The organism is Streptococcus oricebi (genome assembly GCF_017883985.1).
Lineage (GTDB): Bacteria > Bacillota > Bacilli > Lactobacillales > Streptococcaceae > Streptococcus > Streptococcus oricebi.
The window spans coordinates 180229-237054 of sequence record NZ_PRDG01000003.1 but is presented as its reverse complement, the minus strand read 5'-3'; the positions used below and the strand labels follow the sequence as shown (position 1 = coordinate 237054).

Annotated in this window: 60 protein-coding genes and 2 pseudogenes (1 of these 62 only partly in view); 53 read left to right on the top strand and 9 right to left on the bottom strand. The window is 44.0% G+C overall.

The genetic code is table 11. From position 1 onward, the window contains the following. The 3 genes from C4K46_RS06195 to C4K46_RS06185 all read right to left on the bottom strand — a co-directional run. Positions 1–604, bottom strand: the 5' portion of a protein-coding gene (locus tag C4K46_RS06195) for a PTS sugar transporter subunit IIB (protein WP_209628130.1). It extends 389 nt beyond the left edge of the window; 604 of the gene's 993 nt are visible here — the first part of the coding sequence; the start codon lies at positions 602–604; its stop codon lies off the left edge, out of view. 305 nt (positions 605–909) lie between these two features. After that, positions 910–1932: an alcohol dehydrogenase AdhP gene (adhP, locus tag C4K46_RS06190; protein ID WP_209628025.1), complete on the bottom strand. Its 1023-nt coding sequence runs from the start codon at positions 1930–1932 to the stop codon at positions 910–912. A 225-nt stretch (positions 1933–2157) separates the two neighbouring features. Next, positions 2158–2970 carry a Cof-type HAD-IIB family hydrolase gene (locus C4K46_RS06185; protein WP_209628024.1) on the bottom strand — a complete coding sequence of 271 codons (813 nt, stop codon included), beginning with the start codon at positions 2968–2970 and terminating at the stop codon, positions 2158–2160. A gap of 318 nt (positions 2971–3288) precedes the next feature. Between C4K46_RS06185 and C4K46_RS06180 the strand changes: the two genes are divergently transcribed. The 4 genes from C4K46_RS06180 to lytR all read left to right on the top strand — a co-directional run bounded on the left by C4K46_RS06180 (position 3289) and on the right by lytR (position 6968). Continuing rightward, positions 3289–4728, top strand: coding sequence for an NCS2 family permease (locus C4K46_RS06180; protein ID WP_209628023.1), 1440 nt, complete (start codon positions 3289–3291; stop codon positions 4726–4728). Positions 4729–4879: 151 nt separating this feature from the next. Continuing rightward, entirely contained in the window at positions 4880–5320 is a 441-nt protein-coding gene (tsaE, locus tag C4K46_RS06175) for a tRNA (adenosine(37)-N6)-threonylcarbamoyltransferase complex ATPase subunit type 1 TsaE (protein WP_209628022.1), read from the top strand. Then, a complete protein-coding gene (locus tag C4K46_RS06170; RefSeq protein ID WP_209628021.1) occupies positions 5320–5844 on the top strand; it encodes a GNAT family N-acetyltransferase in 525 nt (174 codons plus the stop codon). The genes tsaE and C4K46_RS06170 overlap by 1 nt, the downstream gene beginning before the upstream one ends. An 8-nt stretch (positions 5845–5852) precedes the next feature. Next, entirely contained in the window at positions 5853–6968 is a 1116-nt protein-coding gene (gene lytR / locus C4K46_RS06165) for a glycopolymer--peptidoglycan transferase LytR (RefSeq protein WP_209628020.1), read from the top strand. 61 nt (positions 6969–7029) lie between these two features. On the opposite strand, the gene C4K46_RS06160 is transcribed toward lytR, so the two are convergent. Together C4K46_RS06160 and C4K46_RS06155 are read right to left on the bottom strand one after the other, a co-directional pair. Further along, a complete protein-coding gene (locus C4K46_RS06160) occupies positions 7030–7335 on the bottom strand; it encodes a hypothetical protein (RefSeq protein WP_209628019.1) in 306 nt (101 codons plus the stop codon). Positions 7336–7352: 17 nt separating this feature from the next. Next, entirely contained in the window at positions 7353–7769 is a 417-nt protein-coding gene (locus tag C4K46_RS06155; RefSeq protein WP_209628018.1) for an HIT family protein, read from the bottom strand. A 77-nt stretch (positions 7770–7846) separates the two neighbouring features. Between C4K46_RS06155 and C4K46_RS06150 the strand changes: the two genes are divergently transcribed. The 39 genes and pseudogenes from C4K46_RS06150 to C4K46_RS05965 all read left to right on the top strand — a co-directional run bounded on the left by C4K46_RS06150 (position 7847) and on the right by C4K46_RS05965 (position 44357). After that, positions 7847–8578, top strand: a complete 732-nt coding sequence (locus tag C4K46_RS06150) for an ABC transporter ATP-binding protein (RefSeq protein WP_209628017.1) — start codon at positions 7847–7849, stop codon at positions 8576–8578. Further along, entirely contained in the window at positions 8575–9630 is a 1056-nt protein-coding gene (locus C4K46_RS06145) for an ABC transporter permease (protein ID WP_209628016.1), read from the top strand. The genes C4K46_RS06150 and C4K46_RS06145 overlap by 4 nt, the downstream gene beginning before the upstream one ends. 41 nt (positions 9631–9671) lie before the next feature. Further along, positions 9672–10466 carry a cell cycle regulator CcrZ gene (gene ccrZ, locus C4K46_RS06140; protein WP_209628015.1) on the top strand — a complete coding sequence of 265 codons (795 nt, stop codon included), beginning with the start codon at positions 9672–9674 and terminating at the stop codon, positions 10464–10466. Then, positions 10463–11098, top strand: a complete 636-nt coding sequence (gene trmB / locus C4K46_RS06135; RefSeq protein WP_209628014.1) for a tRNA (guanosine(46)-N7)-methyltransferase TrmB — start codon at positions 10463–10465, stop codon at positions 11096–11098. Before ccrZ ends, trmB begins: the two co-directional genes overlap by 4 nt. A gap of 159 nt (positions 11099–11257) precedes the next feature. Beyond that, positions 11258–11545, top strand: a complete 288-nt coding sequence (locus C4K46_RS06130; protein WP_209628013.1) for a TIGR04197 family type VII secretion effector — start codon at positions 11258–11260, stop codon at positions 11543–11545. A 12-nt stretch (positions 11546–11557) separates the two neighbouring features. After that, the gene (locus C4K46_RS06125; protein ID WP_209628012.1) at positions 11558–11884 is read left to right on the top strand and encodes a DUF3958 family protein; all 327 of its coding nucleotides are present in this window, start codon (positions 11558–11560) and stop codon (positions 11882–11884) included. Positions 11885–11895: 11 nt separating this feature from the next. Further along, a complete protein-coding gene (locus C4K46_RS06120; protein WP_209628011.1) occupies positions 11896–13617 on the top strand; it encodes a T7SS effector LXG polymorphic toxin in 1722 nt (573 codons plus the stop codon). 3 nt (positions 13618–13620) lie between these two features. Next, positions 13621–14247: a TipC family immunity protein gene (locus tag C4K46_RS06115; protein WP_209628010.1), complete on the top strand. Its 627-nt coding sequence runs from the start codon at positions 13621–13623 to the stop codon at positions 14245–14247. A gap of 250 nt (positions 14248–14497) precedes the next feature. After that, complete coding sequence (rimP, locus tag C4K46_RS06110; protein WP_209628009.1) at positions 14498–14977, top strand: ribosome maturation factor RimP; 480 nt, start codon at positions 14498–14500, stop codon at positions 14975–14977. A 47-nt stretch (positions 14978–15024) separates the two neighbouring features. Beyond that, positions 15025–16290 (top strand): transcription termination factor NusA, encoded by a 1266-nt coding sequence (gene nusA, locus C4K46_RS06105; RefSeq protein ID WP_209628008.1) that lies wholly within the window; start codon positions 15025–15027, stop codon positions 16288–16290. 12 nt (positions 16291–16302) lie between these two features. Then, positions 16303–16599, top strand: a complete 297-nt coding sequence (gene rnpM / locus C4K46_RS06100; protein WP_209628007.1) for an RNase P modulator RnpM — start codon at positions 16303–16305, stop codon at positions 16597–16599. Next, complete coding sequence (locus C4K46_RS06095; protein ID WP_209628006.1) at positions 16592–16891, top strand: YlxQ-related RNA-binding protein; 300 nt, start codon at positions 16592–16594, stop codon at positions 16889–16891. The genes rnpM and C4K46_RS06095 overlap by 8 nt, the downstream gene beginning before the upstream one ends. Positions 16892–16908: 17 nt before the next feature. Next, positions 16909–16998, top strand: a pseudogene (locus tag C4K46_RS10720) (translation initiation factor IF-2 N-terminal domain-containing protein); the annotation flags it as partial. A gap of 219 nt (positions 16999–17217) precedes the next feature. After that, positions 17218–19650 (top strand): annotated as a pseudogene (gene infB / locus C4K46_RS06090) (translation initiation factor IF-2); the annotation flags it as partial. Between the two features lie 25 nt (positions 19651–19675). Beyond that, positions 19676–20026 carry a 30S ribosome-binding factor RbfA gene (gene rbfA, locus C4K46_RS06085; protein ID WP_209628004.1) on the top strand — a complete coding sequence of 117 codons (351 nt, stop codon included), beginning with the start codon at positions 19676–19678 and terminating at the stop codon, positions 20024–20026. Between the two features lie 272 nt (positions 20027–20298). After that, positions 20299–21450, top strand: coding sequence for an N-acetylglucosamine-6-phosphate deacetylase (nagA, locus tag C4K46_RS06080; protein WP_209628003.1), 1152 nt, complete (start codon positions 20299–20301; stop codon positions 21448–21450). 95 nt (positions 21451–21545) lie between these two features. Beyond that, positions 21546–21716 (top strand): hypothetical protein, encoded by a 171-nt coding sequence (locus tag C4K46_RS06075; RefSeq protein WP_209628002.1) that lies wholly within the window; start codon positions 21546–21548, stop codon positions 21714–21716. 203 nt (positions 21717–21919) lie between these two features. Continuing rightward, entirely contained in the window at positions 21920–22195 is a 276-nt protein-coding gene (locus tag C4K46_RS06070; protein WP_209628001.1) for a TIGR04197 family type VII secretion effector, read from the top strand. A gap of 2 nt (positions 22196–22197) precedes the next feature. Next, positions 22198–22554: a hypothetical protein gene (locus tag C4K46_RS06065; protein WP_209628000.1), complete on the top strand. Its 357-nt coding sequence runs from the start codon at positions 22198–22200 to the stop codon at positions 22552–22554. Further along, positions 22544–24019, top strand: coding sequence for a hypothetical protein (locus C4K46_RS06060; protein ID WP_209627999.1), 1476 nt, complete (start codon positions 22544–22546; stop codon positions 24017–24019). Before C4K46_RS06065 ends, C4K46_RS06060 begins: the two co-directional genes overlap by 11 nt. A 3-nt stretch (positions 24020–24022) precedes the next feature. Next, positions 24023–24910 carry a hypothetical protein gene (locus C4K46_RS06055; RefSeq protein WP_209627998.1) on the top strand — a complete coding sequence of 296 codons (888 nt, stop codon included), beginning with the start codon at positions 24023–24025 and terminating at the stop codon, positions 24908–24910. Further along, positions 24897–25208 (top strand): DUF4176 domain-containing protein, encoded by a 312-nt coding sequence (locus C4K46_RS06050; protein ID WP_209627997.1) that lies wholly within the window; start codon positions 24897–24899, stop codon positions 25206–25208. The genes C4K46_RS06055 and C4K46_RS06050 overlap by 14 nt, the downstream gene beginning before the upstream one ends. Before the next feature lie 138 nt (positions 25209–25346). Then, positions 25347–26189 (top strand): aldo/keto reductase, encoded by an 843-nt coding sequence (locus tag C4K46_RS06045; protein ID WP_209627996.1) that lies wholly within the window; start codon positions 25347–25349, stop codon positions 26187–26189. 140 nt (positions 26190–26329) lie between these two features. Further along, positions 26330–29215: a CocE/NonD family hydrolase gene (locus C4K46_RS06040; RefSeq protein ID WP_209627995.1), complete on the top strand. Its 2886-nt coding sequence runs from the start codon at positions 26330–26332 to the stop codon at positions 29213–29215. A gap of 284 nt (positions 29216–29499) precedes the next feature. Next, positions 29500–30186, top strand: coding sequence for a hypothetical protein (locus tag C4K46_RS06035; protein ID WP_209627994.1), 687 nt, complete (start codon positions 29500–29502; stop codon positions 30184–30186). Further along, positions 30176–31468, top strand: coding sequence for a Tle-like phospholipase domain-containing protein (locus C4K46_RS06030; RefSeq protein WP_209627993.1), 1293 nt, complete (start codon positions 30176–30178; stop codon positions 31466–31468). The genes C4K46_RS06035 and C4K46_RS06030 overlap by 11 nt, the downstream gene beginning before the upstream one ends. Beyond that, a complete protein-coding gene (locus C4K46_RS06025) occupies positions 31450–31848 on the top strand; it encodes a hypothetical protein (RefSeq protein WP_209627992.1) in 399 nt (132 codons plus the stop codon). The genes C4K46_RS06030 and C4K46_RS06025 overlap by 19 nt, the downstream gene beginning before the upstream one ends. Positions 31849–31858: 10 nt before the next feature. Next, on the top strand, positions 31859–32149 hold the full coding sequence (locus C4K46_RS06020) for a hypothetical protein (RefSeq protein WP_209627991.1): 291 nt from the start codon (positions 31859–31861) through the stop codon (positions 32147–32149). Between the two features lie 32 nt (positions 32150–32181). Further along, a complete protein-coding gene (gene glyQ, locus C4K46_RS06015; protein ID WP_209627990.1) occupies positions 32182–33099 on the top strand; it encodes a glycine--tRNA ligase subunit alpha in 918 nt (305 codons plus the stop codon). Next, positions 33099–35135 carry a glycine--tRNA ligase subunit beta gene (glyS, locus tag C4K46_RS06010; protein WP_209627989.1) on the top strand — a complete coding sequence of 679 codons (2037 nt, stop codon included), beginning with the start codon at positions 33099–33101 and terminating at the stop codon, positions 35133–35135. The genes glyQ and glyS overlap by 1 nt, the downstream gene beginning before the upstream one ends. 10 nt (positions 35136–35145) lie before the next feature. Next, a complete protein-coding gene (locus C4K46_RS06005; protein ID WP_209627988.1) occupies positions 35146–35403 on the top strand; it encodes a DUF896 family protein in 258 nt (85 codons plus the stop codon). An 83-nt stretch (positions 35404–35486) separates the two neighbouring features. Further along, positions 35487–36329, top strand: a complete 843-nt coding sequence (locus tag C4K46_RS06000) for a MurR/RpiR family transcriptional regulator (protein WP_209627987.1) — start codon at positions 35487–35489, stop codon at positions 36327–36329. Positions 36330–36562: 233 nt separating this feature from the next. Then, the gene (locus C4K46_RS05995; protein WP_209627986.1) at positions 36563–38509 is read left to right on the top strand and encodes a beta-glucoside-specific PTS transporter subunit IIABC; all 1947 of its coding nucleotides are present in this window, start codon (positions 36563–36565) and stop codon (positions 38507–38509) included. Beyond that, positions 38502–39911: a 6-phospho-beta-glucosidase gene (locus C4K46_RS05990; RefSeq protein ID WP_209627985.1), complete on the top strand. Its 1410-nt coding sequence runs from the start codon at positions 38502–38504 to the stop codon at positions 39909–39911. The genes C4K46_RS05995 and C4K46_RS05990 overlap by 8 nt, the downstream gene beginning before the upstream one ends. Before the next feature lie 425 nt (positions 39912–40336). Further along, positions 40337–41050 carry an ABC transporter ATP-binding protein gene (locus tag C4K46_RS05985; RefSeq protein WP_209627984.1) on the top strand — a complete coding sequence of 238 codons (714 nt, stop codon included), beginning with the start codon at positions 40337–40339 and terminating at the stop codon, positions 41048–41050. Beyond that, complete coding sequence (locus tag C4K46_RS05980) at positions 41051–41839, top strand: ABC transporter permease (protein WP_245335145.1); 789 nt, start codon at positions 41051–41053, stop codon at positions 41837–41839. It abuts the gene before it with no gap. Then, positions 41832–42560: an ABC transporter permease gene (locus tag C4K46_RS05975; RefSeq protein ID WP_209627983.1), complete on the top strand. Its 729-nt coding sequence runs from the start codon at positions 41832–41834 to the stop codon at positions 42558–42560. Before C4K46_RS05980 ends, C4K46_RS05975 begins: the two co-directional genes overlap by 8 nt. Positions 42561–42624: 64 nt before the next feature. Continuing rightward, positions 42625–43311, top strand: a complete 687-nt coding sequence (locus tag C4K46_RS05970; RefSeq protein ID WP_209627982.1) for a response regulator transcription factor — start codon at positions 42625–42627, stop codon at positions 43309–43311. After that, positions 43281–44357: a sensor histidine kinase gene (locus C4K46_RS05965; protein WP_209627981.1), complete on the top strand. Its 1077-nt coding sequence runs from the start codon at positions 43281–43283 to the stop codon at positions 44355–44357. Before C4K46_RS05970 ends, C4K46_RS05965 begins: the two co-directional genes overlap by 31 nt. A gap of 201 nt (positions 44358–44558) precedes the next feature. Here C4K46_RS05965 and C4K46_RS05960 read toward each other — a convergent pair whose 3' ends face one another. The 4 genes from C4K46_RS05960 to C4K46_RS05945 form a co-directional block, all read right to left on the bottom strand. Then, positions 44559–45230 (bottom strand): potassium channel family protein, encoded by a 672-nt coding sequence (locus C4K46_RS05960; RefSeq protein ID WP_209627980.1) that lies wholly within the window; start codon positions 45228–45230, stop codon positions 44559–44561. Between the two features lie 12 nt (positions 45231–45242). Continuing rightward, on the bottom strand, positions 45243–46598 hold the full coding sequence (locus C4K46_RS05955) for a TrkH family potassium uptake protein (RefSeq protein ID WP_209627979.1): 1356 nt from the start codon (positions 46596–46598) through the stop codon (positions 45243–45245). Between the two features lie 116 nt (positions 46599–46714). Then, positions 46715–47242: a DUF3278 domain-containing protein gene (locus C4K46_RS05950; RefSeq protein ID WP_209627978.1), complete on the bottom strand. Its 528-nt coding sequence runs from the start codon at positions 47240–47242 to the stop codon at positions 46715–46717. Positions 47243–47264: 22 nt separating this feature from the next. Continuing rightward, positions 47265–47459 carry a helix-turn-helix transcriptional regulator gene (locus C4K46_RS05945; protein ID WP_209627977.1) on the bottom strand — a complete coding sequence of 65 codons (195 nt, stop codon included), beginning with the start codon at positions 47457–47459 and terminating at the stop codon, positions 47265–47267. 214 nt (positions 47460–47673) lie between these two features. Here C4K46_RS05945 and rsmH point away from each other — a divergent pair, with 214 nt between their 5' ends. The 10 genes from rsmH to C4K46_RS05895 all read left to right on the top strand — a co-directional run bounded on the left by rsmH (position 47674) and on the right by C4K46_RS05895 (position 56797). Further along, positions 47674–48624, top strand: a complete 951-nt coding sequence (gene rsmH, locus C4K46_RS05940; RefSeq protein WP_209627976.1) for a 16S rRNA (cytosine(1402)-N(4))-methyltransferase RsmH — start codon at positions 47674–47676, stop codon at positions 48622–48624. A 9-nt stretch (positions 48625–48633) separates the two neighbouring features. Beyond that, entirely contained in the window at positions 48634–48954 is a 321-nt protein-coding gene (gene ftsL / locus C4K46_RS05935; RefSeq protein WP_209627975.1) for a cell division protein FtsL, read from the top strand. Between the two features lie 3 nt (positions 48955–48957). Next, entirely contained in the window at positions 48958–51219 is a 2262-nt protein-coding gene (gene pbp2x, locus C4K46_RS05930; RefSeq protein WP_209627974.1) for a penicillin-binding protein PBP2X, read from the top strand. Between the two features lies 1 nt (position 51220). Beyond that, positions 51221–52219: a phospho-N-acetylmuramoyl-pentapeptide-transferase gene (gene mraY, locus C4K46_RS05925; RefSeq protein ID WP_209627973.1), complete on the top strand. Its 999-nt coding sequence runs from the start codon at positions 51221–51223 to the stop codon at positions 52217–52219. Between the two features lie 16 nt (positions 52220–52235). Further along, on the top strand, positions 52236–52418 hold the full coding sequence (locus C4K46_RS05920; protein ID WP_209627972.1) for a hypothetical protein: 183 nt from the start codon (positions 52236–52238) through the stop codon (positions 52416–52418). Positions 52419–52508: 90 nt separating this feature from the next. Beyond that, on the top strand, positions 52509–53852 hold the full coding sequence (locus C4K46_RS05915; protein ID WP_209627971.1) for a DEAD/DEAH box helicase: 1344 nt from the start codon (positions 52509–52511) through the stop codon (positions 53850–53852). 95 nt (positions 53853–53947) lie between these two features. Beyond that, on the top strand, positions 53948–54775 hold the full coding sequence (locus C4K46_RS05910; protein ID WP_209627970.1) for a transporter substrate-binding domain-containing protein: 828 nt from the start codon (positions 53948–53950) through the stop codon (positions 54773–54775). Between the two features lie 69 nt (positions 54776–54844). Further along, positions 54845–55642 (top strand): amino acid ABC transporter permease, encoded by a 798-nt coding sequence (locus tag C4K46_RS05905; RefSeq protein ID WP_209627969.1) that lies wholly within the window; start codon positions 54845–54847, stop codon positions 55640–55642. Next, positions 55642–56385, top strand: coding sequence for an amino acid ABC transporter ATP-binding protein (locus C4K46_RS05900; protein ID WP_209627968.1), 744 nt, complete (start codon positions 55642–55644; stop codon positions 56383–56385). Before C4K46_RS05905 ends, C4K46_RS05900 begins: the two co-directional genes overlap by 1 nt. A 187-nt stretch (positions 56386–56572) precedes the next feature. Next, on the top strand, positions 56573–56797 hold the full coding sequence (locus tag C4K46_RS05895) for a DUF4059 family protein (protein WP_209627967.1): 225 nt from the start codon (positions 56573–56575) through the stop codon (positions 56795–56797). The last annotated feature ends 29 nt before the right edge of the window (positions 56798–56826 follow it).

Below are 56826 nucleotides of genomic sequence, written 5' to 3'. Positions count from 1 at the left end.
CAGAAGCAACGATAATCCGATCTGCCTTAGAATCAGGCGTCCAGGCAGTTGCGACTTGACCATGTAGGAGCCGGGTATCCAGACGAGCAAGATTGATTTTCAACTTGCCGTCGCCAATGACAGTTCCCTCTGGGATAGCAGCTTGGCTCACAGGGGCAGCAGCTGCTGCAGGCGCTGTTTCGTCCGCAGGATTTAACTCCTCTGGCAGGGCCTTGACCCCTTCTTTGGCTTCCTTAATAATGTTTGCAACAACAGCATCAACACCTGCTGTGGCATCCATCATTCTTTCTGTATAGGCTTGAATCAGCATAGGTAGATTCAAGCCGGTAATAATGGCGAATTTGCGCTCAGGGTTTTCGCCCATGACACGACTAGCCTGGTTGAAGGGAGAGCCACTCCACAAGTCAGCCAAGACTAAAACTTCGTCTTCTGCGTCAAAAGCAGCCACAGCGTCATTGAATTTGGCATAGAGATCATCAGGTCCTTCATTCGGCATAAAAGTTACAACTTGAACTTTTTCTTGTTCGCCAAAAATCATGGATCCTGATTGATGAATACCAGCGGCAAATTCACCATGGCTTGCAATAATGATTCCGATACTCATTATTGACATTCCTCCTTTTTTATTGTTTGGCTTAATTTTAAGTAAAATTTAAGACTATCTTATTATAAAACGTTTTCATGAAAAAATCAAGTCCGCTATCAGAAAAAAGCAAAAACCTTCAAAAAATAGCAAAACAAAAAGCCCAATCATAGGACTGGGCTTCAATCAAGATAAGGTTAATAAGTATGGCACTAATTTTTATTAACTATACTTCATTATACCATAAATCTAGAAAATTTCAAGTAAAATTTTCAAATATGAGAATATTCGTCTAGGTTATAGACGTCCTCCAAGTGACTAGGAGACTAGTGGCCCTGGCTAAAGTCGAGTACCATCCGGCCTTGAATTTGCCCTGCGGCCATTTCATCAAAGATAGCAGTGGCATCCTCGATAGGTCGTTTTTGAACGACTGGAACAACCAGACCTTCAGCTCCAAACTGGAAGGCTTCTTCTAGATCTTTACGAGTACCGACCAGAGAACCGATGACCTGGATACCATCTAGAACGGTCTTGACGATACTTAACTCCATCATTTCAGATGGTAGGCCGACAGCAACCACACGACCACCAGCACGAACGCTATCCACTGCTTGATTGAAAGCAACCTTGGAGACGGCAGTCACCACAGCAGAGTGGGCACCCCCTGTCTTTTCTTGAATCAGACCTGGAACATCCTCAACTTCTTGGGCATTGATGACCAAGTCGGCTCCCACTTCCTTGGCTAAGTCCAGTTTATCCTGATTGATGTCAACAGCGACAACATGGGCATTAAAGACCTTTTTAGCGTATTGGACAGCCAGATTACCAAGTCCTCCTGCCCCATAGATAACAATCCATTGGCCAGGTTGGGCCTGGGCCTCCTTAATGGCCTTGTAGGTGGTTACACCAGCGCAGGTAATAGAAGAAGCCTGGGCTGGGTCTAGCTGGTCAGGGACCTTGACTGCATAGTCTGCGGTAACGATACACTCTTCGGCCATGCCTCCATCGACAGAGTAGCCGGCGTTTTTCACAGAGCGACAGAGAGTCTCGCGGCCGGTCGTACAGTATTCGCAGTGGCCACAGCCCTCAAAAAACCAGGCCACGCTGACCCGATCTCCTAGCTTGAGACTCTTGACATCGGGAGCTAGTTCCTTGACGATTCCAATTCCTTCATGTCCCAGAGTTCGGCCAGGAACCTGACCGAAATCACCATGGGCAACATGGAGGTCGGTATGACAGACGCCACAATATTCGATTTGGACTAGGGCTTCTCCACTTTCCAGGGGTCGAATGTCCTTGTCCACTAGTTCTACACCAGAACTTTGAGGATTAACAACAACAGCTTTCATAGCTAGTTCCTCCTAAGTATTTTAATGATTTTAATTATGTTAATTATATCACAAACTTTCGGTCATTACAAGCGCTTACAGAAAAGTCTCTGAAAATATAATTAACTAGTTAAACAAAAATCAGAACCTTGAAAAGCCTGTTAAATCAAGCTTTTTGGAAGTCGATAACTGGAGTGGATAGACAAAAAAATCGAACCCTAACAGAGTTCGATAAACTGTCTATTTTTATAGGAAGAGATTTTCTAATTCATGGGCTACCCCATCTTGGTCATTGGTCAGACTTAACTGCCTATCAGCATGGGGCAAGAGTTCAGGATTGGCATTTTTCATGGCATAGCCTAGGCCTGCAAAGTCTAGCATCTCTGTATCGTTTTGTTCATCCCCAAAGGCAATCAAATCCTGGCGACTGAGATTGAGACTATTTAAGAGGTAGTTGAGGGCAAAGGCCTTGTTGACTCCCTTATGGGAGCACTCTAGAATGTTGAGCGGGCCACCCCAGGTATTGATGGCCAATTCTTCTTGGTAGAAGGCCCTTAAATCCTCAGCCAGGGCATACTTATCATGGACCCTGGTTTGGAGCAGAATAGCATTGGGGTCCTTGGTGACTAGGTGAGACTGAAAGCGGTGCTCAGGAACAAAAGACTCCATGCCGAAGAGTTTGGGGTCGGCTACTTTTTCATTGGGATTGGTGATATAAAACTTTTTGCGATATTCACCGGCCACAAAGTCGGCCTCAATCTCTTCTTCTCGCTTGACCATATCTAGTAAATAGGCCTTGTCTAGGGTGACAGACTGTTCAAATTTCCAGTTTTTTCCAGGGATATGGGTCAGGGAGCCATTGAAGTTAATCATGGGAGTATGGAGCTCTAATTCCTGATAAAATTCCAGAGCCATCCGGTAGGGGCGGCCAGTGGTGATGACAACCTTATGGCCTTTTTGACTAATTTTTTTAATGGTTTCCTTAGTAAAGTCGGAGAGCTGGCTATCAGAATTTAGCAGGGTTCCGTCTAAGTCTAAGGCGATTACTTTTTTTGTCATGTCAACCTCTTTCCTATGGTTTCGTGCTTTCTATTATAACAGAATTCAGCTTAAATGCACAAGTAAAGCCGGCCCTTGTCCCCAAAGAAGACTGATTCCATCCAGGCAACTCTAGCTAGGCCTGGTAAAAGGTCTGGGTTTAGACTAAGATTTTATTGCTTCCTTTTTTCGGTACTTGGTGTCAAAAAGGTATAAGAGAATAAAAAGATAAGAAGCATAGCTTGAAAAAGTGAATGTTTTTTATTATAATCATACTATCGTTCGTAAATTCTTTTAAAAACGGACTTTAAATGAGAAATGAGGAGATTTTTATCCAAAATGAACAAACTATTTAAGCTTGAGGAGAATGGCACCAACCTGCGGACAGAGATTTTGGCAGGTCTGACCACCTTTTTTGCCATGAGTTACATTCTCTTTGTTAATCCGGAAATGCTGAGTCAGACAGGCATGCCGGCCCAGGGAGTCTTTTTGGCAACCATTATTGGTACAGTAGCTGGAACGCTGATGATGGCCTTTTATGCCAATATTCCCTATGCGCAGGCGCCAGGTATGGGGCTCAATGCTTTCTTCACTTATACAGTCGTCTTTGCCCTAGGCTATAGTTGGCAGGAGGCGCTAGCCATGGTCTTTCTCTGTGGGATTATCAGTATCATTGTCACTCTGACCAAGATTCGTAAGGTGATTATCCATGCCATTCCTGAAAGTCTCCAATACGCTATTTCTGGGGGAATCGGGATTTTTCTGGCCTATATCGGGATTAAAAAGGCGGGGCTATTGAAGTTTTCCATCGATCCGGGTACTTATACAGTAGCAGGTAAGGGGGCCGATCAGGCCCAGGCAGCTATTACAGCCAATGGGATGGCTACTCCCGGCTTGGTAGACTTTAATAATCCTGCGGTCTTGGTGGCCCTCTTTGGGATCATCATCACCGTTTTCTTCGTTTTGAAAAAGATTCGGGGAGGGATTATTCTTTCCATCATTGCAACTACTCTCCTAGCTTTGGCAACTGGTGTGGTCAACCTATCTACCATCAATTTTGCCTCTAACAACCTAGGGGCAGCTGTTAAAGATTTGGGCAAGATTTTTGGATCAGCCTTGGGTAGCAAGGGCTTAGGTTCCCTTTTTGCTAATCCTGCCCGCATTCCCGAGGTCTTGTTAGCTATTTTAGCCTTTTCTTTGACAGATATTTTCGATAATATCGGGACCTTGATTTCGACAGGGCGCAAGGCTGGGATTTTCAACATTGCTGACGAAGAAGCGGCCAAGGACTCATCTGGCCTCCAAACCAAGATGGATAAGGCCCTCTTTTCTGATATGGTAGGGACAACGGTTGGTGCCATTGCTGGGACCTCTAATGTGACCACCTATGTGGAAAGTGCTGCTGGGATTGAAGCTGGTGGGCGGACTGGTTTGACTGCCCTAGTTGTGGCCCTTCTCTTTGCCCTTGCTAGCTTGTTTAGCCCCCTCTTAGCCATTGTACCGACTGTGGCGGTGGCCCCTATTTTGATTATTGTAGGAATTATGATGCTGGCCAGCATGCGAAATATCCGCTGGGACGATATGGCAGAAGCTATTCCAGCTTTCTTCACTTCTATTTTTATGGGCTTGAGCTATAGCATTACTCATGGGATTGCTGCTGGTTTTATCTTCTATGCCTTGGTTAAGACCTTTAAAGGCCAGGCCAAGGAAGTCCACCCAATTATCTGGGTTTTAGATGCCCTCTTTATCCTGAATTTTGTTAGTCTAGCCCTGGCCTAGACAAGTGAAAAGCTTTCTGAGGTAAAATTTTAAGAGAAAAGAGCTTGGCTGCCTCCTCTTTCTAAAGGAGGAGCCGGGCTCTTTTTTAGAACTTGAGATTTTCTTCTGGCAAAATTAAGCAGAAAGTAAAAACTTTTGGTATAATATTTCTATGTTTAGTCGTAATGAAGATGAATTGATGGCCTGGGGACGCAAGCTAGCTGAAAAATTAGAGGCTGGTGATGTCCTGGTCTTAACGGGAGATTTAGGAGCTGGAAAAACAACCTTTACCAAGGGCCTGGCCCAAGGTTTGGGGATCGGACAAATGATTAAAAGTCCGACCTATACAATCCTTAGAGAGTATGAGGGACGCTTGCCCCTTTATCACCTGGATGTTTATCGGATTGGGCAGGACCCTGACTCTATTGATTTAGACGACTTCCTCTTTGGTGAGGGAGTGACCGTTATTGAATGGGGGGAGCTACTAGGGGAGAGCCTGCCGGATGATTATCTGCAACTAAACCTCTTGCCCAAAGATGGGGGCAGGGAGCTCCTGTTTGAAGCTCATGGTAGTAGGGCTCAAAAGCTACAGCAAGCGCTGGAAGAAGAGTGATGAAAAGAGAGTTTGAATTAGAGCTAAGAGAAGCTCAAGAGATGGACGCGGCAAGTCTGGTGACCTTTCTCAATCAAGTAGGAAGAGAATCAGACTATATGACCTTGGATGAGGCTGGCATTTTGATGACAGAAGACCAGATGCGAGAGTTTGTTTCTAGGCAAGAAGAGACCGACAACCAGCTCTATCTTGTGGCCTTTTTGGACCAAGAATTAGCCGGAGTCCTCAGTATTACAGCTGACTTTCATGAGCGGATTCGACATATCGGACAAGTCTTTGTTGTTGTGAAAAAAGCTTTTTGGAACCAGGGGCTGGGTCGTATTTTACTGGAAGAGGCTCTTGACTGGGCCAAATCCAGCCAGATTATTCGTCGTTTAGAGCTCAGTGTCCAAGTCAGAAATGAGAGGGCAGTCCACCTCTATCAGTCACTGGGATTTGAAATTGAAGGGCGCCAAGCCAGAGGGGCCTATCTAAGAGAAGGGGAATTTCTTGATGTTTACCTGATGGGGAAACTAATAGATTGAAATGAAGAATGTTTAAAAAGATTTTATTGATGTTTTTGAGCCTTGTAGGCGTAACTATTCTAGGGGTCGGAGGCTATGCCTGGACCATCTATCAACAGTCAACTGGAGAGTTGGCTAAAACGTATAAGCGTTTGGGAGATGAGACGGATGTTATCTCAGCAACCAAGCCTTTGACCATTCTCTTGATGGGGGTGGATACAGGAAGTGGATCTAGAACCGAGACCTGGACGGGAAATAGTGACAGTATGATTTTGCTGTCGGTCAATCCCAAAACCAAAAAGACAGTCATGATGAGTTTGGAGAGAGATATTCTAACCAAAATCACAGAAAATGGAGAAACGGCCGAAGCCAAGCTCAATTCGGCCTATGCCAATGGAGGCGAAAAGCTAGCGATTTCGACCATTCAGGATTTGATGAATATCCATATTGACCGCTATGTCATGATCAATATGCAGGGCTTGGTCCAGCTGGTAGATGCCGTGGGCGGCATTACGGTTAACAATACTCTAGGTTTTCCTATTTCCATCTCAGCCAATGAGCCAGAATATACCTCAACCGTTGAGCCGGGTGTACAGACCATCAATGGCGATCAGGCCTTGGTCTATGCTCGGATGCGCTATGATGATCCAGAAGGAGACTATGGTCGGCAGAAACGGCAGCGTGAGGTCATCCAAAAGGTTGTTGAAAAGGTCCTGAGCCTCAATAGTGTCAGTCATTATCAGTCTATTCTCAAGGCAGTCAGTGCCAATATGCAGACCAATGTGGAGTTGAGCTCTAGCGAAATCCCTAAACTTTTGGGCTACCAAGATGCCTTTAAAAAGATTGAGAGTAAGCAGTTGCGTGGGGAAGATGCGACTCTGGCAGACGGTGGGAGCTACCAGCTAGTCAAGTCAGACCATCTCCTAGAGATGCAAAATTTGATTCGCAAATCTTTAGGTCTAGAAACGGTGACCGAGCTGAAAACCAATGCTGTTCTTTACGAGGACTTGTATGGCGGCGGGCTAAGTAGCTCAAGTAGTGACAGCTACTCAGCTGATGTCAATGGTTCAAGTAGCTATGGTGCAGATAGCAATCCGACTTATAGTGACCCGGCAAGTGCCAACTATGGCGCTTATAATTATTAGTCGGCTTAAAAATTAAGATAGAAGAAAAGCCAAACTCTTTTAAAAGGGTTTGGCTTTTGGTTTATAGGTCTAAGTCCAAATCTAGGTTAGAATTTTCCCAGATTTCCTGAATCTGGTGGAGGTGACCCTTGGCTTCTTGTTCAAAGACCTTGAGTTTGTACTGGAAGTCCTGACCCAGTTTTTTCATGCTAGCTTCCTGGTCTTCTAGGAAGTTGAGATTTTTTTGAATATTGGCTAGGCTGGCCTGACTTTTTTCGATTAGCTGACCGCTTTCATCAATTTCTGCTAGAATTTTTTCACGATTTTTAACAAGTTGGTAGCTGAGGACTGCTGCCCCAGTAAACCACAAGAGATTTCCAATTTTCATCTTAAGTCCTTTCTAGTTTAGACCTCAGTCTGCTGAATCTTTTCTGCTAGGCTGGCCAATTTTTCAAAATCAGGCTCATGGCTAAGGAAAGAGATTTTTAAGTCATCATCTGCCCCATAGCGAGGTGCCAGGTGGACATGGGCGTGAAAGACGGTTTGCCCGGCAACTTCTTCATTGTTATTGATGATATTCATACCCAAGGCACCGGTAGCCTTCATAATTTTTCGGGCTAGGTCAGGGACCGCTTCAAAGAGCTGACTAGCACTTACAGCATCCATCTCTAGGACATTGCGGACATGCTTTTTAGGGATAAGGAGGGTATGTCCAGGGGTGACTTGGGAAATATCGAGAAAGGCTAGCAGATTTTGGTCCTCATAGACCTTGGCTGCTGGAATTTCTCCGTCTACAATCTTACAAAAAATACAATCTGTCATAAATTACACCTCTTTGGCTGGATTTTGTTATAATATATAATAATAGCTACAAACATTATACCAGAATTGGAGAAAATATGTTAGAAATAAAGGAAGTGACCGGAGGTTATCTGAATATCCCGGTTTTAAGGGATGTTAGCTTTGATGTGCCGGCTGGTCAGTTGGTGGGGCTAATCGGTCTCAATGGAGCGGGAAAGTCCACCACCATCAATGAAATTATCGGTCTCTTGACTCCTTATAAGGGAGAGATTTTACTGGATGGCTTGAAGTTGGCAGATGAGCCATCAGCCTATCGGAAAAAAATTGGTTTTATCCCAGAAACTCCGAGTCTTTACGAGGAGCTAACCCTGAAAGAGCATATTGAGACGGTGGCCATGGCCTATGATATCGAGCAGGAATTGGCCTTTGAGCGAGTGAATAAGCTCTTGAAGCTCTTTCGTCTAGAGGATAAATTGGACTGGTTTCCAGTTCATTTTTCCAAAGGGATGAAGCAGAAGGTCATGATTATCTGTGCCTTTGTCGTGAATCCTAGTCTCTTTATCGTGGATGAGCCCTTTCTGGGTTTGGATCCTGTGGCTATTGCGGACTTGATTGGCCTCTTGGAGGAGGAAAAGGCCAAGGGCAAGGCGATTTTGATGAGTACCCATGTTTTGGACTCGGCCGAGAAAATGTGCGATTCTTTTCTAATCCTCCATCAGGGGCAGATAAGGGCCAAGGGGACCTTGGCAGAACTGCGCCAGCAATTTGCCCTGCCTGATGCTAGTCTCAACGATATCTATCTCACCTTGACAGAAGAGGCTGGACGATGAAGGAATTATTTAAAAAACGCCGGCTCAGCTTTCTTGAGCAGGAAATCAAGTATGCCCGCTATGTCTTCAATGACCATTTCGTCCTCTTTCTCTTGATTTTTATGGGCTTTGTATCGGTTCAGTATAGTCAGCTCCTAAGGAATTTTCCTGAAAATCCCTGGGTAGTTATCCTAGGCCTCCTTTTGTTTTCGGCCTTTATTGTTCCTTGGGGCCGCTTTGCGACCTATCTAGAGCCAGCAGATCGGCAGTTTCTCCTGGTCAAGGAAGAAGAACTCCTCCTTTATTTTAAGGAGCGGGTCAGACGAGCCTATCTCTTTTGGGGGGCTATTCAAACAGGGCTCTTAGTCTTGCTCGCCCCTCTCTTTCTAGCCTTGGGCCTTCCCTTTTGGGGTTTTACCCTCTATGCCTTGCTTTTACTGGGGCTTAAGTACTGGATTTTTCAAAGGAGGAGTCGCTCTTTCATCCAGCAGGGCCGTTTGGCTTGGGAGGCCTTGATTGCCTATGAAGCCAAGCGTAAGCAGGGAATCCTGCGTTTCTTTGCCCTCTTTACCAATGTCAAGGGAATTTCAAACAGCATCAAGAGACGGGCCTATCTGGACTTTTTGACTAGCTTGGTCAAGAAGCAGCACCAGGAGACTTGGACCAACCTTTACTTGCGTTCTTATTTGAGGAATGGAGACTTATTTGCTCTGAGCCTGAGGCTCTTACTCTTATCGCTTTTGCTTTTAATCTTCATTCCCCAGGCCATGGTTGCAGCTAGTTTTACAGTTTTATTTAACTATCTCATGATTTTTCAGCTCTTGGCCCTCTATGAGGCCTTGGATTATCAGTATTTAACCCAGCTCTTTCCCTTGGAGCCAACTCATAAGGTCAAGGGAGTCAAGAAAATTATCAGAGCTCTTGCCTTGCTCAGCCTGGCCTTGGAAAGCTTGTTTGCTCTGCTATTTTTCCAGGAAAAAATTTGGGTCTTAGCAATCTTGGGCCTGAGCCTAGTCTTGGTCTTTTTCTACCTCCCCTTCAAATTGAAGAGATTGGTTGACGAAAAGGGCTAAAACTAGTAAAATGAATAGGAATCTTTTTATGGAGGGTAATAATGGACTTGGTTGATAAAGAGCTAGCCCTAACGCCGATTCCCGGCAAGAGTGGCAAGGCCTACATGGGGACCTACCCAGATGGGGGACGGGTTTTCGTCAAGATGAATACCACTCCCATTCTAGCGGGACTAGCTAGAGAACAAATTGCACCGCAATTACTTTGGAGCCGCCGGATGGCCGATGGCAATGTCATGAGTGGCCAGGAATGGCTATCAGGGCATATTTTGGCTCCCAATGAAATGGAGCGCAAGCAGATTTTTAATATTCTCACTCGCTTACACCGCTCAAGACCCTTGATGACCCAGCTAACCAAACTAGGTTATAGTTTGGAGACACCGGGTGATTTGCTAAATTCTTGGGTGGCCATGGTACCTTTGGCTTTGAAGAATAATCAGTATTTGCAGTCCATTATCAAGGACCTCCGCCAGACCATGCCTAGCTTTCGGGAAGATTATGCGACGATTGTCCATGGAGATGTTCGTCATAGTAATTGGATTGAAACCGACAGCGGACTCATCTACTTGGTAGACTGGGATTCGGTTCGTCTGACCGATCGGATGTTTGATGTGGCCCACATTCTGAGCCACTATATTCCAGAGGCTAGCTGGGAAGATTGGCTGGTCTACTATGGTTATAAGTATAATGAGCGAGTCTTTGATAAGCTATCTTGGTATAGCCAGTACAGCTATCTCTGTCAAATTGCCAAATACTATGAAAACAATGATTTAGAAAATGTTAATCGGGAGATTTATGCCCTGCGTAACTTCCGGGCAAAGTATGGAAAGAAAGAATGAGAGTAAGAAATCGTAAGGGAGCCAGTGAGCTCTTGGAGGCCAATCCCCACTACGTTGTATTAGACCCAGCGGCAGCCAAGGGGAGGTGGCAGGAGCTCTTTGGCAATGACAATCCCATTCATATCGAGGTTGGTTCGGGTAAGGGAGCCTTTATTACGGGTATGGCCAAGGCCCATCCCGACATCAACTATATCGGTATTGATATTCAAAAGACAGTCTTGAGCTATGCTCTGGACAAGGTTCTGGCAGCGGATGTTCCTAACGTCAAACTCTTGTGGGTTGATGGTTCTAGTCTGACTGATTATTTTGCTGAGGCAGAAGTTGCCCAGCTCTATCTCAACTTCTCTGACCCTTGGCCCAAGAAGAAGCATGAAAAACGTCGCCTGACCTATAAGACCTTTCTTGACACCTTCAAGGAAATCTTACCGGAGAAGGGGCAGATTCACTTTAAGACAGACAATCGAGGCCTCTTTGAGTATAGTTTGGTCAGCTTTTCCCAGTACGGTATGGTCCTCAAGGGGGTCTGGTTGGATTTACATGCTAGCGACTATGAAGGCAATGTCCTGACAGAGTATGAAGAAAAATTTTCTCAAAAAGGTCAGGTTATTTACCGCGTCGAAGCAGAGTTTTAAAGATGAAAGAAAAAATCTTGACAGTTGAAGTTGTCGAGATTTTTTGTTTGGTCTTATTCGTTAAATATCAAGGGGTCAGAGGAATTTTCATTTATGATAATTTTATAAATCTACTTTCGTCCATGTTATAATGAGGCCAAGTGATGGGAGGGAAGATTGATGACTATTCAAAGCAAGACTTCAACTGTGCAAGGATACACAAGTGCATTAAATTCAGCTACTGCTAAGATTTCGGCTACGCAGGGAGCTGTAAAAGATGAGGCTACTAATCTTTTGGGAAATGAAAAGGCCCATGAAACAATAGATAGCATCGTCAACAATTTGACCCGTTTAGTGACTACTTTTACGACGGCTTCTAGTAATCTTGAGGAAGTAGCTAAAATATTTGACCAAGTGGATGCTGAAAGAGCCAAAGGTATTGATCGGTATTATAAGACTTATCGCTAGGAGTATTTGTCAATGACAACATGGGAAGAACTTTTGAAAGAAGAACGAGCTTGTTATAAGCAGCGGGAACAATTAGAGGATCAACGTCGAGACATCCAAAACTTACTTGAAAGCTATCAAGACTATGATAAGCTTAATCGTCGTTATACAAATAATTTGTGGGAGAACTTTTATTTATTAGAACAATTTTATATATTTGAAGAACAAATTCAACAAGCCCAAACCTTGACGAATCGGGTTGTAGATGAACTCTTTTTTAAAGATGCCAAACTCCGTAAAAAAGAGCGAGCGATTGAGGAAGAATTGGAACAGATTTATAAAGAAAAGCGGAATTTATAAGGAGGCAGATAATGGGACTAGAAATGTATTTATCCAAATCGCGGGCTCAGGCCAGTAGCGTAGAGACTATGTGTCAATCTTATAAGACTGCTTGCCAAGAATTGCAGACAGCAGCTGATACTTTTCTAAAGTCGACAAATGAACTAAAAGGAGATGCCTTCGACTCGGCAAGATTTCACTATTCTGAGGTCCTTTTACCCTTGGTAAAAGGAGCAGAGTTAATGCTTGAAATTGCTGAAAGCGAAGTCAAGCAATTCCCTGAAGAATTTTGTTCACAGGTCTGCGGAACGGACTTAAAAGAAGATGATTTGTTAGCGAGAATTAAAGAGCAAAATGAAGCAATGGCTCTTGTGAATCAAATGCAGCTAAATCTAGCAAGGTCTAGTTTGCCAGAAGTGGATAAAACTGATCAAAGGCAGGCTAATGCTGCTTTATTACAAACTCATGCTAGCAATAAAAAACACTTAGAAGAATTGTTGCAAAAATTGAGAGACTTTAATGCCCGTTCTAACAATATTTTTTCTAAATTAGCTGAAATAGAAGCACTAATGAACACCGGTTTTAGTCAAGCAGGACTGGCTTGGAATAAAGGGGCAGGAATGTTTATCACTCCAACTGATTTAGACTGGGCCAACACTCTTAATGTGAAATATTTCATTAGGACTTTGCCGCCTAATGAGCAACAATCTATTATTAACCTACAAAAACAATATGGTTTTGATACTGAAACGGCCCAGCAAGTCCTTACTGTTAAGAAGAAAATTGATAAAAATTTTCCCAACCAAAGCCAAAAGGTAAAAGATTATCTGCTTAATCGCATCCTTGGAGATTTTGTCTATGGAGAGGGAAAGGGCTATGAAGGAGGAGCTATGTGGAATGCGACTGCCGGAAATATCAATGCTTACCTTCGGTATTATAATCCTTCTCTTCAAGAGACGAAGACGACATCTGAGGCTTTGGAAGCTATGGGAATGACTAAAGAAGATGTGGCAAAACTTCGTTATAATATTCGTTTACAGAATAATATGGCTCCAGGAGGGACGGGAGACGCTGATGATATTATAAAACAAGGAAGCTTCTATACTTATAAAAAGCTAGCGGAAGATGCTTATGGGCCAATGAGCGATAAACAATTTAAGGAATTTTGGAATAAAAAACGACGAGATTATTCGGGAAAAAATGATTTTGCACATCAGTCAATCACGACGGCGACTATGTTATACGATAATCCACTTCGAGCTCCTAACGCATTATACGGTAATGAAGGAACGAATGAGCTAGCAGGTTGGCGTGGAGATACGACGATTACTCCTGCAGCTAAGAAGGTTAGTATGGGGAATGATGACTATAAGGCAGATTTAGATGCAGTGAATATAACGGATATTATGGAAGAAAAGGAACTGTCTTATCTTGAAGCGTCTAATTACTATTATAGCCAATTGGAAGAGGAAGCAAACTCTAACACTAGTAAATATACACGGGCGGAAAAGTTCAAAGACCATATTGATGTTCATGAGGTCAAATACATTATTTTAGATAATTTAGCCGATAAGGGAGATTATATATTAGAACCAGGTGGTACCAATGGTCGCAATGGAAGAGGTTATTATAAAGCGTGGAGTGAAGAAAGGAGAATGACTTATTTAAAAGAGAACTATCCAGATTCTTATAACTTTATCCGCAGTTTGGAAGAAAATGATGCTAACCTTAAAGATTATGCCAGCAAGGAGTAGTCTATGAAGAAAAAAATTTTACTGGGACTACTATTGCTTGCTCTAATCAGTCTAGGTGGCTATTATGCTTACAGACTGGCTATCATTCCTGATATTTTTGCGGAAATTTACTATGACCAGAAGCAGGCTGTTTCTTTATCGCTTCAACCCAGTCTTGAAAAATTAAAAAACATTTCTAATCCTAACAAGGGAGAGCCAATTCTTGATTTAATGAATGAGGAATATGATAAGGCCAGTTTATCTACAAATACGGTTGCTATTACCTACTCCTTTAATTTCTCAAGAGAGGAAGAAACGAATCCATATTTTACAATTGTGGTTGACCAAAGGTTAGTTGAGAATAATGATAGTAAGGAAAATATTGTTACTTCCAGCTACCAGTACAGTGTCAAGAAACAAACCTTAACTAGGGTGATGTGGCTCTATGATAATGGAGAACTTACATCAGATAAAGAAAAAGTTGAAAAAGTTCTTGCTCAACATGGTAGGACAGTTGGAGAGATTTATGAATATAGTGATAAAGTCTTAAAAGACAAGGTTTTAAAAGACTGGACTTCTGTTTATCCAAGTCGCTTTTCCCCGACAAATTGGGGTCAGGTCCAAGTTGTTGATAAGTGGGATAGGCCCTAAAAATGGTGGATAATGCCTCAAATTGGTCATTTCCCTTGTCAAAAGGCTATTCTTGTGCTATACTATAATAAGTGAATATGAGAAAGCGAGGCGGAGAGGAAATCTTCGCCTCTTATAGCGCGCTTATCTTATGGAACTAAACTTGGGCTAAAATCTTGAAAGAGCTAGCTTTTCTAAGGTTGTGAGACCTTGGTCGGCTTGTTGCTTTTCCTTTGATTTTGGAGCCCTTGATATCTTAAGTGAAAGTGGGGTGTTTTTTATCGCTACAATTGTTGAATTAGTTAGACCAATTGTTGAGCCGGTGATTGAGGAGCCTTTTGAATTAGTTGATATTGAGTATGGAAAACTTGGTGGGGACTTTGTCCTTAGTATCTTTGTCGATAAGCCAGGCGGAATCAGTCTCAATGATACGGCTGACTTGACAGAGTTAATCAGTCCCTTGCTGGATACCATTAAGCCAGATCCTTTTCCTGACCAGTATTTTCTGGAGGTGACTAGTCCAGGCCTGGAACGTCCCTTGAAAGATCAGGAAGCCTTGGCTGGAGCAGTTGGTCAATATATCCATGTCGGACTTTACAAGGCCCTGGATAAGAATAAGGTTTTTGAAGGCACCCTCCTCTCTTTTGAAGATGAGGTCCTGACCTTGGAATATCTAGATAAGACTCGAAAGAAAGAAATTGAAATCCCCTATCATCTTGTTGCAAAGGCAAGATTGGCAGTAAAAATTTAGTATAAAAGAGAAAGGATTGCTTTTGCACTTGCAAAAGCGAATATAAGATGAGTAAAGAAATGCTAGAGGCCTTCCGTATTTTGGAAGAAGATAAAGGTATCAAGAAGGAAGACATTATTGAAGCAGTGACTGAGTCGCTTCGTTCAGCCTACCGTCGTCGTTATGGTCAAGCTGATAGTGCAGCCATTGAATTTAACGAAAAAACAGGAGATTTCCGGGTCTTTACTGTCCGGGAAGTGGTAGATGAAGTTTTTGATAGTCGCCTGGAAATTAGCTTGAAAGACGCCCTGGCTATCAATACAGCCTATGAGCTAGGTGACAAGATTAAATTTGAAGAAGCGCCGGCTGAGTTTGGGCGGGTAGCAGCCCAGTCTGCCAAACAGACCATCATGGAAAAGATGCGCAAGCAAACACGCGCTATCACCTACAATACCTACAAAGAGCATGAAAATGAAATCATGTCAGGAACGGTTGAGCGCTTTGATAACCGCTTCATCTATGTCAACCTTGGCAGTATTGAGGCTCAATTATCCAAACAGGACCAGATTCCTGGTGAGGTTTTTGCTTCTCATGACCGGATTGAAGTCTTTGTCTACAAGGTTGAGGACAATCCACGCGGAGTCAATGTTTTTGTAAGCCGTAGCCATCCTGAAATGATTAAAAGACTGATGGAGCAAGAAATTCCAGAAGTTTATGACGGTACAGTGGAAATCATGAGTGTGGCCAGAGAAGCAGGAGACCGGACCAAGGTCGCTGTTCGGAGTCACAATCCAAATGTGGATGCCATCGGAACCATTGTCGGTCGTGGTGGAGCCAACATTAAAAAGATTACCAGCAAGTTCCACCCAGCCAAGTATGATGCCAAGAGTGGTCGGATGGTTCCAACTGAGGAAAATATTGATGTCATCGAATGGGTGGCAGATCCAGCCGAATTTATCTATAATTCTATTGCTCCAGCTGAGGTAGACCAGGTTATCTTTGATGAGGAAGATAGCAAGCGAGCCCTAGTGGTTGTGCCAGATAATAAGTTGTCTCTAGCCATTGGTCGTCGTGGGCAAAATGTACGTTTGGCTGCCCACTTGACAGGTTTTAGAATTGATATCAAGTCAGCTAGCGAATTTGAAGAGATGGAAGACCAATATTTTGCAGTAGAGGCGGAGCAAGAAGAAGTTCCGGCAGAAGCTGAATCAGTAGAAGGGCTTGAAGTGAGCGATTTTGCTGAAGAAGTAGAGGTTGCCCAAGAAGAAAGAGACTTGCCAGTAGAAGAGGCTTCAGATCTTGTTTTAGAAAGTGAAGTCCCAGAGCAAGAATAAGAGGAGGGAAGCATGGCTAAAACAAGAAAAATCCCTTTGAGAAAGTCAGTTGTTTCTAATGAAGTGATTGACAAGCGTGATCTCCTGCGTATTGTGCGCAACAAGGAGGGTCAGGTTTTTATTGATCCGACTGGAAAAGCCAATGGACGCGGGGCTTATATCAAGCTAGACCAAAAAGAGGCCCAGGCCGCTAAGAAGAAAAGGGTCTTTAATCGCAGTTTTAATATGGAAGTCGAAGAAGCCTTCTATGATGAATTGATTGCCTATGTCGACCATAAGGTTAAAAGAAGAGAGTTAGGTCTTGAATAAGCAAAGATTAGCAAATTTACTAGGTTTGGCCCAGCGGGCTGGACGAATCATTTCGGGTGAGGAATTGGTCGTCAAGGCCATTCAGACAGGTCAGGCTAAACTGGTCTTTTTGGCCCAGGATGCGAGTCCTAACCTAAGTAAGAAAATCAATGATAAAAGCCGTTATTATCAGGTAGAAGTAACAACCGTGTTTTCAACACTGGAATTAAGCACTGCGATTGGTCGGAGCAGAAAAGTGTTAGCCGTCACAGATGCTGGTTTTACAAAGAAAATGAGGTCTATGATGCAATAGAACAGGAGGACAAGAATTTGTCTAAAAAAAGATTGTACGAAATTGCCAAGGAACTTGGAAAAGAAAGTAAGGAGATTGTCACTAGGGCCAAAGAGCTAGGACTAGCAGTCAAGAGTCATTCTAGTACCGTGGAAGAAGATGCGGTCCAAAAGATTCGTGCTAGCTTTTCTACGGTCAAGGAGACCCTAAAAAAGGAAGCTCCCCAAGCGGCGGAAAGCTCAGCAGCTCCTAAGCCAGCCCAAGCTAATCCAGCAACTGAGCCAGAAAAAAAAGCAGCTCCAGTCCAAGCCAAGGAGGCAGCTCCTAAAGAAGAGGCAGCAATCCAGCCTAAGCGACCTCAGAGTCGGAACTTTAAGGCTGAGCGGGAAGCCAGAGCCAAGGAGCAGGCTGCACGCCGCAAAGAGGAGCAGGAAAGACGCCATAAAAAGAAGCCGTCGGCTGATAAAGGGGAGCGCAATAAAGAGCGCAGACAAGACCGCAATCAAAATCGGAGAGACAATCATCGCCGCAATGACCGGAACCAAGCAGCCGGCCAAGGTCGTCCTCAAGCAGGTCCTAGAATTGACTTTAAGGCAAGAGCAGCGGCCCTCAAGGCTGAGCAAAATGCAGAATATGCCCGTTCAAGCGAAGAACGTTTCAAGCAGGAGCAGGAAGCCAAGCAGGCTCAAAGAGAGCAGAATCGCCGTAAGGAAGCTGTCAAACAGGCTCAAGAAGCGCCTACCCCAGTTCTTGAGGCAGAGGTTAAGCCATCTGTTCAAGTAGTGACTCCGGCGCCTCAAGCTCAGGATACTCGTCGCAAAAAACAAGCACGACCAGATAAGAATCGTCCTTTCGAGAACGAAGATGGTCCAAGAAAACAACAAAAGAATCGAAATAGTCAAAATCAAGTGAGAAATCAAAAGAATAGTAATTGGAATCCTAATAAGAAAAATAAAAAAGGAAAGAATCATCGCAATCATCAAGCGCCAAAACCAGTCACTGAGCGCAAGTTCCATGAATTGCCAAGTGAATTTGAATATACAGCAGGCATGACTGTGGCTGAAATCGCTAAGAGAATCAAGCGTGAACCAGCAGAAATCGTCAAGAAGCTCTTTATGATGGGCGTTATGGCGACTCAAAATCAATCTCTGGATGGGGACACGATTGAGCTCTTGATGGTGGATTATGGTATTGAGGCCAAGGAAAAGGTCGAAGTCGATGCAGCAGATATTGAGCGTTTCTTTGTTGATGAAGATTACATCAATAAGGAAGAGATGATTGAGCGGCCACCAGTTGTAACTATCATGGGACACGTTGACCATGGTAAAACAACCCTCCTAGATACCCTGCGCAATTCGCGGGTAGCGACAGGCGAGGCCGGAGGAATCACCCAGCATATCGGAGCCTACCAGATCGAGGAAAATGGTAAGATGATTACCTTCCTAGATACACCAGGGCATGCGGCCTTTACTAGCATGCGGGCACGCGGAGCTTCTGTAACAGACATTACCATCTTGGTCGTGGCGGCTGATGACGGGGTTATGCCTCAAACCATCGAAGCCATCAACCACTCCAAGGCCGCTGATGTACCGATTATCGTGGCCATCAACAAGATTGATAAGCCAGGAGCAAATCCAGAGCGGGTCATCGGAGAGTTGGCCGAGCATGGTGTCATGTCTACTGCCTGGGGTGGTGAGTCTGAATTTGTAGAAATCTCAGCCAAGTTTAACCAAAACATTGAAGAACTCCTAGAAACCGTTCTTCTGGTTGCAGAAATTCAAGAGCTGAAGGCAGACCCAACTGTGCGAGCAATCGGAACTGTTATTGAGGCCCGTTTGGATAAAGGAAAAGGGGCAGTTGCTACCTTGCTAGTCCAACAAGGTAGTCTCAATGTTCAAGATCCAATCGTTGTTGGTAATACCTTTGGTCGGGTGCGGGCCATGACCAATGACCTAGGTCGTCGGGTCAAGGTGGCTGGACCATCAACGCCGGTCTCTATCACCGGTCTCAATGAAACCCCGATGGCGGGTGACCACTTTGCGGTCTATGAAGATGAAAAGGCTGCGCGTGCGGCTGGTGAAGAGCGGGCTAAGCGGGCTCTCTTGAAACAACGGCAAGCGACCCACCGAGTTAGCCTGGAAAATCTCTTTGATACGCTTAAGGCTGGTGAAGTCAAGTCTGTCAATGTCATCATCAAGGCCGATGTTCAAGGTTCTGCTGAAGCCCTAGCAGCCTCTCTGCAAAAGATTGAGGTTGAGGGCGTCAAGGTGACCATCGTTCACTCGGCGGTTGGTGCCATTAACGAATCTGATGTGACCCTGGCTGCAGCCTCCAATGCCTTTATCATCGGTTTCAATGTCCGGCCAACGCCACAGGCTCGCCAGCAGGCTGACTCTGATGAGGTTGAAATTCGCCTCCACAGCATCATCTACAAGGTTATCGAAGAAGTAGAAGATGCCATGAAGGGAATGCTGGATCCTGAATACCAAGAGAAGATTATTGGTGAAGCGATTATTCGTGAAACCTTCAAGGTATCCAAGGTGGGTACAATCGGTGGTTTCATGGTTATGAGTGGTAAGGTGACTCGAGACTCTAAGGTCCGGGTAATTCGAGACGGTGTCGTGATTTATGACGGCGAATTAGCTAGCTTGAAGCACTATAAGGATGATGTCAAGGAAGTCAAGAATGGGAACGAAGGTGGTCTTATGGTTGACGGCTACAATGACATCAAGGTTGATGACACCATTGAAGCTTATATCTTAGAGGAAATCAAGTTATAAGATTCCTTGTTAGAAAGGAGAAGAGATGGCATCACATTTTCGCAGCGATCGCGTGGGCATGGAAGTCAAGCGCGAGGTCAATGAAATCTTGCAAAAGAAGGTCCGCGATCCACGGGTCCAGGGCGTAACCATCACAGATGTTCAAATGTCGGGTGATTTATCCCTGGCCAAGGTCTACTATACAATCATGAGTGACTTGGCTTCGGACAATCAAAAGGCCCAAGAGGGTTTGGAAAAGGCTAAGGGAACCATTAAAAGAGAACTTGGTCGAACCCTAAAAATCTATAAAATTCCAGACTTAATCTTCGTCAAGGACCAGTCCATCGAGTATGGCAATAAGATTGACCAGATGTTGAGAGACCTGGATAAGAAATAGGAAGTGAACTAGCTGTCCCCTCTTAGGATAGGGCAAGTTAGCTAGTTGCTTTCATCAAAAGAGTGGAGCAGGAGCTTGGAATAAGCAGGCTCCCTCTTTTTTTGTCCAACTTTTGGGCTTGCTTTTATATTTGGCAGAGTTTGCTTTGGGAAGTTTTGGCAAAATTTACTATAGGAAATATAGGTCTAGACCATTTACAAAAGACCGGGAAAGGTTTATAATAGGAGGTAAGAAAACAGTGGGCCTAGACCCATTTTAGTCGGAGGAAAATAATGGTAAAATACATTAAGGCAGACCAATTTTTCTATCCCCAAGGAATCCGTCAGGGAGGCTATTTGGAGATTAGGGAGGGGAAATTTGGTCCCTTGCTTACGGAAGTTCCTGCTGATGCAGACGTGATTGATTATAGCGGTTACGCTATTGCACCGGGCTTGGTCGATACGCACATTCATGGCTTTGCCGGAGTAGATGTCATGGACAACAATATTGAAGGGACCCTCCACACCATGAGTGAAGGTCTCTTATCAACTGGGGTAACTAGCTTTTTGCCCACTACCTTGACCTCTTCTTATGAAAAGCTCCTAGCAGTGACTGAAAATATTGGGGCCCGCTACCAGGAGGCTAGTGGAGCCAAGATTCGGGGGCTTTATTTTGAAGGTCCCTACTTTACAGAAAAGTATAAGGGAGCACAAAATCCTAACTATATGAAAGATCCTAGTATGGAGGAATTTCGGGCCTGGCAAAAGGCAGCTAAGGGCCTGCTCAATAAAATCGCCCTGGCTCCTGAACGGGCAGGTGTAGAGGACTTTGTCCGCCAGCTGACATCGGAAGGGGTGACGGTAGCCTTGGGCCATTCCAATGCCACCTTTGACGAGGCCAAGACTGCTGTGGAAGCTGGAGCTAGCGTCTGGGTTCATGCCTATAATGGTATGCGGGGGCTCAGTCATCGTGAGCTAGGCATGGTGGGTGCTATGTATGAACTTCCCCACACCTATGCCGAGCTGATTTGCGATGGTCACCATGTGCACCCTGGGGCTTGCGATATTTTAATCAAGCAAAAGGGACATGAGCAAATCGCCCTGATTACAGACTGTATGACAGCCGGGGGGCGTCCGGACGGTGACTATATGCTGGGGGAATTTCCAGTGATTGTTGAAAATGGGACTGCCCGCCTCAAGTCTACGGGTAATCTTGCTGGCTCCATTCTCCAGCTCAAAGATGGGCTGAAAAATGTCGTTAACTGGGGCCTTGCTAGCCCTCACCAAGCAGTGATGATGGCCAGTCTCATTCCAGCTAAATCGGTGAAGATTGATGATGTCTGTGGTCAAATCAAGCCGGGCTATGATGCTGATTTTATCGTTTTAGACAAAGATTTGGACTTGGTTGCCACCTATCTCAACGGTGAGAAACGCTATCAGGCCTAGGAGAAGTCCTATTTTACAAATGACCTCTGATTTGCTATGATAGTAGGGGAGCAACTAGTGTTCATCTAGATTATCAGAAGTGAAATGAGGCTTTTATGAAATTAAGCAATCGGAAAATCAAGAGTTATACCCCCTACTATATCGGGATTGGGGCCTTCTTCTTACTAGCAGGTCTCGTTTTAAACAAGCCTTTTATGTGGCTGATTAGTCTAGTCTTTTTGGTGATTGGTGTCAGCAAACTAATAGATAAAAAAATGAAAAAATAAGAGTCTCCTCACTCACTAAGCTATTTTCCAAGGGCCCAGCCTTGTATCTGAAAGCCAGGAAATAGCTAGTGGGTGGGGAGATTTTTTTGATAGGTAAACCTGTTTTTTTGAGGAAAAACAAGGAAGTTATTTACTTAGTGTTGCGAGTTCTTGTCAATCATGTTACAATGATACAAATTAGTAATTATACAAAGGAGGTCCTTATGTCCACAATTCAAAGCAATTCTGCCAGTGCCCAGACCTGTGCAACTAGCCTTGTCACAGCGGCTGCCGGTATCAATAGTGTTGCAGCTATTAGCGAAGATAAGACCAGCAAGTACATAGGAAATGACCTAGTTCAGGGTTTGATTGCCAACGAAAAAAGTATCGGAGACAATATCGCTAGCCAGTTAAACCAGTTTGTTGGTCTGGTCCATAGTGTGGACAGCCGTTTCCAAGCGACCGATCAAGGCTTGAGCCAGGAAATCAGAAAGGACTAGCCATGGCTAAAGAGACTCTCAAAAAGCTAGAGATAAGGCAAAAAGACCTCAATCAAGCCTTTGAAAAACTAGATAGCCAGAAGAGAAAGTTAGCCGACTTTGAGCAAGAGACCATGCACCAGTACGGCCAGATTTACTATCCCTTGCGCCAGCTAGAATATGAAATCAGGAACCTAAGCGATGCCCTCGACTTAAGCGAAAACATGGCTAACTTACAAAGCTTTGAAGGCCAGCTAGCTAAAGCCTTTGATGAAGGAAGAGAAGGCTTGAAAGAGCGCGAATGGCGCTTAGATGAGAAGGCAGACCATTTGGCCAAGGCCAAAATCAGATATTATCAGGAGGAAGAAGATGGGAATTAAAATGGACCTGGGAGCAGCGGATAACCAAGCCAGCACTGCCCAAGCTGCCATGACTGAGCGCCTTGCGGCCTATGACCAAGCCCTTGCCGCAATCGACCAACTAATCGGGGCCAGTGATTTGCAGGGACAAGCCTTTGGCAATACCAAATCTTACGCCGACAGCAAGCTCCGCCCACTCATCCAAGGAGCTAAGCTTCTCTGCCAAGAGGTCGGACCAAGCGCAAGCAAATCGCCCAAGGATTATCGGGGGCAAGTCGGAGGAGAAAATCTAGACGAAGATGAACTAGTCAAACAAATCGAGGCCTACAATCAGAGCCTAAAAGCTGCTAGTGACCTCCATAAAACGCTCAGCGCCAGCAATGCCCTGTCGCTAGTGGACCCTGTGGTGAATCAGTTGGCTCTGAGTGCTCTCAATACCCAAATCACCAGCTTGACTAGTAAGCGTGATGACTTGCAGCAAAAGCTGGATAAACTAAGAGCCTGGGCCGCGGGGACAGCTAATGTCCTCAATGAAGCCAGTCCCTTGGAAACAGCTGTCCTCCAAGGGCTAGCCGAGGTCGGCCAAGACTTTGGCGCCTTTGAAGGTAGCTTCCCTAGCCTACAAAAAGGTCAAGAGCCCGCTTGGCTCAAAACTATTCACAAGCACTTGGAGGGGGAGAAAGAGAAAACACTTGCTCAAAACGCCCAAGAACTCTATAAAAATTTCAAAGACATCGTAGATAGTGACACTGCAAAAGTTTTGAGTGAAGCTCTTAAATTTTTGCCTAGCAAACTAGTAAAAACATTGAAATATTCAGAAGGTTTCCAAGAACTTATCAAGTCTTTAGCAAAGTCTGGTAAAAAAGGAGAAGAAGCAGCTGTTCTCATTCTCAAAGGTTTAATGAAGTATGAGGAATTTGGTGAAGTTTTAAAGACTACTAAGATTGGAAAGACACTTGAGGGAGTTTCTAAAGCTATTGATACTGCTAAAAAAATTGCGGACCCTGTTAAGGGAGCTTTAAAATCAACCAAGCTTTATAAAGCTATTTCTGAAAGTGCGAAAATAGGTGGCACAGTGAAATTTTTGGGCAAAGGTTTTAAATTAGCTGGTAAAGCGGCAACTGTTATCACTTTTGCAGATGTGGCTATATCTGGCGTTTCAGGAGGTGTTAAAGAATTCAAAAAAACAGGAGATGTTGGGAAAGGAATTATAGGTGGAACCTTCTCTGCAGTTAAAAGTGTAGGACCTCTGGAAGGAGCAACTATTGGAGCAGCCGTTGGTGGTCCTCCTGGTGCTATATTTGGAGCAGTTATAGGCTTGGGAATTTACATTGCAGATAAGAACGGTTGGATTGATGGCTTACAAAAAGGAGTTGCGGATGTTTATGATGGTGGTAAAAAGTTAGTCGGTAAGGCAGTAAATTCAGTGAAAAATTTTGCTTCCAAGACCATAGGAGGCATTGGAAAGGCATTAGGTTTTGGGTGACGTATGAAGAAATCAATATTGCAAGCCTCTTTTGAAGAGAGTTTGAATCTGGAAGAAGATGGTTTTCTAAAATTACAGCAAGAACAGCACGATAAAACAGCAAGAAAGTTTCGTCAAGGCATTCCGACAATTGGATTTAAAATCCAATGTTTGCTTTTAACTTTGATTTTTCCTGTTGGACTTAGTTATTTGTTCAGTTTAGGAGCTGATAAATTTACAACAAATGATTTAGGGAAGCTTAGGTTACAACCTGCCAGTCTAAATTTCTTCCCATGGCAAGTTTACATCATTTTACTATCTATTTGGTTGCTATTTGTAGTTATGGGAAAAACTTTTAAGCAAGCCTTTATCCTACCTTATCGCTATCAATTTCATGTATTCACATGTATGATTATATTTTATATTGACTTTGATTTATCACTTCTTGGAATTATTTTATCAAATGCACCATTTCTTCTTGTTTTAGGTTATATTATTATCTGGGCAGTTTTACTATATTTTATGATTACAACGAAAATAAAAGCTCTAGAGAAAACGATGTTCAATAGTAGTGGTGAAGCCAGTTTACAGGATAAGGTGGCAAAGATAATTGGAGCCTATGGCATGGGATTTTTAGGGCTAGCAGTAATTGTTCAGAGAATTTTATCTGTCTTTTTAGGAGATAAATTGAGCACTTTTGAAGAATTAGGAATGTTATTGATTTTGATGGTTCTAAATATCTTAATGCCAGCAGTTGTGATATTTATAGGCCTTCCCTATTTTCTCCAAGCCTACTACAAACTGAAATATCCAGAACAGTATCGTAAGTATGAAGGGAAGAGTTTGGAAGAATTTTACGGCAAGAAGTATTTAAAGAAACATAAGGAGTTGTTAAATCATGAAACAAGATAAAAAAGAATTATTACCCCTAGGAAGTATTGTTTATTTGGAAGAGGGGACGCAAAAGTTAGTCATTGTTGGGCGTGGAGCGATTTTTGAAGATCCAGATACTGGAGAGGAGACCTTTGCCGACTATATGGGGGTCCTTTATCCAATGGGACTGCAAGCGGAATCTACTTTATTCTTCCAGCATGAAAATATTGACGAGGTTGTTTTTGAAGGTTATCGCGATGATGAGGAAAGCCGTTTCTTGAAAATTTATCATGATTGGGAAAGTAAGTTGACTGTTCCCAGAAAGGCAATAGATTAGACTTACTTGCTTTTAAATAGATAATCCCCTTTAGGTTGGACAAAAATGGTCTGGCTTAGAGGGGATTTTTCTCTCCAGTTTCTTTTCCAATTTACTCTTATTCGTGTTATACTTGAATCATAGAAATGGAGGTCAGTGATGAAAGATTATCTCTTGAATAATGGTATTTCGATTCCAGCCCTTGGTTTTGGGACCTGGCGAGCCAAGGACGGTGAGGAGGCTTATCAGGCGGTCCTTGCGGCTCTTAAGGCTGGTTATCGCCATATTGATACGGCGGCTATTTATCAGAATGAAGAGAGTGTTGGTCGGGCGATTAGGGACAGTGGGCTTCCTCGTGAGGAGCTCTTTATTACAACCAAGCTTTGGAATGATGCTCATGGCTATGAGGAGGCTAAGGCTGCTTTGGCTGAATCTTTGTCCAAGTTGGGCCTGGACTATGTGGATCTTTATTTGATTCACTGGCCCAATCCTAAGCCCTTGAGGGACAATCTCTGGCAAGCTGCTAATAGTCAAGCTTGGCGGGCCATGGAGGAGCTCTATCAGGCTGGGAAAATCCGAGCTATTGGTGTCAGCAATTTTCTGGAGCATCACCTAGATGCCCTGCTTGATACGGCTACAATCGTCCCTGCGGTCAATCAGATTCGTCTAGCACCGGGTGTCTATCAAGAGAGCATTGTAGACTATTGTCGCAAGCGGGGAATCTTGCTGGAAGCTTGGGGACCTTTTGGTCAGGGTGAGCTCTTTTCTCGACCAGACTTACAGGTGCTGGCTGAGAAATATGGTAAAACTCCAGCCCAGCTGGCCCTGGCTTGGAGTTTGCAGGAGGGCTTCTTGCCCCTGCCCAAGTCGGTCACTCCTAGTCGAATTGTTGGAAATTTAGACTGTTTTGACATTGACTTGAAAGAGCAGGATGCCCAATTCTTGAAAAATCTTTCAGGCTTGGCTGGAACAGCACCCAATCCAGATGCCATGGACTTTTAGCGGGGCTTTTAAAGGAAAATTACTAGTTTAAACTAATTTTATTCTGGGGGAAAAGAAGGACTTTTATTGTTACAATCGATTGAGTCTTGGGAAGATGTTGAGGTCGATTTGGAAATTGATTAGAATAAAGGAAAAAAAGAATGAAGAAAAAACGTGTTCTCCTCCCCCTCCTATCGGGGCTTTTACTGGCCCCAACGCTCTTGGCCTACCATGTAGAGGCTGAGGAGCAGCTAGACTCTGAAAGGGTCAGTCAGATTAGCCAGAGCCAGTCCGAAGGTCAAGCAGGGACAGAAAAAGCAGAAGCTGATAGCCAGATAAATTCGCCCCTGTTGGCGCAAGAAGCAGAAAGAGAAGTCAAGACTGTTTCTGAGGGTCAGCCTTTTTCAGAAAAGGCCTCAGAAGAGCTTGCTAGTAGCTCAGAGCAAGCTAGTGGAGCTAGTTTAGAGCCCGCCCAGGTTGCAAGTCTAGCCCAGGACTCTCAAGCAAGTGGGACTACTAGTCAGGCCCCGGCCTTGAGCAAGGAAGAGGCTCTAAAAGGTCTACTGCAAGATGCGGTAACTGATCAGAAAATCCTAGGCTCTCAGACGGAAAATCTCATCAGTCTGGCTCGGAGCTTGGGCATGCTGGCTGAGGATGATTCCGAGCTCAAGCAGCCAATCAGTTTGGCAGAATGGACGCGCATGTCTGACCTGGCCCAGAAGTTCAAGGAGGCCAATCAGGCTGAAAAGAAGGCTCCTCTCTTTTTAAATGGCAAGGCCCAGCCGATTTTTCCTTATAGCTCGGGAGCGCTTAAGGAGGGCTATTCCAATAAAGAAAGTGATATTGCCCGCTTTACGGTCTATGTCGAGACCGACTATGATACGGACATGGACGGCAAGCCTGATTTGGTCAAGACCCTGGTCCAACTGCCCAAGGCAGCCCTAAAAGGGGACTATCAGGCAGCGACTATTTTTGAGGCTAGGCCCTATATTGCTGGGACGACCGGCAAGCGGACCATCGAGGACTTGGGGCTGACCTCTGGTTGTAGTTTTGATATGGACCAGCTTTATCGGCCAGTAGCCAAGAGGCAGGCCCAGGGCTTTGTGACTAGTCAGGAGCATGCTGACCAGGCCCAGGCCTCTGACTGGTACTATTATAATGACTATGAGCAAGGCTATGACTTTGAAAATCTCAACTGGTATGATTACTTCCTAGTCAGAGGTTTTGCAGTGGTGACCAGTGCTGGTCTAGGAACTCATGGCTCGGAAGGAATCAATACGACAGGCTCTGATTTGGAGATTGCCGCCTTTAAAAATATTATCGAGTGGCTGACGGGCAAGAGAACAGCCTATACAGATAGGGAGGGCCGCTTTGCCATTAAGGCCGATTGGTCCAATGGTAAGGTTGGGATGACGGGGCTTTCCTGGGCTGGAACGACAACCTTTGGTGTGGCAACAACTGGGGTTGAGGGTCTAAAGACCATTGTTCCTGCAGCGGGAATTGCTAGCTGGTATGACTACCTTAATAGTCAGGGTTCTCCTTTTTATGGGGAGCCTTCCAGTAATCTCTCCTGGCTATCAACCTTTGTAGCCAGCCGGATTTTAAATCCTAGTGACTGGGAAGACTTCAAGGAGACCTATGCCAACTACATCAGCCAGCTGGACCAGGATCAAAAGGCCCAGGACTATAATTATAGTCCGGTTTGGCAAAAACGAGATTATACCCTGGGGGCTGATAAAATCAAGACTCCAGCCTTGATTTTACATGGTCTCAATGATACCAATGTTAAGACCAAGCATTTTGAGCTCATGTATGAAGCCTTGAAAAAGGCGGGGCAAACAGCCAAGCTCTATCTCCACCAAGGAGAACATGCCTATCCTGTGGCAGTCAACTATGCCTACGGCTTAAATGGGCCTAATCAGGAAAGTTTCTTTGAATTGCTCAATCGTTGGTTTAGCCACTATCTCTATGATGTGGCCAATGATGTTGAAGGCCTGCCGACAGTAATGGCCCAGGATAATGATAATCCTAGCCACTGGACTAGCTATGATCAATGGGGAGATGCCCAAAAGACTCCAATTAGTGTGACGGGCGGACCAGAAGAGCTTAGACTTTCTAGTGATTATCCTAGTCAGGGAATCACCTGGGAAAATCGGGACCAGATGGTGCTCAAGGGTTCTTCTAAGGTCAATGCCAACTTTGTCTTAGATGTCCCAGAAGATCTGACCATTAAGGGACGTATCCCCCTGCATTTCCAAGCAGCCCTAGCTAAAGGACAGGGAAAGAACCTTCAAATCAGTGCTCTTCTAGTGGATATGGCAGATCAGGAGTTTGATACGGTATCAGAAGTCCCTTATGATGATGGCCAGGGGAACACCTATACTCATTATCCTTTACCGGTAGAAAAGAAAGATGGTTTTTGGCTGGGCTCTAATCTGCAAAATCTAGACCTGCGCCGGGTGGGGACTAGTAAGAAAAACTATAAGATTATTGCTAGCGCCTGGGGTAATCTTAGAAATCCTGAGGCGGACTGGACCTCGGCTTCGGCTAGCACCAGTATCGATCCACAAGTGGGCCAGTACCATGACTATACCCTTTATCTGCAACCGACCGTCTATAAGCTTAAGAAGGGTCACCGTCTGGCCCTAGTCCTGATGACCTATGATGCCAGCTCTAATGTCATTGAAGAAGTCTATGAACTCAGCTTTAAGCGGGATTCTATCCTGCTGGATCTACCGACAGTAGAAGGACTGGCCCCTCTAAAGGCTAGCTACCTCGCTCCAAAAGAGGCAGACCCAGAGCTCAAACCTAAGGACCTAGATGGCAGGCAAGAGCAGGGAGCAAGTACCCAGTTTGCTCAAGTAGAGGTCTCTCTGGTTCGCTCTAGCAAGACTAGCCAGCAGGACCAGCCAGATGCCGCAAGGATTTATAGAGCCCCTGCCGTCCTGCCAGAAACAGGTAGTAGGGAAAGTCTTTTAAGCCTCCTTGGTTCTTTCAGTCTAGTAGCGGGTCTCTTTGTCCTTAGAAAAAAGCAGGAAAACTTCTAGACTGGATGGAATCTATTAGACAATCCTTCTATTTTCTGCTACAATGTTTTTAGGAAGAATTCCTAATCATTAACCTTCTTTTAGCGAGTCCAGGAGAGTGTGAGCTGGATAGAAGGAGAGCAGGATGGCGCTTTCGGTAGTTTATTTATAAAAATGAAGTGATAAATTAGGGTGGAACCGCGTTTCAACGCCCCTATGCTGATAGGCAGGGTGGCAATGATGGCGCGTCTTCCACTTTTTGCTTGTCTTAAAAAATATTGTTTAGTTAGATAAAAGGAGCTGTCATGAAGAAAAAACTCACATTCATACTTGCTTTATTATTAGGAGGAATAGCTATGGTGACATTATCAGCGTGTGGAGAAAACAAAAATAGCCGCGAATGGATAGAAAACAAAGTTTCAGAGGTCAGCCGCGTCTATCCAACCGAAAACCTCTTCGACCTGTTTAAGGAATTTCCGGAAGGGTTTAAGATTGAACAAGTATATCTAAAGAAAGGCAACTATAGTATAGATTTTATTTTAGAAGGAAAATCTGACAATAAAACCATTTCTGGAAAACTGACAAAAACTCCTTCTACTGACGATGTAAATCAAAAGCCAGATGAAGAAATTGAAGTAAACTATGTCAACGGTCAGTTTGTCTTTTCAGATGAACAAAAGGCAAAGGAAATCTGGAAATTTGGTGGTTTCTTATTTCAAAAACTAACTTTAAACAAAAATATTTTTTCTAAATTTAAGTTAAAAGAGAAAAACTATAACTCTGTTACAAATGGATTTGATATATCCTATCATTTAAATAATAGATTAGTAAATGAGTATTTTAGTAAAAAAGAAACGGAAAATTCTATATTAAAAATAGGAAGTTCATTACAAAATCCGGGATATTACTATTATTCAGTAATCATTAACTATGATGACGGATTTTATTTTAGAGAAACGGTATCAAACGCGGAGGTATATAATGGCAATTAGTGAAATATCAACATTAGATGCGGCAAATTTAACTTACGAATTTGAGAATGTAAGAGTTAAGCAGTCTAATGAATTTCAAACAAAAGATGACTTGGTTAAATTAGTTAAGGATAGAAAACCTATCCCCTCCAACCTCCAATACCTGGACGATTTTCATGAGCCCAATACAGGGACGAGTGGGACTGCTTTTTTGGATAAGAAGACGGGTGAGGTTATCATCGCCTACACAGGGACTAATCCCAATGCCGACCTCTGGCATGACATCATGGCGGACGGCTATAGTATTGCCATGGGAGGTGGTTATCACTATGGGCCAGCCTATGCTTTTTACGAAAAAGTCCAGAAAAAATATGGGAACAATATTACCTTAACGGGTCATTCCCTAGGTGGCAATATTGCCCAGCGGGTAGCTCTGGAGTACAATGTGCAAAATACAGTAGTCTACAATGCTGCTCCCTTGAATGTTCCTGCAGGGGCTGCTATTAGACCTTTATCTACGGTTGTAAATGCCCTGACTGATATACTGATATCGGATAAGTTGGTTTCAACCAACAATGATACCTTAAAGAAAACGGCAACTTTTACGGGACAAGTAACTCGTATTAGGACGGAAGGGGATCCTTTAAATAATATTTCCCGTCCAGTTGGAGGGCTTTACATTGGTAGTGACTATGTCTTGAAAAATTCAGGTGGACATGGTATTGACCCCGAGATAACTGGTAATGGGGACTTAAAAGAACAAGTCAAGACCATTCTAGAAGTGACCGAGCCCAAAAAGGTTTCACAGTTAGAAAAGAAAAATACGGAAAGTCTGCAAAAAATTCAGCGGGCAAATCTCACTGTTAGTAAGTTGGTTGATAAATTTTCAGCAGATGGTAGCCTCAGTTCCAATGAGATGTTTTATCTGGATAGCTTGCAAGCTACAGCCCTAGCGGCTTCCTTGACTGAAACGGTTCAAAATGGAGCTGATGAAATAGCGACTACTGCCCAAAAGGCCGTGGAGGAGGCAGAAAAGGCTTATAACAAAAGCAAAGAAATTCCTTGGTTTGTAACAGAATTGAGCAGTGATGAAGTACAAGCAACTTATGCAGAGGCAGGTGTGACTTATAATAGTATTGTCACCAAGACTAAGGAGCATTTTGATAAAAAAACAAGTAATATGGCATCAATTGTTAGTACCTTTACAAATTTAGAGGGACAAATTAAAGCGGGGATTGAGCAGGCCGTGGCGGCAGATGCTCGTTTAGCGGAGGATATCAATCAATGGACAAGTTCGACCTAATCCAAGAAAAAATAAACAAACAAAAGCAACAATTAGAGCAGTTAGAAGACGACTACCAACTTTCAAAAAAGAAAATCAATCAATCTTTTGCAAAGTTAGAAAATAATCGTAATCAACTGTATCATATACTTGACGATTTTAGCGAACTTTCCTATCATTTTGCAAAAAAAGAGGAGAGAGACGATGAGAAGCTTGCCGAGTTTCAGCAATTACTGTACACCTATAGGAATGCTACAGAAATGGTTTATCGCAAACAAGTACAAGATTTAGAAATCAAAGATGAAAAAATAAGGACTGATTATAATAAAAATTATAGGAAAGTAGAAGATAGTCTTGAAGAGAGCTACCTACTAAGAAAACAGGCGAACCAAGAAAATTAGGAGGCGAAGTATGGATGTGATAGATACTATTGGAGATGTACTGCAAGGAAAAAAAGACTTGAAAGAAATTAAAAAGGACTTAGAAAAAGCTGCTATTAAAGCTTTTTGTGCCCCACCGATAAAGGCCGAACGAAAAAAGATAGAGGCGGATTATGATAAACAAATAAGTATCACGGCAGCTACTACTAAGACAGCTATAACAACTCTATCTTATCAAATGAATGAAAAAATAAAAGGAAAAGGTCAGACGGCCATTGATGAAACGATTGACAAACATTCAAAAGATTTTGACTCTATTTAATAACTATATCTAAGCAAACCGAGGAGAACACTATGACTAAAAAACTAACCTTCCAAGAGATTATCTTAACTCTTCAACAATTTTGGAATGACCAGGGCTGTATGCTGATGCAGGCCTATGATAATGAAAAAGGGGCGGGGACTATGAGTCCTTATACCTTCCTGCGGGCGATTGGGCCTGAGCCTTGGAATGCAGCCTATGTGGAGCCTTCCCGTCGTCCGGCAGACGGGCGCTATGGGGAGAACCCCAACCGGCTCTACCAGCACCACCAGTTTCAAGTGGTCATGAAGCCCAGTCCTAGCAATATCCAGGAACTCTATTTGCAATCCTTGGAAGTCTTGGGGATCAATCCCTTGGAGCACGACATTCGTTTTGTCGAGGACAACTGGGAAAATCCGTCAACTGGCTCGGCTGGTCTTGGCTGGGAGGTCTGGCTAGACGGCATGGAAATTACCCAGTTTACCTACTTCCAGCAGGTTGGGGGTCTTGCGACCAAACCAGTTACTGCTGAGGTGACCTATGGCTTAGAGCGTCTGGCTTCCTACATCCAGGAAGTGGACTCGGTTTACGATATTGAATGGGCAGATGGTGTCAAATACGGTGAAATTTTCACCCAGCCAGAGTTTGAGCATTCAAAATACAGTTTTGAAATCAGCGACCAGGCCTTGCTTTTATCTAATTTTGATAAGTTTGAGGCGGAGGCTAAGCGCTGTCTAGAGGAGCACCTGGTCCACCCAGCCTATGACTATGTGCTCAAGTGTTCCCACACTTTTAACTTATTGGATGCGCGTGGAGCCGTTTCTGTAACCGAGCGGGCAGGCTATATCGCCCGCATTCGTAACCTAGCCCGCGTAGTTGCCAAGACCTTTGTCGCTGAGCGTAAGCGTTTAGGCTATCCACTTTTGGACGAGGCCAGTCGGGAAAAATTATTGGCTGAGGAGGAAGCATAATGACCAAGAATTTATTAGTAGAATTAGGCCTAGAAGAGATGCCAGCTTATGTTGTCACTCCTAGCATGAAGCAGTTGCGCGATAAGTTGGGCCAATTTTTAGACCAGAAGAGACTGTCTTTTGAAAAGATTGAAATGTTTTCAACCCCGCGGCGCTTGGCGGTGCGGGTAGTCGGTTTGGCCGATAAGCAAAGCGATTTGAGCGAGGACTTCAAGGGGCCAAGTAAGAAAATCGCCCTAGATGCTGATGGCAACTTTACCAAGGCAGCCGAGGGCTTTGTCCGAGGCAAGGGGCTGACTACGGCTGACATCACTTTTAGGGAAATTAAGGGTGAGGAATATGTCTATGTCAGCAAGGAAGAAATCGGCCGTCCAGTAGAAGAAATCGTTCCTCAGCTGGTAGAGGTTTTGGAAAGTTTGACCTTCCCTGTTAATATGCACTGGGCCAATAATAGTTTTGAATACATCCGTCCCGTCCATACCCTAACTGTTCTCCTAGATAATCAAGTCTTTGACTTGGATTTCCTAGATATCAAGGGCTCTCGAATCAGTCGAGGCCACCGTTTTCTAGGCCAGGAAGTTGAGTTGCAATCGGCTGATTCTTATGAGCAGGACCTAGAGTCTGTTTATGTCATTGCGAATCCGCTTGAACGGGGCAATCTGATTTTAGAGCAGATTAAGGAGATTGAGCGGGAGCGCCATGTTCAGGTAGAGATTGACGAGGACCTCTTTAATGAGGTATTAAACTTGATTGAGTACCCAACGGCCTTTATCGGCCGCTTCGATGAGCGCTATCTGGAGGTACCAGAGGAGGTTCTGGTTACCTCAATGAAGGTCAACCAACGTTACTTTGTTGTGCGTGATGAGGCCGGTAAGCTCCTCCCTTACTTTGTCTCTGTCCGCAACGGAAATAGCCAGCACCTGGAAAATGTGGTCAAGGGTAATCAAAAGGTTCTGGTGGCTCGCTTGGAGGATGCTGATTTCTTCTGGCGGGAGGACCAAAAACTTCAAATTGAGGACTTGGTAGCCAAGCTCGACAACGTGACTTTCCATGAAAAAATCGGAAGTCTCTCGGAGCACATGGAGCGGACCAGTCAGATTGCCCAAGTTTTGGCCCAAAAGGCCGGTTTGGCTGAGCATGAAGTCAAGGATTTGGAAAGGGTAGCAGCCATTTATAAGTTTGACCTCTTGACTGGCATGGTAGGAGAATTTGATGAACTGCAAGGGATTATGGGGGAAAAGTATGCCCTCCTAGCAGGTGAAAATAAGGCAGTAGCCCAGGCCATTCGGGAGCACTATCTGCCAAGTTCGGCTGATGGTCAACTGCCTGATAGTAAGGTGGGGGCAATCCTAGCCTTGGCTGATAAACTGGATACCATTCTCTCCTTCTTCTCGGTCGGCCTGATTCCATCTGGTTCTAACGATCCTTATGCCCTGCGTCGGGCTACCCAGGGAGTGGTGCGCATCCTGGATAAATTTGGCTGGGAGATTGATTTGGCCCAGCTGATAAGCGAGCTCTATCAGCTGTCCTTTGCTAGTCTAAGCTATAGTCATCAAGAGGAAGTTCTGGCCTTCTTTAGGGCTCGGATTGAAAAGATGATGGACAGCAGTATTCCTAAGGATATTGTAGCAGCCGTCCTTAATAGCCGGACTCTGGTTGTCAGAAATCTGATTGAGGCAGCCAAGCTCCTAGCAGAAAAAGCCAGAGAAGAGGGCTTTAAGCCAGCCGTTGAGAGTCTGGCCCGGGTCTTTAACCTAGCCAGCAAGGCTGATAGTTCTACGGTCAATCCAATCCTATTTGAAAATGAGGCTGAAAAGGACCTATTTCTGGCCTTGGAAGACCTGCACTTGTCTGATGATTTAGAGGCTAATATTTCACAACTTTTTGCCCTAAGTCCAGTCATTGACACTTTCTTTGACAATACCATGGTCATGGCTGAAGACCAGGATTTACGGCGCAATCGTCTGGCCTTGCTGAAGCGCTTGACCCAAACGGCAGCAGAAATTGCCCAGTTTAACCAAATCAATACCAAATAGGAGGACCTTGATGGAACAAGCAAAAATCAACCGGATCAATGAATTAGCCAAAAAGAAAAAGGCAGAAGGCCTGACGCCAGAAGAAAAGGTAGAGCAGGCCAAGCTCAGAGAGGAGTATATCGAGGGCTATCGGCGTAGCATTCGCCACCATGTGGAGGGAATCAAGCTGGTCGATGAGGACGGCAACGACGTCACCCCAGAAAAACTCCGCCAAGTCCAACGTGAAAAGGGGCTGCATGGCCGCTCCTTGGACGACCCCAACTCCTAAGATAAAAGAGGGGACTGAAAAGACCGGGTGCAAAACTCGGTCTTTTTCTGTATAATAGAAGAAAAGGCTTACAAGGAGAGCGTATGCTATTAGAACAATTAGAAGAAAAAGAAGGCCTCACTCCTCAGGAGCAGCTGGTGGCAGCCTATCTTTTAGAGCACCCAGCAGAGCTTGAAAATCTGTCCATCAGTCAGTTGGCCCGCAAGTCCTTGACCAGCAAGGCTACTGTTGTTCGGCTGAGTAAAAAGCTGGGTTTGACTGGTTATCAAGAGTTAAAGTTAAAGCTCCTACTCGAGCTTAACCAAAAGCAACACTTTGAACGCCTCCTAGCCCAGGAGCCGATTACCGGAGAGAGTCGTTTCCAAGATTTGGTGGATATTTTACCTGGTCTTTATGACAAGGCCCTGACCAATACTAAATTAGGCCTATCCAAGCAAGTGATGAATAGGATTGCTAATTACCTCCATCAGGCAGAGCGAATTGAATTTTACGGGACGGGGATTAGCTATCATCTGGCTCAGACCGCGGCCTTTAAATTTGCGACTCTGGGACGAGAAGCGGTAGCCTATGAAAGCCTCAATTACCACTATTTGGCTGCCAGAAAAGACCAGCGTAGGGTGGCCCTCTTTTTGAGCTTTACGGGAGAAAATGCCAGTGTTCAGGAGATGGCCCACTATCTGCGTCATAAAACGGCAACCTATGTAGTAGGGATTGCTGGTCCTCATCATCAGGGGCTCAAGCCATCCTGCCATGAGCTGGTGGAGATTCCCAATCGGGACTCACTTTTAAGTCTAGATGTTATCTCTTCCTTTGCGGCTAGTAACTATGTTCTCGATTTACTTTTTGCCCTCCTCTTAGCCAAGCAATACGACCGTCACCTAGCCTCTTCCTTGGCCATGCTCAAAAGCCAGGCAGAAGATCTTTGAGTGGGATTCTATTTGCTTCCAGCCTCTTGTAAGTTCAAACTAGGCTAGCAGAGATACCCTGTTCATCTTAATTTTTAAAAGAGGCTGAGCCTAAAAAGGACCTTTGTTTCAAAAAAAGGGGTCTTTTTTTCTTTCTTTTGAAACCTTGAACCAATTTCTTCTTTCAGCCTTGTAGGGACTGAAAGCGCATGCTAAACTAGGGTCATAAAATCTGAAAAAAGGAAGGTAAAATCATGGGACAGTATCATGATTTGGCACAAGAAATTGTCAAAAATGTGGGAGGAAGTGACAATGTCACCGGTCTGGTCCACTGTATCACTCGCTTACGCTTTAGTTTAAAGGATGAGTCCAAGGCCAAGGACCAAGTCCTCAAGGATATGGACGGGATTGTAACGGTTATGAAGTCTGGCGGTCAGTACCAGGTCGTCATCGGCAATCATGTGGCAGACGTTTTTGAAGAAGTCATGCCCCTCCTGAATTTAGCTGGCTCTTCAAAAGAAGAAGGTCAGCCGGAAAATCCTAAAAAACTCTTGGACCGGATGATTGATACCGTTTCAGGTATCTTCCAGCCGATTCTAGGAATTATGGCTGCCTGTGGGATGTTAAAGGGACTCAATACCCTCTTTATCACCCTAGGTTGGTATAGTGCCACAAGCGGAGGTTCCTTGATTATCAATGCGGCTGGCGATGCTCTCTTTACCTTTATGCCTCTTTTTCTAGGTTATACAGCAGCCAAGAAGTTTGGCAGCAAGCCTATGATTGGGCTAGTGATGGGGGCAGCTATGTGCTACCCAGCTATTCAAGCTAGCACTCTAGCAGCTGCTGGCAAGCCCCTCTATACTATTTTAAGTGGGACCATGTTTGCCTCTCCAGTTTATATGGATTTCTTCGGAATTCCAGTCATCTCTATTGACTATACAGGAACGGTTATCCCAGTTATTTTAGCAGTCTGGTTTGCTTCAAAATGCGAACATTTCTTTAGCAAACGGATTCCTGACCTGGTCAAATTTTTCTTTGTTCCTATGTTGACTGTTTTGATTTCTCTCCCAGTAGCCCTGATTGTTCTAGGGCCTATCGCCAGCTTTGGCTCCAATCTGATTTCTCAATTAACCCTAGCTATTCGCGACTTTAGTCCCCTCCTAGCAGGAGCAGTAGTTGGTGCAACCTGGCAAATCTTAGTTATCTTTGGTATGCACTGGGGCTTTATTCCAGTCTACATCAATAATATCCAAACCCTCAAATACGATAATGTCATGATGCCCTTCTTTGCCTGTACCTTTGCTACAGCAGGAGTTATTCTGGGAATGTTTATCAAAAGTCCTGATAAAAAGATTAAGGAAATGTCCATTCCCAACTTTATATCGGCTATCTTTGGGGTAACTGAGCCAGCTATCTATGGTCTCCTCCTGCCCAAGAAAGTTCCCTTTATCCTTAGCTGTATTGCTGGTGGGATTGGCGGTGCCTTCTATGGTTTCTTCAACTTTAGAAAATTCCAAATGGGAGGCATGGGAGTCTTTGAACTGCCTAATATGATTGACCCGAGTGGGGATGCAACCAATATTATCGTAGCGATTGTCGGTATCCTGATTTCTATGGCTCTAGGTCTCATCTTAACCCTGATTTTCTATAAGGAAAAAGAAGCAGTAGGAGATGGAGCAGCAGAAAAAGCTAAGACTAAGACAGAGCAAAAATCAATTCAACCAGAGGCGGAAGCCTTTAGCCCCCTAGCAGGGCAGGTTTTGGCCCTGTCAGAAGTGGAAGATGCAGCCTTTTCTTTGGGTGCTTTGGGACAAGGTGTGGCTATTCTACCAGAAGAAGGAGCTGTCTATGCTCCAGCTGATGGCCAAGTATCCGTTGTCTTTCCAACTGGCCACGCTCTTGGTCTTGTCTTGGATAATGGTATGGAAGTCTTGATTCATGTGGGAATGGATACAGTTCAATTAGAGGGCAAGGGCTTTAAGACCCTGGTCAAGGCTGAGGAGAGAGTCCATAAGGGCCAAAAATTAGTTGAGTTTGACCGCGATTTGATTAGTGCAGCAGGCTATCCTCTGGTGACTCCTGTTGTCGTCACCAATAGTGCAGACTTATCTAGTCTAGAGTTGACACAAGCAAGGAAGATTCAAGTCGGAGACTTCCTATTTAAAACAAGCAAGGAAAATAAAGGAGGAGAAAATGCCTAAAAACTTTCTCTGGGGCGGAGCTACAGCTGCCAATCAGTCTGAGGGTGGCTGGCAGGAGTCCAATCGAGGGCCAGCTATTGTTGATGTTCTTCCTCATGGTCAGGAGAGATTAAGGGTCATGCTAGGAGAGTTAGACTATCGTGACTTGCCTGATGATAGCTACTATCCAGCCAGAGAGGCAATCGACCACTTCGGCCACTACAAGGAGGATATTGCCCTCTTTGCCCAAATGGGCTTCAAGGCCTACCGTTTCTCTATTTCCTGGTCGCGTATTTTTCCGACCGGGGAAGAAAAAGAGCCAAATCAAGCTGGGCTAGCCTACTACCAGGACTTTATCAAGGAATTACTCAAGTACAATATTGAGCCTATTGTGACTATCTGCCATTTTGATATGCCCCTCAATCTAATTGACAAGTATGGCTCTTGGAAAAATCGTCAGCTAATTGATTTTTACCTCCGTTATTGCCAGGTTCTCTTTGAAACCTTTAAGGACCAAGTCAAATACTGGATTACCTTTAATGAAATCAATATGCTGATGCACCTTCCATTTATGGGGGCTGGCCTTCGTTTTGAGGAAGGGGAAAATGTCCTAGAAAGCAAGTATCAGGCGGCCCACTATGAACTGGTAGCTTCTGCGCGTGCGACCCAGCTGGCCCACCAAATCAATCCAGACTTTCAACTGGGCTGTATGCTAGCAGCTGGTTCAGTCTATCCTTATAGTTGCAAGCCTCAAGATGTTTGGCAGGCCCTGCAAATGGATCGAGAAAATTATTTCTTTATTGATGTCCAAGCACGGGGAGCCTATCCAAACTATGCCCTTAAGTTCTTTGAAAAGCAGGGCTTCAATCTAGATATAAGGGAGGAAGACTTGCAGGTCTTAAAGGAGCATACAGTTGACTTTATCTCTCTATCCTACTACAATAGCCGCTGTGTTCGCTCTGACGGAGCAGGGGAAGCAGGAGGAGGCAATGTCTTTGCCTCAGCTAAAAATCCTTATCTAGAAGTGAGTGAATGGGGCTGGCCAATCGATCCACTGGGATTTCGTATCACCCTAAATAATCTCTATGATCGCTATCAAAAGCCCTTATTTGTCGTAGAAAACGGCCTTGGAGCTCGCGATGAGCTAGTAGATGGCCAGATTGAGGATGACTACCGAATCAACTATCTGGCCGGTCACATCCAGGCCATGTTAGAGGCTATGGAAGAAGACGGAGTAGATATTCTGGGCTACACTGCCTGGGGCTGTATTGATTTAATTTCAGCCACTACTGGAGAGATGTCCAAGCGCTATGGCATGATTTATGTCGATAAGGCCGATGACGGCTCGGGCAGTCTCAAGCGCATTCCTAAAAAATCTTTCTATTGGTATCGGGACCTCATTGAAAAAAACAGCCACATCTAAAAGCAGAATTGGCTGGAAAGGGAGAGAGTTTTGGAAAAATATCAAGTTTATAAAATAGGCTAGTAAAAAGTTCAAGACGCGGTAATTTTTGGGATTTTAACTTCGCCTTTTCAGGATATGAATTTTGCCACAATCTTTGCTGGTTTTATTAGCTATCTTCAACAGTCCACTGGACTGTTTTTTTGATACAACCTTCGCTTGTTTTATTCGTCGCCTTCAACAATCCCCCTCCTTTTTGTTTGGGAATAATAATTTGGGAAATACTTTTTAGTAAACATGAATGGCTTTGATTAAGGTTTCTAATTTATCGGATACCCTGAAATTTATCCGAAAATTATTTGTTACAATCTAGAAGTAGCGAGGTGCAAGAAGTTTTGCACGAGAAAGTAGGACTTGCTGAATAAACAATAATATAAGGAGTTATCATGGAAAATAAGACAATTCAAATTTCTAATCTATATAAAAAACATGGCAAAGAAGAGATATTGCATAATATATCTTTTGTTGCTCAGCCTGGGGAGGTGACAGCTTTTTTAGGACCTAACGGAGCTGGAAAGAGTTCGACTCTTCGTATCTTATTGGGGTTAGATAAAGCGAGCTCAGGAGAGGCGAGGATCGGGGGTGGAAAATATACAGAACTACATTTTCCTTTGCTAACAGTAGGTGCCTCTTTTGATGGTGTTGGGGCACCTGATGATCGAACTGTACTCCAGCATTTGAGGATAGTGGCAGCTAGTAATGGCATTAACTATTCGAGAATTAGTGAGGTTCTTGAAATCACTGATATTAAGCATAAATCCAAATCAAAAATTGGAACCTTATCACTAGGAGAAGGGCAACGATTGGGAATCGCAACAGCCTTGTTGGGAGATCCTCAATTTCTAATCTTAGATGAACCAACAAACGGTTTGGATCCTAGTGGAATTCGCTGGTTTAGAAATTTTATAAAAGAGCAAGCAAGGCTTGGAAAAACAATATTGCTTTCATCACATATTCTCACGGAGGTTGAAGCGGTGACTGATGAAGTTGTTATTATCAATAAAGGTAATATTTTGAAAACAGGTAGCTTACAAGAAGTGATGCAAGACCTACCTTCTTTAGAAGAAGTCTTCTTTAGTCTGACTGATGGAGGAAAATAAATGATGCAATTTCTTTATAGTTTACATTCTGAATGTCTAAAGCTATATTATCAAAGGGCCACTCATATTGTGTTGCTATTTCTTGTGTTCTTCCAATCCTTTTTAGCTTTCGTTGGTGGTAAACAGATTTTAGAGACAGGACTTAGCGCTACTCCAGAAACAAATTCTCAACTGGCGGAAGCTATTCCTCCTATTGAGTATATTGGTTTTGATGTGACCCTATTTGGGATATTTGTCATGATTATTCTTGGAGCGATTCATGGTTCTAAAGAATATAAAAGAGGCACAATTAGGACAAGTGCTTTATCCGTTTCAAATCGTTGGACACTATTCATCTCCAAACTTCTGGTATGGCTTGTATTTACAGTTGTTCTGTCGTTTGTGTCTATTTTTGTAACGATAGTCATGACACATATAGCTCTAGGAAAATCAGGGTTGCCTTTATATAGTTTTAATCCCAATGTTTGGCTTTTTATACTGTATGCCACCTTATCCTGGGTATTTCTTGGGACTCTTTCGTATTTTATAGCCTTATTGTTTAAAAATTCAGTAGTTTCCATGCTGTTTTTACTGCCTCAAGTTTACAATATCGGGAGTTTCTTAGCTACACATTTTGTTGTAGCAAAGTATCTACCTGTTGCCTTAGGACAAGGTTTAATTGCTTCTTCTCCCGCTGCCTTAACCAAGCAAGTGGGAGCATCAATTGTCATCCTACTATCATGGTGTGGAATAATTGGCTTAATTGCTTTTGTTCGTTTTGTTAAGAATGATATAGGAGGCGGTGAATAAGATGTTAGCCTATATAAAAAGTGAGAATCTAAAATACTTATATAATAAATGGATTCTATTAACTATTTTAAGCACCTTGTTTTGTGTCCCGATTTTAGCCCTATCTTTGAATCCATTCCATGGTGAAGTTACTTTTGATATTATAGCAACAAAAGTCTTACAAAGCTTTTATTTGGGGCAGGTTGGTTTTATAGTCACTTCTATTTTATACATTGGACAAGAATTTTCCCGCTCTACCTTACGAACAAGTTTATTATCAGTACCTAATAGATTAAGCATCTTCTTGACGAAAATTTTTATTTTGTTTTCATGGTATATCCTGGTCTTGTTAACTCTAACTCTTTTTTCAATACTAACTGTAACTTATGCCTATCAGTTTGAATTCAATAATTATCTGCTAGACTTGTTTTCGCTGCTAGTCCCTGTTTATTTTTCTATTTTTACTTTATCTCTTATTGTAGCAAGTGTGACTTTCATCAGTCAGTCTATTGTACTGACCTTGGGTATCAGTCTTTCCCTTTTACTAGGGCTGGGACAAATGCTATTACAGTTTAGTAATTTTTTTAAATATTCTCCGATACTAGCGGCGATGAATTTATTTTATATAAAGCCTCTAAGTCACTACTTAGATATGAGCTGGGGCTTGTTTGTGCAAGGCGGTTGGGCTATTGTAACGCTAATTACAGCTTACTATTTTTGGGCCAATCGTTCGGTAAGATGATAGAAAATAGGCCCTTGCCTGTTTTCTTTTCTTTTTTATGATACTATGTAAAGAGGAGGTAGGTATGGCTTACAAAATTTTAGTTATTGACGATGATTTAAGTATCCTAAGACTGATTAAAAATGTTTTAGAAACCGCAAACTATCAAGTTGACATTCGTTCCCAAGTAGATGCTATTGATTTGTGTGACTTTATAGACTATGACTTAATACTATTAGATGTTATGATGCCTGTTAGTGGATTTGATATTTGTGAAGCAATTCGTCCCAGTATTAAAACTCCGATACTACTTATTACCGCAAAAGATATGGATGAGGATTTGATTAAGGGAATCCATCTTGGAGCAGATGATTACATTACTAAACCCTTTAGTATGGAGACACTCTTAGCGAGAGTGAAAATGCATATTCGTAGAGAGGAGAGAAATCGGAATACCCATAGAATAATAGAAATGGGAAATATATCAATTGATTGGGACAGTAAGGAAGTAAAAATTGATGGTGAAGTTATTCCTTTAACTAAAAGAGAATTTGATATTGTTTATATTTTATCAAGTCATCCTCATAGGACCTATAAAAAGGAGGAACTCTACGATTTACTGTACCCCCAATCTGCTGATGCTCAGTGGCGCTCAATCTCGGAATATATCTATCAGATTCGTCAAAAATTTAAACCTTACAAGGTGTCTCCAATCAAAACAATTTGGGGCGGAGGTTACAAATGGCTAGAACCAAAAGTTTCAAACGATTAGTGAGGGAAACTTATATAAAAATAGGAAAGCAATTTTTTTTGAGCCTCTTGTTTTTATATTTTTTTCCTTTGTCTACTGTGTCTGTAAGGGCTTCAGATATCCGAAATTTTAATGTTTTCTCAATTTTTTTTAATATTTCATCCTGGATCTATATTTGCTTTATATTGGTAATTATTATCACTTTAAATATTGGGGAGTTATTGCAGGTAGTAAAACAGGAAATGGAAGTTATCCATAAGAAAAGTATGTGGCTAGATAGTCATTCTGATGATGTGGAGCTGACTTTAACTGAATTTATAGAAACTAGAGTGCGCATTGAAAAAATGCAGGTAAGAATCAAGACTTTGCTAGAAGAAGAGCGACTGCAAAAACAAGACTTAATGTTTAAGGTATCAGCAGCGGCGCATGATTTAAAAACACCTCTCACAGTCATTCAAGGGAATGCAGAGTTTCTTCAATTAACTTCTAGAAATGAACAAGAAAAGCAATGCTTGGCCGATATTGAGCAGGCCAGCCAACAATTAAATAGTTATTTTAGTCAACTTATTGATTATTCAAAAACCTTTTATGATGAAAGAAAGGAATGGCAAGTTTATCCAGTCAATGACCTAGTGGACCTTGTACAGCAAGAGATTGTCCCTATTATTAGAGGGAAAGCCAGTTTTGATTTTGATTTCCAACCTGTTCAAGATAGATTTGTAAGAATCAATACAAAATTGGTAGTGAGAGCTTTGATGAATATAGTAAGCAATGCGTTAGAATATATGAACAAGTTGAATCCCAAAATTAAGTTTCAGGTGGATATTAAAAATGAAATGTTGCTATTTTCTATTTGGAATAATGGATCCGAATTTTCGGATGATGTATTGCAAAATTTTGGAAAATTATTTTATAGAGGAGATAGTTCTAGACAAATAGTGAGCAATCATTTTGGAATCGGTTTAGCATTTGTCAATCGGGTGGCTAAAAAGCATCAAGGAAGACTAACTTTGGAAAATGATGATAGAGGTGCTAAGGTTATATTTGCCCTCCCTTTAAAAGACTAGTCCCTACATAAAAAACAGTCACATCTAAAAGCAGAATTGGCTGGAAAGTCTCTTCGTAATTATCAAAAACGAACAAGCTTGGTATTCTCTTAATTAGAATCCTGACTTGTTCGTTTTTCTTATTTTAACCTTATTGGCTAGCGGGTACTTGATGAAGGAAAGTAAGGCTCCAACTAGCTATAAAAAGGCAAATTTTATGGATTATAGGTGTTTGGTCACATCTTCAAAGTGGTCGAAGGTCTTACTATCGGTGACTGCAACCAAGAGCTCATCTTCACGAAAGACATGGTCGGGCGAGAGCTGAATATCCAAGACCCCGTCCTTGTGACTTCTAAAGCCGATGATATTGAGTTTGTATTGCTGGCGCAGCTGGAGTTGACCCAGACTTTGCCCCACCCAGCGGCGGGGAGGGTAAAATTCGATAATGGAAACATTCTTGTCCAGTTGGATAACATCTGTCGTATCCCGATGCAGGATATGCTTGGCTAGGGAAATTCCAGTTTCTCGCTCGGGCGAGATGACGCGGTCAGCCCCGATTTTGGTTAGGACCTCGCGGGTCATCTTGCTTTTTACCTTGGCAATGACCTTCTCAACTCCTAGAGACTTACAGTGCATAACAGCCAGGACACTGGACTCCAGATTTTCTCCGGTAGCGACTACGACAGTATCACAGGTATCAATTCCTGCTGCTTGCAGGAGGTCATGGTCGGTGATGTCCCCGACTACTCCTCGAGCAAGTAGGGGTTCAAAGTGATTGATGACTTCCTCATGGTCGTCAACAGCGATAATATCGCAATCATATTTACTGAGGGTGTTGATAATGCTGCGTCCGAAAACTCCTAGTCCTAGGACGCCGATAGTACGATTAGCCATGAAAATTCCTTTCTATCCGACATTGATATTGGCTTTTGAAAACTTAATGCTGTCTTTTTTATTGGGTTTACGCTCAGCCATGCTGACCAGGAGGGTCAAGGGACCGATACGCCCGATAAACATGAGAAGCATGATGATGCTTAGACTGATTTGATTGAGGCTGGGGGTCAGGTTGGCTGTTACCCCGACGGTAGCCAGGGCTGACATGGCCTCAAAGAGCAGGTGAATAAAGCGTTGGGAGTCTGTGGCTGACATACTTAGGAGGGTCAGGCCGACCAAGAAGGTCATGGTAAAGACAATCAGGACCGAAAAGGCCTTTTGGATGGTCTTGGGTGAAATGGTCCTATGGGCAAAGTTGGTATAGGGCAGGCCCAAGATTTCCGTCCGAGCAAAGGCAATCACGACCAGGAAGGTAGTGATTTTCAAGCCCCCAGCTGTTCCTCCTGGTGCCCCACCTAGAAACATCTGCAGGATATAAAGGAGCAGGGTGACCGGTCTAGCCTTGGTATAATCAATGGTAGCAAAGCCAGCTGTCCGCATGGTGACCGACTGGAAAAAGCTGGTCAAAATCTTATCGCCCAAGGAAAGCTTGCCAATGGTTGCTGGGTTGCCATACTCGGTCAGGAGGGTCAAGAGGGTTCCTGCAAGGAGGATGACGACTGTTAGGATAAGGACAATCTTGGTATGGAGCCGTAAGCGAAAGCGTTTCTTGCCAGGGGTCAGATTGGTCTTGAGGTCAAACCAGACCGAGAAGCCCAGCCCCCCCATAATAATAAGAGCGGCAATGGTCAAATTAACCAAGGGGTCGGTCTGGAAATTCTGGAGACTGTTGGAGCCAAAATTATCAAATCCGGCATTACAGAAGGCTGATACCGCTAGAAAGAGGGAGGTAAAGAGTCCCTTGCCCCAGCCAAAGAGTGGGACAAAACGAAAACTTAAAATCAAGGCACCCAAGGCCTCGATTGAAAAGGTGATTAAAAAGATGGCTCGGACAAAGTCGCGCATGGAGTTGGTCTCATCATGACTGAGACTTTCCTGTAGGGTTTGGCGATTGGAAAAGCTCAATTTCTGCTTGTTTTGGACATAAAAGAGTCCGATAAAGCTAATCAGGCCTAGCCCGCCAATCTGAATTAGGAGCATGCAGATGAGCTGGCCCCAGATGTTATAGGTATCGGCGACAGAGGTGGTGAAGAGTCCAGTTACGCAAACCATAGAAACCGAAGTAAAAAGGTGGTTGAAATAGGTCGCTTTGGAGCTAGCCAGCTGGACCATGGGGAGATCGAGCAGGAGTGAGCCGATGAGGATTACGGCAGCAAAGCTCAGCATAATCCGTCTGGCTGGAGATTGTTTCGATAAAAAATGGAGCATTTTTCCAATCCTTTAGTGAGATATAATTACTTATTTTATCACATTTTACAGGAAAAAGGGAGCCTAAACTAGCCCTCCCCATTTTTCTGCTAAAAAATTGACGATAGCCTCTGTTTTTAGTCTCCCTTCCCCTTGTACTGACGTAGTTTAAGGCTGATTTTGATACAAACACCAAAGAAGAGGCCGCCTAGGAAGCTCGCAAGGATCAAGCGTCCGTCTAGGACTTGTCCCCAAAAGTCTCCTTTTTGCATCCAGGCAAGAAAGCCACTCATCAGGATATGAAAGCCCAGGCCGAAAAAGAGGGCCGCTTTACTGGCAGCATACTTATATTTCTTCAGCTCCTTTGCGGTCATCTCCTCAGGATTGATTTCTAGCAATTCTTTTTTCTTGGTTCGATAGAGAATGTAGGCAAAGAAGGCTAAGAGGACGACCTCCAGTAAGAGAGGGTAGTTTTGACCCACGAATTTGGGGTATTTGCTGGCTAGTACAAGAGCACAAAGATTGCCGAAAAGCAGGAAGTAAGTCAAGAAGATGAAGAGCTGGTTGCCGATTTTATCAAGCTCACTGCGGCGATACTCGTCTAGTTGACCGCTGACGCCATAGAAGCGTTTAATCATTTTTTCAATAAGGGTTTCTTTGTTCACGCTTAGATCCTTTCTTGGGGAGCTAGATTTCCTCTGGCCAAAAGAGACTGTTTAAGTCGGTTTCTAGGGCATAGGCCAGCTTGAGGCAGAGTTCTAGGCTGGGATTATACTTGTGATTTTCAATCATGTTGATGGTTTGGCGAGATACGCCAATTTGGCGGGCCAGGTCTAGCTGGGAGAGACCTAGACCCTTACGGTACTGAGTAACCCTGTTCATTTATCTCCTTTCCTGGGGCTGTTTAAAAAGACGGGAGCCTTTGAGCCGCTTATCTTTAGTCAATTCTTGCTTTTTTTCCCGATGATATTTACCGGCCTTGAAGAGACTTTGTCTATTAGCCCTATTATAGACTTTTAGTCTGATTGTGTCAAATATATAAGACATATCATTTTCAATTTTTTTTTGTGCCTGATTGTGTTATAATGATAAGGATATGACTAAGGAATTTCATCATGTAACGGTTTTGCTCAAGGAAACCATTGATCAATTAAATGTAAAGGCAGATGGTATTTATGTCGATGCCACCTTGGGAGGAGCTGGCCACAGCGCCTACCTACTCAGTAAATTAGGTCCTAAAGGTCACCTCTATGCCTTTGACCAAGACCAGGCAGCGATTGAACATGCCCAAAAAAAGCTAGCTAGCTATGTAGAGCAGGGCATGGTGACCTTTATCAAGGATAATTTTCGTCATCTAAAAGAGCGCTTAGCTGAGCTGGGTGTGACAGAGATTGATGGGATCTGCTACGATTTAGGTGTTTCCAGTCCCCAGCTGGACGAGCGGGAGCGAGGCTTTTCCTATAAGCAGGATGCTCCCTTGGATATGCGGATGAATCGTGAAGCCAGTCTAACAGCCTATCAGGTGGTTAATTCCTATCCCTATCAAGATTTAGTAGCCATCTTTTTTAAGTATGGTGAGGATAAATTTTCCAAACAAATTGCCCGCAAGATTGAGCAGGCTAGAAGTGAAAAACCGATTGAAACAACGACCGAGCTGGCCCAGATTATCAAGTCAGCCAAACCAGCCAAGGAGCTGAAGAAAAAGGGTCATCCGGCCAAGCAGATTTTTCAGGCCATTCGGATTGAGGTCAATGATGAACTGGGGGCAGCAGATGAGTCCATTCAGGCAGCGATTGAGCTTTTGGCGCCGGAGGGGCGGATTTCTGTAATCACCTTTCATTCCTTGGAGGACCGCTTGACCAAGCAACTCTTCAAGGCAGCTTCTAGTCTCGATGTTCCCAAAGGCCTGCCCTTTATTCCAGCAGATTTAGAGCCCAAGCTCGCTCTGGTCAATCGCAAGCCGATTTTACCCAGTCCGAAAGAGCTTGAAGCCAACCATCGTGCCCACTCGGCCAAGTTGCGGGTGGCCCGCAAAATCCACAAGTGAGGAAGTAAGATGCCAGCAAGAGATTCAGATAAGAATAGACCAGATTTACCAGTAAGGATTCGTCGCTTTAGCCGCATTGAAAAAGCATTTTATGGCTCCATTGTCCTAACAGCAGTCATTATTGCGGTCAGCATTATTTTCATGCAGACCCGGATGCTACAAGTCCAGCGTGACTTGGCTGAACTTAATACCAAGGTAGAGGGCAAGCAGACCGAGTTGAACGATGCCAAGCAAGAGGTCAATGAATTGACCCGCAAGGAGCGTTTATCTAGTCTCGCCAGCTCTCAGGAAATGACCATTCAAAACGGAAATGTAAAAACAGCGGAGTAGAGCATGGCGAATAGAATTTTAAAATATGCTTTAAAGAACAGGAAGATCCCCAGTCAAAATCGCAAGCGCGTGGGTAAGAGTCTCAGTATTTTGACGATCTTTCTTTTCTTTGTCTTTTTGATTAACTTTGCCATTATCGTCGGAACTAAAAATAAATTTGGTGTGGATTTGGCCAAGGAGGCCAAGAAGGTCTATCAGACGACTAAGGTTGTCCAGGCCAAGCGAGGGACCATCTACGACCGCAATGGCAATCCCATTGCCGAGGACTCGACCACCTATGATGTCTTTGCAGTGATTGACCAAAATTATAAGGCCGCAGATGGCGAGATTCTCTACGTTGAAGAGAGCCAGTACGAGCAGGTGGCTGAAATCTTCCACCAATTTCTTGACATGGACAAGGACTTTGTCAAGAGCCAACTATCTAGGAAAAAATTGACCCAGGTTTCTTTTGCTCCTAAGGGAAATGGCATTAGCTATGGAACCATGAACAGCATTCGCGAGGCCATGCAGGCGGCAGGAATCAAGGGAATTGACTTTACTACAAGTCCTAGCCGGAGCTATCCAAATGAGACCTTTGCCTCCCAGCTAATCGGTCTGGCCCAATTGCAGGAAAATAAGGATGATGCCAAGAGTAAGAGCCTGGTCGGCTCCACCGGCCTGGAGTCAGCCCTCAATGATATTTTGGCTGGCCGGGACGGCCTGGTGACCTATGAGAAGGACAAGAACGGCAATATCGTTCCAGGATCTGACCAGGTATCAGTCAAGACCGAAAATGGTAAGGATGTCTATACCACCCTGTCCAGCCACCTCCAAAATTTCTTGGAAAGCCGGATGGATATCTTCCAAGAAAAGGCCAAGGGAAAATTAGCTAGCGCGACCTTAGTCAGTGCTAAGACAGGGGAGATTCTAGCGACCAGCCAGCGGCCGACCTATAATGCAGATACCAAGGAAGGCCTAAACGAAGAGAATCTACGGACCTGGTCCACCCTTCTTTATCAGAGTAATTTTGAGCCAGGCTCTACCATGAAGGTCATGACCCTGGCAGCAGCCCTGGACAATAATACCTTCCCAGCAGGGGAGACCTATGAAAATAATGAATTAAAGATTGCTGATGCAGTCATTAAGGACTGGGGAGTCAACCTAGGGATTTCTGAAGGTCAGACCCTCAACTATGCCCAAGGTTTTGCCTACTCTAGTAATATCGGTATGGCCCGCCTAGAAAAGAAGATGGGGGATGATAAGTGGCTGGACTACTTGAGCAAGTTTAAGTTTGGCCTGCCGACCCGTTTTGGTATGGGCAATGAAGATTCTGGCAATTTGCCAGCAGATAATATCGTTACCTATGCTATGAGTGCCTTTGGTCAGGGGATTGACGTGACGCAGATTCAGATGTTACGCGGTTTTTCAGCCATCGCCAATGACGGGGCCATGTTAGAGCCCAAGTTTATCTCGGCCATCTATGATACAGAGAAAAATAGTGCCCGCAAGAGTCAGGCAGAGGTGGTTGCCCGCCCTGTTTCTAAGGAAGCAGCCCAGCAGACCCGCAATTACATGATTACAGTCGGGACAGATCCTTACTATGGAACCCTCTATTCCAAGAGTCAGGGGCCTATTATCCAGGTACCGGGGCAAAATGTCGCCGTCAAGTCAGGAACGGCCCAAATCGCTGCTCCAGCCAAGGACGGTGGAGGTTATCTGACCGGTCAGTTTGACTATGTCTACTCAGTGGTAGCCATGACCCCAGCAGAGGATCCAGACTTTATCATGTATGTCACCCTCCAACAACCAGAGCACTTCGAGCCCCTTTACTGGCAAGATGTGGTCAATCCAGTCTTGGAAGAGGCGGCTGCCATGAAGGATACCTTAGAGTTGACCAAGGAAACAACTGTTTTAGACCATGTGACCCAGGAAAGTAGCTACCGCATGCCTAGCACCAAGGACCGCAGTCCAGGTGGTCTAGCCGATGAATTGCGGCGCAACCTGGTTCAACCCATTATTCTAGGAACAGGTAAGAAGATTGCCAAGAGCTCGGTTGCCAAGGGCCGCAATCTGAAGGCCAACCAGCAAATCCTCCTTCTGACCGATGATTTGGATCAGATGCCGGATATGTATGGCTGGACCAAAAAGAATGTTCAGACCTTTGCCAAGTGGCAGGACCTAGAAGTCAAGTTTAAGGGCAGTGGCTCAAGAGTTGTCAACCAAAGCATTAAGACCAATGCCTCTTTAAAAAATCTAAAAGAAATTACAATCACACTAGGAGACTAAGATGTTTATAGCTATGTTAGCAGGAAGCGCCACCTTTATTTTGACCTTGCTTGCTATTCCTGCCTTCATTCGTTTTTACCACCGGGCCCGGATTACGGGCCAGCAGATGCACGAGGACGTCTTGCAGCATCAGGCCAAGGCTGGAACTCCAACCATGGGAGGGACGGTCTTTCTGACAGCCTCTGTTTTGGCTAGTTTTGTTTTTGCCCTCCTGTCCAAGCAGCTGACAGGCAGCCTTTTGATGATTTTATTTATCTTGGTCCTTTATGGTCTGGTCGGTTTTCTAGATGATTTTCTCAAGGTCTTTCGCAAGATCAATGAGGGACTCAATCCCAAGCAGAAGTTACTCTTCCAGCTTATCGGAGGCATTATTTTCTACCTCTTTTATGATCAGCACGGGGCGGGAGATATGCTCAATGTCTTTGGCTTCCCTCTTCATCTAGGCTATCTCTACATCTTCTTTGTTCTTTTTTGGCTGGTTGGTTTTTCCAATGCGGTCAATCTAACCGACGGAATTGATGGTCTGGCCAGTATCTCGGTTGTCATCAGCCTTGCAGCCTATGGGGTCATTGCCTTGGAGCAAAAGCGCTTTGACATCTTAATCGTTATCCTCAGTATGATTGGGGGCTTACTGGGCTTCTTTGTCTTTAATCATAAGCCAGCCAAGGTATTTATGGGTGATGTAGGAAGTCTGGCCCTGGGTGGGATGCTAGCGGCTATTTCTATTAGTTTGCACCAGGAGTGGACCCTGCTTTTGATTGGCCTGGTCTATGTGCTTGAGACTAGCTCGGTTATGCTCCAGGTTACTTACTTTAAGTACACCAAGAAAAAATATGGCGAGGGACGCCGGATTTTCCGCATGACCCCCTTTCACCATCATTTAGAACTGGGTGGTCTTTCTGGCAATGGTCCTAAATGGTCTGAATGGAAGGTTGACTTTTTCCTCTGGGGACTGGGTCTAGTCATGAGCCTCCTAACCCTAGCCATTCTCTACTTATAGAAAGGAAGGATGTTGGATGATTAAAAGAAGGTGGGCCTTGCTAGTTGCGGTTATATGTACACTGTATGCCCCCTATAGACTCTATCAAGTGCTAACAAAAGCAATTGATGACCCTGCTCACACCAGTGGAGCAGTCATTGGCGTCCTATTTATCCCGGCTTTTTTCTACTTCCTAGCATTTTATAAGAAGAAAAAGTAAAAATGAAGAGGCTATCTAGCCTCTTTTTCCTAAGCAGAAAGTCAGTTTTTCTGCTATAATAGAGAAAGTTATCTAAGAATAGAGGACGAGATGAAATTTACAGATTTTAATTTTAAGGACTACATTCAAAGGGCCTTGGCCGATTTGAACTTTAGCGAGGCAACAGAGGTGCAGGAAAAGTTGATTCCTGTTGTCTTGTCAGGACGTGACTTGGTCGGTGAGTCAAAAACGGGTTCTGGTAAGACCCACACTTTCTTGTTGCCAATTTTTCAGGTCTTGGAGGAAAAAAATAAGACAGTGCAAGCGGTGATTACAGCGCCCAGCCGCGAGCTAGCCACTCAGATTTACCAAGCTGCGCGACAAATTGCCAGCTTTTCACCAGAGGACATCCAAGTTTCAAACTTTGTCGGAGGGACTGATAAGGCGCGGCAGATTGAAAAATTGCAGCATAGTCAACCCCAGATTGTTGTTGGTACACCGGGTCGGATTTATGACCTGGTAAAATCAGGAGATTTGGCTATCCACAAGGCCCATACTTTTGTCGTGGACGAGGCGGATATGACCCTGGACATGGGCTTTTTGACAACGGTGGACAAGATTGCATCTAGCCTCCCTAAGGATTTGCAGTTTCTGGTTTTCTCAGCCACCATTCCGCAAAAATTACAACCTTTTTTGAAGAAATACCTGTCCCAGCCTCTTATTGAGCAAATCAAAACCAAGACAGTGATTTCAGACACTATTGAAAATTGGTTGATTTCTACCAAGGGCCGGGATAAAAATGCCCAGATTTATGAGATTAGTCAGGCCCTCCAACCCTACCTGGCCATGATTTTTGTTAATACCAAGACGCGGGCGGATGATCTCCACCATTACTTGACAGCCCAAGGGCTCAAGGTTGCTAAGCTTCATGGGGATATTGCCCCGCGTGAGCGCAAGCGGATTATGAACCAGATTAAAAATCTAGACTTCGAGTATATTGTAGCGACTGATTTGGCAGCCAGGGGAATTGATATTGAAGGGGTCAGTCATGTCATCAACGACGCCATTCCTCAGGATTTGTCCTTCTTTGTTCACCGGGTAGGTCGGACCGGCCGAAATGGCCTGGCTGGGACAGCCATCACCCTTTATCAGCCTAGTGATGACTCAGATATTCGCGAGTTAGAAAAGTTAGGGATTAAGTTTGAACCCAAGACCTTGAAAGAAGGCGAATTTGTCGAAACCTATGACCGGGATCGCCGCCTCAATCGCGAAAAGAGTCGAGAAAAGCTAGATACCGAAATGCTGGGGCTGGTCAAGAAGAAAAAGAAGAAGATTAAGCCAGGCTATAAAAAAAAGATTCAATGGGCGGTCAATGAGAAACGCCGTAAGACCAAGCGGGCAGAAAGTCGGGCTCGTAATCGAGCTGAACGCAAGGCTAAAAAACAAACCTTTTAGACATAGTTTTTCTTTATAGCTGCGATAAGGAATTTGTATTAGGCAAATTCTTTTTTGCATGTTAAACTAAAGAAATGTAAAGTCGAGGTGATTATATGGCGTTTAAAAAAAGCTTACTCACAGCCTTAGCCCTGATAAGCCTTTTTGTGGCGGGCTGTTCCAAAGAAGGCAATCATCAGGCAGGTGATGCTCAAAAGACAATTACCGTAGCGACAGACTCGGATACGGCCCCTTTTACTTTTAAGGAAAAGGACGATTTTAAGGGTTACGATATTGACTTGGTAAAGGCCATTTTCAAGGATAGTAAGGAATACAAGGTTCAATTTGAGACAGTTCCCTTTTCTTCTATCCTAACAGGACTTGATGCTGGCCGCTACCAACTGGTGGCAAACAATATCAACTATAATGAAGAAAGAGCGCAAAAATACCTCTTTTCAGACCCTGTTTCGCTGTCAAACTATGCCCTGGTCAGCAAAGATAGAAAGCTAGCCAGTTTTGATCAGCTATCAGGAAAAACTGCCGAAGCCTTGCCAGGTTCAAACTACGCCCAGGCCTTGGAAAATTGGAACAAGGAACATCCTGACAAGACCCCTATTCAGGTCAATTATGTCTCTGATAAGACAGGGTTGGCCCAACGTTTGCAAAATATCGAAAATGGGAAAATTGATTTTATCCTTTACGATGCCATTTCTGCCAAGTATGTTGCCCAAGACCAAGGGCTAAATCTGTCAGTGACTAATTTAAAAGACAAGCTGGGTTCCAATAAAGACGGCCTAGAATACTTCTTGTTCACTAAGGATAAGGAGGGACAAGAGCTTGCTCAGTTCGTCAACAAGCGCTTGGCTAGTCTTAAGAAAGATGGGACCATGAAAAAATTGAGTGAACAATATTTTGGTGGTGACTTTGTTTCCTCACTAGACTAAAGGCAAATCGCTCGTATTTATCCAGAAACTGTGATAGAATAAGCCATCATATCAAGAAAGGGACTATTTATGATATTTACACCAGCCTTTTTGGCAGCCGATTGGTATAGCAACTTGATGAAATTGATTCCCGAAGGGAAGCTCTTTAGTTGGCGGGCTGTTTTTGATGGTCTACCAAAGATTGTCGAAAAGCTACCGACCACCCTTCTTTTGACAGCCAGTGGAGCAGCCTTTGGTCTCATCTTGGCCCTGGTTTTTGCCCTGGTGAAAATCAATCGCATTCCTGTTCTCTACCAAATTCAGGCTGTGTTTGTCAGCTTTTTAAGAGGAACTCCGGTTTTGGTTCAGCTCATGCTGACCTACTATGGGATTCCTCTCATGCTCAAGGCCTATCAGACAGGGATAAATATCAATGCCATCCCAGCCAGTATCTTTGCAGTGGTCGCCTTTGCCTTTAATGAGGCTGCCTATGCCAGCGAAACCATTCGGGCGGCTATTTTATCGGTTGATCCAGGTGAGATTGAGGCTGCTAAAAGTCTAGGTATGACCAGAAGTCAGGTCTATCTCCGGGTGATTATTCCTAATGCGGCGGTTGTTGCAACACCAACCCTGATCAACTCCTTGATCGGCCTGACCAAGGGGACTTCCTTGGCCTTTAGTGCGGGAGTAGTTGAGGTCTTTGCCCAAGCCCAAATCTTAGGCGGAGCGGATTATCGTTATTTTGAGCGCTTTGTCTCCGTTGCCCTGGTCTATTGGTTTGTAAACATTATTATTGAACTAATTGGCCGACTGCTAGAGCATTTGATGACTATTCAGACACCGAGAGAGATGAAGCAAGAACTTCAAGCAGGGGAGGACCGTCTTTAATGATTAAAATTTCTCATTTAAGTAAATCTTTTTCCGGCCAAAAAGTCCTAGATGACTTGAGCCTAGAAATTCAGCAGGGAGAAGTGGTGGCCCTAATCGGTTCATCAGGTGCAGGAAAATCAACCTTCCTCCGCAGTCTAAACTACTTGGAGGAGGCAGATAGTGGTTCGATTCAACTGGGCGATTTTGAGGTTGATTTTGCCACTATCACCCAGAGCCAAATCTTAACCCTGCGGCGCAAGCTCTCCATGGTCTTTCAGCAGTTTAATTTATTTGAACGCCGTACGGCCCTAGACAATGTCAAGGAAGGACTGGTCGTGGTAAAGAAAATGTCCAAGGAAGAAGCGACCGAGTTAGCCAAAGAAGAGCTAGCAAAGGTTGGGCTGTCCGATCGGGCCAATCACTATCCAAGGCATTTATCCGGTGGACAAAAGCAGCGGGTGGCCCTAGCTCGGGCCCTGGCCATGAAGCCCGATGTCTTGCTCTTAGACGAGCCAACCTCGGCCCTAGATCCAGAATTGGTCGGAGAAGTTCAAAAGTCGATTGCTGATGCGGCTCGCTCAGGCCAAACCATGATTTTGGTCAGTCATGATATGTCCTTTGTTGCCCAAGTGGCTGATCGAGTCCTCTTTTTGGACAAGGGACACATCATCGAAGAGGGCAGTCCAAACCAGCTAATCAATAATCCCCAGCAAGAAAGAACCAAAGAATTTTTTGCCAGTTACAAAAGGACTTATATTTGATATAATAGATAGGTGTGGAGACCTATCTTTTTGAAAAATCAAAATAAGCTTGCTTGGATTAGTCTGACTAGATTGGATTTTGCCTTTGCCTATCTTAGCCCAGCTCATTTTGTTTTTCTTTGAGAGTCAGTTGGTTGGACCAGCTGGCTTTGTTTTCCAATCAGACGCTTATGATTGAGGATTTTTCATGTTGAATCAAATTTTTTCGCTCTATATAGAGAGCCTTATCATCACCAGTATCCTGGTAGCTGTTTTATCAGGCCTGTGGATTTTATTTCGGGCCTTCAGGCGCAAGGATCGGACGGCCAAGGAGAGGCAGGCCCACCTCTACGATGTCCTACTGATTGCCATTATGACTATTCCCATTCTAACTTTTGCTACTCTGGGTATCATCTTGGTCCTTAAGGCATGATAGTTGCAAAAGTTAGTAACTAGCGTTAG

Coding starts and splice junctions, on each gene's coding strand:
- C4K46_RS06170 (WP_209628021.1), top strand. CDS start 5,320: ATGAAAAGAGAGTTTGAATTAGAGCTAAGAGAAGCTCAAGAGATGGAC.
- nusA (WP_209628008.1), top strand. CDS start 15,025: ATGAGTAAAGAAATGCTAGAGGCCTTCCGTATTTTGGAAGAAGATAAA.
- lytR (WP_209628020.1), top strand. CDS start 5,853: ATGTTTAAAAAGATTTTATTGATGTTTTTGAGCCTTGTAGGCGTAACT.
- C4K46_RS06075 (WP_209628002.1), top strand. CDS start 21,546: ATGAAATTAAGCAATCGGAAAATCAAGAGTTATACCCCCTACTATATC.
- C4K46_RS05995 (WP_209627986.1), top strand. CDS start 36,563: ATGGGACAGTATCATGATTTGGCACAAGAAATTGTCAAAAATGTGGGA.
- C4K46_RS05965 (WP_209627981.1), top strand. CDS start 43,281: ATGGCTAGAACCAAAAGTTTCAAACGATTAGTGAGGGAAACTTATATA.
- nagA (WP_209628003.1), top strand. CDS start 20,299: ATGGTAAAATACATTAAGGCAGACCAATTTTTCTATCCCCAAGGAATC.
- C4K46_RS06025 (WP_209627992.1), top strand. CDS start 31,450: ATGGACAAGTTCGACCTAATCCAAGAAAAAATAAACAAACAAAAGCAA.
- C4K46_RS06130 (WP_209628013.1), top strand. CDS start 11,258: ATGACTATTCAAAGCAAGACTTCAACTGTGCAAGGATACACAAGTGCA.
- C4K46_RS06185 (WP_209628024.1), bottom strand. CDS start 2,970: ATGACAAAAAAAGTAATCGCCTTAGACTTAGACGGAACCCTGCTAAAT.
- C4K46_RS06125 (WP_209628012.1), top strand. CDS start 11,558: ATGACAACATGGGAAGAACTTTTGAAAGAAGAACGAGCTTGTTATAAG.
- C4K46_RS06115 (WP_209628010.1), top strand. CDS start 13,621: ATGAAGAAAAAAATTTTACTGGGACTACTATTGCTTGCTCTAATCAGT.
- C4K46_RS06150 (WP_209628017.1), top strand. CDS start 7,847: ATGTTAGAAATAAAGGAAGTGACCGGAGGTTATCTGAATATCCCGGTT.
- C4K46_RS06000 (WP_209627987.1), top strand. CDS start 35,487: ATGCTATTAGAACAATTAGAAGAAAAAGAAGGCCTCACTCCTCAGGAG.
- ccrZ (WP_209628015.1), top strand. CDS start 9,672: ATGGACTTGGTTGATAAAGAGCTAGCCCTAACGCCGATTCCCGGCAAG.
- glyS (WP_209627989.1), top strand. CDS start 33,099: ATGACCAAGAATTTATTAGTAGAATTAGGCCTAGAAGAGATGCCAGCT.
- C4K46_RS05990 (WP_209627985.1), top strand. CDS start 38,502: ATGCCTAAAAACTTTCTCTGGGGCGGAGCTACAGCTGCCAATCAGTCT.
- C4K46_RS05945 (WP_209627977.1), bottom strand. CDS start 47,459: ATGAACAGGGTTACTCAGTACCGTAAGGGTCTAGGTCTCTCCCAGCTA.
- C4K46_RS06020 (WP_209627991.1), top strand. CDS start 31,859: ATGGATGTGATAGATACTATTGGAGATGTACTGCAAGGAAAAAAAGAC.
- C4K46_RS06160 (WP_209628019.1), bottom strand. CDS start 7,335: ATGAAAATTGGAAATCTCTTGTGGTTTACTGGGGCAGCAGTCCTCAGC.
- C4K46_RS06050 (WP_209627997.1), top strand. CDS start 24,897: ATGAAACAAGATAAAAAAGAATTATTACCCCTAGGAAGTATTGTTTAT.
- C4K46_RS05900 (WP_209627968.1), top strand. CDS start 55,642: ATGATTAAAATTTCTCATTTAAGTAAATCTTTTTCCGGCCAAAAAGTC.
- ftsL (WP_209627975.1), top strand. CDS start 48,634: ATGCCAGCAAGAGATTCAGATAAGAATAGACCAGATTTACCAGTAAGG.
- C4K46_RS06060 (WP_209627999.1), top strand. CDS start 22,544: ATGGGAATTAAAATGGACCTGGGAGCAGCGGATAACCAAGCCAGCACT.
- tsaE (WP_209628022.1), top strand. CDS start 4,880: ATGTTTAGTCGTAATGAAGATGAATTGATGGCCTGGGGACGCAAGCTA.
- trmB (WP_209628014.1), top strand. CDS start 10,463: ATGAGAGTAAGAAATCGTAAGGGAGCCAGTGAGCTCTTGGAGGCCAAT.
- C4K46_RS06065 (WP_209628000.1), top strand. CDS start 22,198: ATGGCTAAAGAGACTCTCAAAAAGCTAGAGATAAGGCAAAAAGACCTC.
- C4K46_RS06120 (WP_209628011.1), top strand. CDS start 11,896: ATGGGACTAGAAATGTATTTATCCAAATCGCGGGCTCAGGCCAGTAGC.
- C4K46_RS06180 (WP_209628023.1), top strand. CDS start 3,289: ATGAACAAACTATTTAAGCTTGAGGAGAATGGCACCAACCTGCGGACA.
- adhP (WP_209628025.1), bottom strand. CDS start 1,932: ATGAAAGCTGTTGTTGTTAATCCTCAAAGTTCTGGTGTAGAACTAGTG.
- C4K46_RS05970 (WP_209627982.1), top strand. CDS start 42,625: ATGGCTTACAAAATTTTAGTTATTGACGATGATTTAAGTATCCTAAGA.
- C4K46_RS06030 (WP_209627993.1), top strand. CDS start 30,176: ATGGCAATTAGTGAAATATCAACATTAGATGCGGCAAATTTAACTTAC.
- C4K46_RS06035 (WP_209627994.1), top strand. CDS start 29,500: ATGAAGAAAAAACTCACATTCATACTTGCTTTATTATTAGGAGGAATA.
- C4K46_RS05955 (WP_209627979.1), bottom strand. CDS start 46,598: ATGCTCCATTTTTTATCGAAACAATCTCCAGCCAGACGGATTATGCTG.
- C4K46_RS05910 (WP_209627970.1), top strand. CDS start 53,948: ATGGCGTTTAAAAAAAGCTTACTCACAGCCTTAGCCCTGATAAGCCTT.
- C4K46_RS06145 (WP_209628016.1), top strand. CDS start 8,575: ATGAAGGAATTATTTAAAAAACGCCGGCTCAGCTTTCTTGAGCAGGAA.
- rnpM (WP_209628007.1), top strand. CDS start 16,303: ATGGCTAAAACAAGAAAAATCCCTTTGAGAAAGTCAGTTGTTTCTAAT.
- C4K46_RS06040 (WP_209627995.1), top strand. CDS start 26,330: ATGAAGAAAAAACGTGTTCTCCTCCCCCTCCTATCGGGGCTTTTACTG.
- C4K46_RS06005 (WP_209627988.1), top strand. CDS start 35,146: ATGGAACAAGCAAAAATCAACCGGATCAATGAATTAGCCAAAAAGAAA.
- glyQ (WP_209627990.1), top strand. CDS start 32,182: ATGACTAAAAAACTAACCTTCCAAGAGATTATCTTAACTCTTCAACAA.
- C4K46_RS06070 (WP_209628001.1), top strand. CDS start 21,920: ATGTCCACAATTCAAAGCAATTCTGCCAGTGCCCAGACCTGTGCAACT.
- pbp2x (WP_209627974.1), top strand. CDS start 48,958: ATGGCGAATAGAATTTTAAAATATGCTTTAAAGAACAGGAAGATCCCC.
- mraY (WP_209627973.1), top strand. CDS start 51,221: ATGTTTATAGCTATGTTAGCAGGAAGCGCCACCTTTATTTTGACCTTG.
- C4K46_RS06155 (WP_209628018.1), bottom strand. CDS start 7,769: ATGACAGATTGTATTTTTTGTAAGATTGTAGACGGAGAAATTCCAGCA.
- C4K46_RS05960 (WP_209627980.1), bottom strand. CDS start 45,230: ATGGCTAATCGTACTATCGGCGTCCTAGGACTAGGAGTTTTCGGACGC.
- C4K46_RS05920 (WP_209627972.1), top strand. CDS start 52,236: ATGATTAAAAGAAGGTGGGCCTTGCTAGTTGCGGTTATATGTACACTG.
- rsmH (WP_209627976.1), top strand. CDS start 47,674: ATGACTAAGGAATTTCATCATGTAACGGTTTTGCTCAAGGAAACCATT.
- C4K46_RS06055 (WP_209627998.1), top strand. CDS start 24,023: ATGAAGAAATCAATATTGCAAGCCTCTTTTGAAGAGAGTTTGAATCTG.
- C4K46_RS06045 (WP_209627996.1), top strand. CDS start 25,347: ATGAAAGATTATCTCTTGAATAATGGTATTTCGATTCCAGCCCTTGGT.
- C4K46_RS05980 (WP_245335145.1), top strand. CDS start 41,051: ATGATGCAATTTCTTTATAGTTTACATTCTGAATGTCTAAAGCTATAT.
- rbfA (WP_209628004.1), top strand. CDS start 19,676: ATGGCATCACATTTTCGCAGCGATCGCGTGGGCATGGAAGTCAAGCGC.
- C4K46_RS05905 (WP_209627969.1), top strand. CDS start 54,845: ATGATATTTACACCAGCCTTTTTGGCAGCCGATTGGTATAGCAACTTG.
- C4K46_RS05985 (WP_209627984.1), top strand. CDS start 40,337: ATGGAAAATAAGACAATTCAAATTTCTAATCTATATAAAAAACATGGC.
- C4K46_RS05915 (WP_209627971.1), top strand. CDS start 52,509: ATGAAATTTACAGATTTTAATTTTAAGGACTACATTCAAAGGGCCTTG.
- C4K46_RS05895 (WP_209627967.1), top strand. CDS start 56,573: ATGTTGAATCAAATTTTTTCGCTCTATATAGAGAGCCTTATCATCACC.